The organism is uncultured Kocuria sp., assembly GCF_947500125.1.
Taxonomy (GTDB): Bacteria; Actinomycetota; Actinomycetes; order Actinomycetales; family Micrococcaceae; genus Kocuria.
This window is the reverse complement of record NZ_CANMRA010000004.1, coordinates 55,371-112,123: the sequence shown is the minus strand read 5'-3', so window position 1 is coordinate 112,123 and position 56,753 is coordinate 55,371. Positions and strand designations below refer to the sequence as shown.

Genomic DNA, 56,753 nt, shown 5'->3' with positions numbered 1-56,753 from the left:
GGCCACCGCCGAGGCCGAGCCCAGCTCCCGGCCGGTGCGGCGCTCGAACCATGACAGCAGCGGCATGACCACCAGGCTCACCGCGGCCAGGCCGATGCCCACCGGGGAGTGCTCGGGCTCGGCGGCCCCGAGCAGCGTGCGGATCGCGTCGACGGTGACGAAGGCGGCCAGCCCGAAGAAGGAGAACGCGATCACCCGCAGTGCCACCTTCTCCCGGCGGTGCGGGTCGGGGGCGGCGAACTGCCAGGCGACCGCCGCGGCCGAGAGGACCTCCACGATCGAGTCCAGGCCGAAGCCGATCAGTGCCGCGGAGGAGGCGACGGTGCCGGCCGTCAGGGCGATGACCGCCTCGAGGACGTTGTAGGTGATGGTGCCGGCCACGATCCAGCGCACCCGCCGGTGCAGGACCGCCCGCCGGTCGGTCGTGAGGGGCGCGGCCCCGAGTGATGCCGAGGTCATGCCTCCACGGTACCCGCCTCGGCGCACCCGGGCGCGGGGCCGGTGGGAGGCCCGGATCGGTCAGGACCCGGAGCATGCAGAGCGCGGGACGGTCAGAGACCCTCGGGCACGTCGTCCTCCGGCGTCTCGTCCTCGGGCAGCTCGCCCTCCGGCGCCCCGTTCTCGGGCAGCTCGTCCTCCGGGTCCTCCGCCGCGGGGAACTCGCCCGGGGCGACCCCTGCCAGGCGCAGGAAGTCGCCGCACGCGAAGGGCGTCGTCGCCGGCGACCAGGGGGTGTCCGCGTTGAGGAACGAGGTCCGGTCGAGGGCGAGGATCCCCAGGATGACCTCGGCGACGATCCGCCCGCCCACCGGTCCGAGGGTGCGGCCGCCCAGCAGCTCGGCCTCCTTCAGCACGTAGAACCACAGCGGGGCCCTGCCGTTCCAGCCGCGCTCGGTGAGCCCCAGCCGGTCGTTGGGGATCGGGGTGACCCCCATCGCCCTGGCGACATCCTGTCCGGCCGGCAGCCCGAGCCGCTTGCCGCGGAGCAGGTTGCGCCGGGCCAGGTTGAGGATGGCCCCGTCGACGTGCTTGACCACGGTGGGCGGGAGCTCGGACAGCGGCAGCGCGAGCTTCGTGTCGATGAGCCGGGTCATGTTGCGGTCGTCCGGGTCGCTCATGCCGGGGATCTCGAAGAAGTAGTTCCAGTCCGCCCGGGCCGTCGAGGGGATGGGGCGGGAGCCGCGGAGGTCGTGGCCCGGGGAGCCGAAGAACGGGATGGTGACCTCGTCGTTCATCTCGTACTCGGCCCGCACCATGGAGTGGCCGAACCGGTAGGCGCCCACGGAGTACTCGATCGGCATCATGGGGCGGGAGGGATTGCCCGGCTTGTAGAAGCGGCGGTCCACGGCCACGGAGCCCGACCTGCCCGCTGACAGCATGCTCTGCACCAGGGGCCTGCCGACCACGTGGGGCAGGAAGTCGTGCACGATCAGCCACTGGAAGTGCCAGCGCAGCAGCCGCTGCGCCTCTTCGAAGGACTCCCCGGAGTCCACGAACCGGTTGTGCGCCTGCAGGAACGCCAGGTGGAGCTGGGCGATGATCAGGTTCTCGTCGTTGCGGTGGTCGCCGATCACCGCCGTCCCGTCCGCGTGGCGGGGCAGGTCGGGGCGGCCGTCGGGCGTGACCCCGATGCGCATCCGCCGCGGGTCCGCCGGGTCGTAGAGCTGCGGATCGACCCCAGGGCCCCTGCCGTACACGGAGCCGAGGTCGAAGAAGGGGGTGTCGAAGTTGACCAGGGCCTTCGGGTCCTGGTCCTGGTCCGGCATCGGCGTGCGGTCCAGGGTCATGTCGTGGTCGATGAACTGCCCGAGGTAGGCGAAGCCCGCGGACATGTCGGGGTTGTCGAAGCCGTCGTTGCTCAGGGACACGTCGGACAGCGGCGGCGTCCGGTCGATCATCCGCTCCGCGAGCGCGTCGAGCAGCGCGTCGTCGGGCGCGAAGGCCGGCAGCTTCGGGAACATGACGCCGAACCGCCCCTCGGTTCTCCGGCCGGCCGTGACGGCGATCTGGGAGCCGCGCAGCTCACCCGCCCCGTGCCCCGTGCCGCGGGACAGGACGCCGGCCGCGGGGCTCGGCGCCGGCCGGCGCCGAGCGGCGTGGGCCGCCGTGGCATCCACGGCGGGCAGGGCCACGAGCCCGGCCGCCAGCCCGGTGAGGATGCCGCGGCGCGAGACGCCGGGTCCGCCCGTCGTGGGAGCCGCGGGGCAGGCGGCGGGGTGCTGGGCTTCCATGGTGCGTCCTTCCGGGACGGCCCGTCGCGGCGGGCACGGTGTTTGCTCCAGTGAATCGACGGGGTCTTGGAAAAGTCTTGGACCGTGTCCGGGGCGCCGCTCAGGGGGTGCGGGGCAGCAGCACCGTCGCCTCGACGGAGGAGGCGGGCACGGCCCCGTAGTCGCGGGAGTCCACGGACGGGTACCGGTTGTCGCCGAGCACGAAGAGGTGTCCCGGCGGGACCGTGACCGGCCCGAACCAGGTGGCGTCGATCCTGCTGTGATCCACGAAGGGCTCGGGGACCTCCTCACCGTCGACCACCAGCACGGCGTCCTCGATCGCCACGGTCTGGCCCCCGGCCGCCACGACCCGCTTCACCGTGGTGCGGCCGTCCTGCGGGTCCGCGAAGACCACCAGGGAACCCGGGGCGGCCCGCCGCTCCGGGGCCCCGGCCTTGAGCAGCAGGACCACCCCGCCCTCCGGCAGGGTGGGCTCCATGCTGTCGGAGCCGACGAGGAGGGGTTCGACCAGCCACAGGCGGCAGGCGAGGACCGCCGCGGTGCCCAGCAGCACCGCGGCGGTCGTGCGCCGCCGGGCCCGGGGAACGGTCACCGGCGTTCCGGCTTCCCGCCGCCGCTCTTGCCCTTGCCCCGCTTGGTCGGCGTGGGCGTCGGGCTCGGGGTCGGCACCGGGCTCGCCGTGGGCGAGGGGCTCGAGGTGGGCGAGGGGCTCGAGGTGGGCGACGGCGACGGCGAGGGCGTGGCGCTCCCGGACGGGCTCGGCGAGGGGCTCGGCGAGGGGCTCGGCGAGGGGCTCGGGGAAGGAGCGGGGGCGGAGCCGTCGTCCCACTGCGCCGGCGCGGCCGTCATCGGGTCCCAGGGGTCCGGGTCGTCCTCGGAGAGTCCCACCCGGAACTGGACCATCATGTCGTGGTCCTCGTGGGAGAGGTTGTGGCAGTGGATCATGTACCGGCCCTTGTGGGGGCCGAACTTCATGAGCAGCCGGACGGTCTCGCCCTCGCCCACGTAGACGACGTCCTTGGGGCCGCGCTCGTAGTTGAATGCGGCGCGGCCGTTGCGGCTGAGCACCTGGAAGTCGATGAGGTGGATGTGCAGCGGGTGGTACCAGCCGCCGGAGTTGTTCTCGAACTCCCAGATCTCCACGGCGTCGACGTCCACCTGCGCGGCGACCTTCTTGTAGCCGCTGGCCACGACCTCCTGCCAGGTGACGTCGTTGATCACCCACAGCCCGTTGCTTCGGTCCAGCTCGAAGCGCCGGGTGCGCGTCGACTGCCCCGCCGTCAGCGCCATGACCTCGTTGTGCCCGTCCAGCTGCGCGGGGATCCGGTTCCAGGTGGGGTCGGAGGTGTCCACGGGCTCGTCGACGACGTCGAACGCCATGATCTGGTGGGTGTAGTCGTAGTCCACGTTGTTGTCGTTGGAGAGGTTGCGCAGCTCGACGCGCTGCCCGGTGCGGTACTTCCGGAAGTCGATGAGCAGCTCGTAGCGCTCCGCCCCGGCGTGCCGGTAGTTGTTCACGAACTGGGTGCTCGGCATCAGGCCGCCGTCCGTGGCGACGATCGCGATCGGGTCGCCCGTGCTCAGGGTGGGGCGCAGCGACCGGGAGATGCACGCGTTGAGCACCCGGAACCGGTAGACGCGCTTCTGCACCTGCATGACGGGCCAGGGGCGTCCGTTGACCAGGATGACGTCCCCCCACAGCCCCGAGTGGCTGTTGTCGTCGTAGCCGAGCGAGCCGTCCTCCGCGAACATCGCGTCCGAGACGGTGACGGCCACGTCGTAGCGGCCCTGGGGCAGGAGCTCCCGCTCCAGGGGGTCGTGCATGTGGTACTGCGCCGCGAGACCGGAGTACGCGTTGAGCGCCGTGTAGTGCACCCCGTGGTCGTGGTACCAGAGGGTCCGGGCCGGCTGGAAGTTCGGGTAGTAGTAGTCCTTGTAGAAGCCCGGGTTCGTGACGTCGTTGGCGTAGCCGTCGTACTGCGGCAGGGACGCGGACCCGTGCAGGTGCGTGGAGGTGGACAGGATGTGCCCGTCCAGGGGGTGCACGGACGGCAACTGGTTGCGCACCCGCAGCACGGCCTTGGTCCCCCGGTCGATGCTGATCGTGGGCCCGGGGAAGATCCCGTTGTAGCCCAGGATGGGCGTGGTGAGCCCGGCCCGGGGCAGGATCTGGGCCTGGGCCGCGCGCTCGGTCACCACGTAGTGGTGCACTGGCCGCCCGTCGGCCGGGTCCACGGACCGGGCGTGCGGCTGCAGCACCGGCGCCTGGACGAAGGGCGTGCGGAACGGCCGGGGCATGTCCGAGTCGCGGAGCTCGCTGGCGGACTTGGCCTCCACGGAGCGGGTGGGCACCGCGAGTGCGCCGGCCCCCAGCGCACCCAGTCCGCCGAGCAGCAGGACTTTTCTTCTCGAGACGGTCATCGGAGTTCTCCTTCGAGCTGGCAGGACGACGACGGGCCGGATCCGCGCCCCGCGCTGCGCTCCGCAGCGGCGGGCACGGTCGGCCGTGCCGCGGAGGTCGCGGCGGCTGGCACCCTGGGGGTCGTGCCGGGGGTCACCGGGGACCACCACCGCGGTGGTGGTCGGTCCCGAGGGACAGGCGTGCGCTGCGGGGACCCTCGAGGGTCAGCTCGAGGGCCCGGTCCGGGACCTCGAAGAGAAGCTCGGTCCGCAGGGCCTCGCCCTGGGCGAGCGCCTGCTCCTGGACGGAGGCGTGCAGAGCGCGGGAGGACTCGCCGCCGAGGCGCTCCACCTCCCAGTCGGCGGCGTCGAAGTCGACGCCCCCGGGCTCGAGCGCGGTGAGCTCGAGCAGGATCCGGACGCGGTGGGTGCCGTCCTCTGCGGTCTCGCTTCCGGCGGCCGGCGCGCCGGCGTCCGGCTCCTCCGGCAGGACGCCGTTGACGCGGGCGAGGCCGCCGGGCACGGTGGCGACCGCACCCAGCGGGGCGCCCGGCTCCTCGTCCTGGCCCAGCACCGCGGCGCCCAGCACCCCGAGCAGGCCGAGGAGGAAGACGGCGGGCAGCACCCAGAGCCGGGAGCCGCGGCCCGCGGGGCGGGCCCGAGCCGGGGCGCCGGAGGCCGGAAGCGTGGCGGAAGAGGTCATGCCAGCACGATGAGGAGCCGACCTTGAAGAAAAGTTGCCGGCCGGCAGCCACGCCCCGGGACTGCGGACCGGGGAGGACACACGGCGTCATCCGTGACGTCCCCGGGTCCGGCTCCGCTCTCCTCCGGGCCCGGCTCCGCTCTCCTCCGGGCCCGGCTCCGCTCTCCTCCGGATCCGGGCGCCGGCACCGGACCCCCATTTTTGGGGGGTGCGGGACCCCCCGCAGGGGGCTGACCCGACGACGGGGAGACACCCCACACTGGAATTCACTTTCGGGAAGGGGGACCCGTGGCAACGACAGGTGATGGTGGGGCAATGAGCGGACCGGGCGTGCGGCTGACCGTGCGCGTCCTGGGACCGCTGGAGGTGCGGCGGGGGGACCGCGTGCTGACGGCGCAGGAGCTCGGCGGCCCGAAACAGCGGCAGATCCTGGAGATCCTGCTGCTGCAGCTGGGCACGCCGGTGTCCAAGGACCGGCTGGTCGAGCTCCTGTGGGGAGACCGGCCGCCGGCCGCCGCCCTGCAGAACCTCGAGAGCTACGTCAGCGTGCTGCGCCGCGGACTGCAGCCCGGCGCGGGCCGCAAGGGACCGCTGCGGACCGCCAACGGCGGGTACGTCATGGACGCCGAGGCCGTGGACCTGGACCTCCGCCGGTTCGAGCTGGCGGTGGAGCGCGCCGGCCACAGCCGCCCGCACGAGGCCTACGCCCTGTGGTGCGAGGCGCTCGAGCGGGCATCGGCGCCGCTGCTCGAGAACGAGCTGCGCTGCGAGTGGGCGGAGCGCCAGCGCGAGGTGCACGCCGCGCTCGTGCTCGAGGCCCGCGTCTCGGCCGCCGAGTGCGCCCTCGGGCTGCGGCTCCACCACGAGGCCGTGCGGCACGCGCGGGCCGCGCTCGTCGAGGACGTGCTCCAGGAGCGGGCGTGGACGGTGCTGATCCTGGGGCTCGAGGGCTCGGGCCGCCCAGTGGAGGGCCTGCAGGCCTACGAGCAGTGCCGGCGGACCCTGGCCCGCGAACTGGGCTGCGCCCCGTCCACGGCGCTGCAGGACTCCTACGCCCGCATGCTGCGGGCCACGGCCGAGACGAGCGGCGATCTCGGCCAGGTCCTGACGGCCCTCCTGGTGCTCCACGGCCAGCTCGGCGACGCGGACTGGATGCCCGGAACCCGCGCCCCGCTCGCCCGGCAGGAGGCGGCCTCCGTGCTCCAGGCCTTCCTGGGCCGATCCGTGGGTGCGGCCGCGTGAGCGACCCGGCCGGGCGGGCGCACGCCCCGCGGTGCCGCAGGGCGTCCTCCCTGGTCACCCCCCGAAGTGGGTACAGTCCCCGGCTTGCCCCTCGTTATTTGCGATCGCCATACTACCGATACGTAGTAGGGGGATTGCCGGGGGGCTGGTCCGGGATGGGCACTGAGAGCGGAGACGGGCGCGCCGCGCGCACCTCGATCCTCGTGGTCGACGACCACACCACGTTCGCCGAGCTGCTGACCGGCGCCCTGAGCCAGGAACCGGACCTGCACAGCATCGGCGTGGCCTCGGACGTCGAGTCCAGCGTGCGCCTGTGCGCGGCGCTGCGGCCCGACGTGGTGGTCATGGACTACCACCTCTCCGGCGGCAACGGCGTGACGGCCTCCGCCCGCATCCTGCAGGACCGCCCCGGGACGCGGATCGTCATGCTCACCGGGGACCCCACCCAGCACGTGCTGGAGGCGGCGGCGGCCACCGGGATCTGCGCCTTCCTGCCGAAGGACGGCTCGCTGGCAACCCTGCTCGAGACCGTCCGCAGCGCCCGCTGCGGCACGATGGCGGTCCACCCGTCCCTGCTCGCCGCCACGGAGCCGAGCCGCCGTCCGAGCGGCGGCGCGCCGGCCCTCACCAGGCGCGAGCTGCAGGTCCTGCACCTCATGGCCCAGGGGCACAGTGTGTGCGCGAACGCCCGGCTGCTCGAGATCACCCCGAACACCTGCCGCGGCTACGTGAAGACGATCCTGGCCAAGCTGGGGGCCCACTCCCAGTTGGAGGCGGTCGCGGTCGCCTCCCGGCTCGGCCTGCTGACGGCTCAGCCGTGAGGCGTCTGCTCGCGCGCGCGGACCGCGCCTCACCCGAGAGCGCCGCCCTGCTCGCCGACTGGCCGGTGACCCCGCCGCCGCCGGTGACCGACCGCTCCGAGGTGCGCTCGGCGGTGCGGAGGTTCCTGCTCGCGGGACTCGTGGTGCTGCTCGTGGCCGCGGTCCCCGCGGTGTGGTGGGTCCGGGCCGTGGCCGAGGAGCACGCCGTGGAGCACGTCCTGCACATCACCGAGCGGCTGGCCAACTACGCCGTCGCGCCCCTGATCACCGACGAGCTGCTCACGGGCGACGCCGCCGCCACCGCCCAGCTGGACGTCCGGCTGCAGCCCTGGCTGAACGACGGGACCATCCGCCGGATCAAGATCTGGGACACCTCCGGCACGGTCGTCTACTCCGACGAGCACGAGCTCATCGGGCAGAACTACGGTCCGCCCTCCTGGGACGACGACCTCGTGGCCCGCGGCGAAGGGGTCGCCACCGTGGAGCAGCAGCAGGAGGCGGAGAACGCACACGAGTCCGGCGCCGGGCAGCTGGTCGAGGTCTACGTGGGGTTCGTCCCCGCCGGCGGAGAGCAGCTGGTCTTCGAGGCCTACTACGACGACTCGATCGTGCGGGAGGAGCAGCGCTCCGTGCTGTTGGGCATGGCCCCGGCCCTGCTGCTGATCCTGGTCCTTTTCCAGCTGGCGCAGCTGGCTCCCGCCGTGGGTCTCGCCCGCCGGCTCCAGGCCCACCGCTCGGCGCGCGCGCAGCTGCTCCAGCACGCCGTGGACGCCGCCGAGCTGGAGCGGGTGCGGGTGGCCCGGGATCTGCACGACGACGTGATCCAGGAGCTGGCCGGGCTGTCCTACTCCCTCGAGGCCCAGGAGATGACGGCGGCCGTCCCGGAGCAGCGCAGCGCCCTGGGCCGGTCCCGGTCGATCCTGCAGGGCAGCCTCCGGACCCTGCGCGGGATCACCACCGCCCTGTACTCCCCGGACCTGCTGACCCTCGGGCTGCCCAAGGCTCTGGCCCGCCTGGCGGACCCGCTGGCCCAGCGGGGGATCGACACCTCCGTGCAGATCGGGCCGGCCGTGTTCCTCACGCCCGAGCAGGAGGGGATGTTCCTGAAGGTGGCACGGGAGGCATTCGCCAACATCTCGAAGCACGCCCACGCGTCCACGGTCCGGCTGCAGCTCGACGTCCGGCCCGGGGCCACGGTCATGTCGATCACCGACGACGGCACCGGCTTCGACGACTCTCTCGGCTCGCCGGAGGGCCACCTGGGCCTGCGCATCATGCGGGACATCGCCGACGCCGCCGGCGCCGACCTCGAGCTCAGCTCGCGGCCCGGGGTGGGGACCACGGTGCTGGTCACCCTCCCCCACGACGCGGTCACGCGCCGGTTCTGAGCGCCCGGCCCCCGCACGGGGCCGGCGGCCACGGGAGCGGGTCTACGCGGTGGCGCCCTGGGGCAGGTCGGCGGTCATGTCCTCGACGTAGCGGCGCACCTCGGTGCCGAACAGTTCGATGCTGCGGCTCATCCGGGCGTGGTCCAGGGTGCCCACCGCGTACTTGAGGTCGAAGCGGGAGGCGCCCAGAGCCGCCGAGGACCGCACGATCTTGCGGGCGACCGTCTCCGGCGAGCCCACGAAGTAGGCGCCCTCCGGTCCGCACATCGTGTCGAACTCCGCGCGGGTCAGCGGACCCCAGCCGCGCTCCCTGCCGATCCGGGCGTGCGTGTAGGCCTGGTGCGGGAAGAACTCCTCGCGGGCCTGCTCGTCGGTCTCCGCCACGTAGCCCGGGGAGTGGAACGCCACGGGCTGCGGCTCCTTGCCGAAGTGCTCGAGGGCCTGGCGGTAGTAGTCGGCGAAGGGCGCGAAGGCCGCGGGGCTGCCGCCGATGATCGCGAAGATGACGGGCAGCCCGTAGTGGGCGGCGCGCACCACCGAGTTCGGCGAGCCGCCCACGGCGATCCACGTGCGCAGCGCGCCGGCCTCGGTCTTGGGGTACACCTCCAGGCCCTGGATCGGCGCGCGCAGCCGGCCCTGCCAGTCGATCCTGCCCTCGGTGCGGAGCCGGTCGAACAGCTGCAGCTTCTCCTCGAACAGCGCCTCGTACTCGTCCAGCGGGTAGCCGAACAGCGGGAAGGACTCGGTGAAGGAGCCGCGGCCCAGGATCACGTCGGCGCGGCCGGAGGAGAGGGCGTCCACGGTGGCGAAGCGCTGGTAGACGCGCACCGGGTCGTCGGAGCTGAGCACCGTCACCGCGGAGCCCAGGCGGATCCGTTCCGTGACCGTGGCGATGCCGGCGAGCACGGTCTCGGGCGAGGAGACCGCGAAGTCCTCCCGGTGGTGCTCCCCGATGCCGAAGAAGTCCAGGCCCACCCGGTCGGCCAGCACGGCCTCGGCCACGACGTTGCGGATCACCTGCGCCCCGCTGAGCAGCCGCCCGTCCGGCCCGGGGTAGAGGTCGCCGAAGGTGTTGAGGCCGAGCTGGATGGTCATGCGGGGCTCCTCGTCGCAGATTTTGTGGATACATCCATAAAAGTCTCCGTCGGACGTCCTTATTCCGGGGCCGCGTCACCGTGGCCGCTCCCCCGCTGCGGTCGGGCGGTCCGAGTTCAGCGTGAAAGGTAGCGTGGAATCCCGGCCAGTCAGGGGCGGGAGGAGCGCATCGATCAGGGCGTCTCTGGTGCTCGGCAACCTCCGCTCACGCCCCGCCCAAGATGCCCGCCTATGGTGTCTGCGGAGAACCCTATTGTGGGATCTGTGAAGACGGTTGTGAAAGTCCGTTTGCTCCCCGACGACCAGGCAGGTGACGTGCTGGGGCGCACCCTGGTGCTATGCAACATCGCCGCCACGCAAGTCGCTACCACCGCGCAGGCCCGGGGGGTGTTCCGTAACTGGGACCTGCGCAAGATCACCTACCAGCCGCTGCGGGAGGAGGGCCTGTCCTCGCAAACCGCTCAGCACGTGATCAAGAAGGTCGCCGACGCCTACGCCACGCGCACGGCAAACGCCCGGGCGGGTCGCTACGGGCCCAAGGACGGTGCCCGCTACCAGCGCATCATGGGCACCTCTGTCGTGTTCCGCCCGCATGCGGCCCAGCCCTACGACGACCGCGTCCTGTCCTGGGATCACCAGGCGCGCACGGTGTCGATCTGGACCCTCGAGGGTCGGAAAATCGTGCCCTTCACAGGGGCTCCCGAGCACCTGGTGCTGGTAGCAGCCCACCGCAAGGGCGAGTCGGACTTGATCCACGACCGGGCCGGGCGGTGGTTCCTGGCCGCCACCATCGACATCCCCACCCCGAAGGTCACCGAACCAGATGGGTTCCTCGGAGTGGATATGGGGATCGTGAACATCGCTACCAGCTCCGACGGGACCAACTGGTCCGGCGGGGCTGTCACTGCCCGGCGGAAGACGAATCTGGCGGTCCGCCGATCGTTGCAAGTCCGCGGCACGAAATCCGCCACACGCCGATTGAAAAAGCGATCCGGGCGCGAGCAACGCTTCGTGCGCGACGTCAACCACCGAATCAGCAAGCACATCGTCGAGACGGCTGAACGCACCGGGAGAGGGGTGGCGGTCGAGGACCTGACCGGCATCAGGACCCGGGTACGGCACCGGAAGCCGCAACGCTCGACGTTCCACTCCTGGGCCTTCGCCCAACTCGGAGCCTTCCTCATCTACAAGGCCGAACGCGCCGGGGTCACCTTCGTCCAGGTCGACCCGGCCAACACCTCCCGGCAGTGCTCCGGGTGCGGGCACGTGGAGAAGAAGAACCGGACCGACCAGGCGAGTTTCGCCTGCCTTTCCTGTGGCGTGTCGTTGCACGCCGACCACAACGCCGCGATCAACATCGCCGCCCGTGGTCAGCAGATGTGGGGGCGCAGTCAACCGTCCCATGATGCAGCCTGCCCCCGACAGCCAGCCGGGACACCAGAGCAGCAAGCCCGGCCGTTCAGGGCCGAGTCGTTGACCGGGTCAGCCACTCCCACGCGGTGTGCTTCTCGGGGCCGGGGACCCCGCTGACGATCCACGCGATGTCGTCGGTGGACAGCGGGAACGGCGGCACCCCCTCCTGCTCGGCGGGCTCGAGCTCGTCCACGTGCTCGAGGCTCCACAGCTCGGCGAACACCTGGGTGGGACCGCGCCGGTCCACCAGCCGCTCGCGGACCTCCTCCGCGAGCTCGTCCAGGTGGTCCTGCAGGAAACCGGTGAGCTCCGCCGCGAACCCGTCCGCGCCCCGCTCCGCGGGGTCGATCTCCCACGTCCGCCGCACGACCGCCAGGACCTCGTCGTCCCCCAGGCGTGCGCCGTCCCGGCGGGGGTCGGGGACCTCGGCCGGGACCGGCTCGCCGGCGGCGACGGCCAGGAAGCGCTCCTGGAGGGCGAACAGCGCGGCGACGGTCAAGAGGTCGCGCACCCGCCGGCCAATCCCGTCGTCGTCCTCCGGTCCGGCGGACGGACTGTCGAGGCCCTCCCAGGCGTGGCGCACCCACGCCCGGGTCCGGTCGGGCTCGCCCGAGCGGACGGTCGAGGGGCGGATCGAGGACGGGCGCCAGCCGGCCGTCGCCGCCCGCCACCGGTCGTCCAGGGCGGGGTCCCCCGGAACCACGGGCTCGGAGGGGCCGGGACGGTCGGCGGGCGGGTGGCTGAACACGGTGCGGCTCCTGGGTCGGACGGGACTGGTGCGGGACGCGCGGTCCGGACCCAGCGTAGGGCGTTCCCGGCACGTCCCCGGGCCCCGTCCGAAGCGGACGGGGCCCGGGGACGTCACCGGCGGGACGTCACCGGCGGGACGGGGTCACGGCTCGGGATGCACCACCATCGCGGAGCCGCCGTAGCCGCGCTCGGTCTCGGCCGCCGCCTCGAAGCGGTCGCCGCCGAGGATCCGCAGCGCCGAGGCGTTGCCGATCCAGCGGCGCGGGGGTGGGACCAGCTCGTGGCCCAGCCCGCTCAGCTGCCGGCCGACCTCGGAGTCGGCCAGGCCGAGGTCGGCCTCCTCCGCCCCGTTGCGCGAGCTCAGCCGCGGCGCGGCCACGGCGTCGACGAGGGCGAGATCCCGGTCCACGTGCCCGGTGAGGATCTGCGCCACCGTGGTGATGATCGTGGCGCCGCCGGGCGTGCCCACCGACATCCACGGCTCCCCGTCCTTCAGCACGATCGTGGGGCTCATCGACGAGCGGGGCCGCTTGCCCGGACCCGGCAGGTTCGGGTCCGGCACGCCCTCGGTGACGGGCGCGAAGCTGAAGTCGGTCAGCTCGTTGTTGAGCAGGAACCCGTGCTCCGGGACCGTGATCCCGGAGCCGCCGGTCTGCTCGATGGTGAGGGTGTAGGAGACCACGTTGCCCCACCGGTCGGCCACGTTGAGGTGGGTGGTCGAGACGCCCCCGGCGGGCTCCGGCTGGCGGGCTCCGGGCGCCCCGCACTCGGCGTACTCCCCGTCGGGCTCCCCGAACGGGACGGGGCGCTCCTGGGCCGCCTCGGGGTCGAAGCGGCAGGCGCGCTCGTCGGCGAACTCCTGGCTCGTGAGCTCCTCGACGGGCACGCCCTCGACGTCCCCGATCCACCGGTTGCGGTCCGCGTAGGCCGTGGCGCTCGCCTCCGAGAAGCGGTGCAGGTACTGGGTCTCGGAGACCTCGGCGAGACCGGTCCCCGTGCGCTCGTCGTAGGCCTCGAGCAGGTTCAGGGTCTCGGCCACCGTGATGCCGCCGGAGCTGGGCAGGCCCATGCCGTAGACGTCCAGGCCCCGGTACTCGGTGTGGGTGGGCTCCTTGAGCAGGGCCTCGTAGGACTCCAGGTCCGCCGGGGTCAGCTCCCCGGCGAGCACCTCCACGCCCTCAGCGGTGGTCGGCCGACGGCTCTCGTCGACGACCGCCCGGCCGATCGCCCCCTCGTAGAAGACGTCGGTGCCCTCGTGCCGGATCGAGTGGTAGGTGCGGGCGAGGTCGGGATTGCGGAACACGGTCCCGACCTCGGGCGCCTCGCCGTCGGGCAGGAACAGCTGCGCGGTCTCCGGGAACTTCCCGAAGCGCTCGGCGTTGGCCGCGGTCTGCTCCTGGAAGTGCTCGTCCACCACGAAACCGCGGGCGGCGATCTGCTCCGCGGGCCGCAGCAGGTCGTGCAGGTCCATGGTCCCGAACTCCTCGGCCGCGGTCTCCCAGGTGGCCAGGGTGCCCGGCACGCCCACCGACTTCCCGGAGCTGACCACGGTGTCGAAGTCGAGGGGCTCGCCGTCGTCGCCCAGGAACTCGTCCTGCGTGAATGTGGCCGGCGCGGTCTCGCGCCCGTCGATCGTGCGGATCTCGCCAGTCTCCGCGCTGTGGTGCACGAAGAACCCGCCGCCGCCGATGCCCGCGGAGTACGGCTCGGTGACGCCCAGGGTCGCGGCCGCCGCCACGGCGGCGTCCGCGGCGGTGCCGCCCCGCTCGAGCACGTCGATGCCCACCTGGCTCGCGAGGGGGTCCACCGAGGAGACCGCGCCGCCGCCGCCGGTCATGGTGGGGACCTTGGGCAGCTCGGCGGTGACGGGCGAACCCCGGCCCCCGTGCTGCCGGTCGTCGTGCGCGACGGCCGCGGTGCCGGAGAGAACGGTGCCGGAGACGCCGAGCGCTCCGGCCAGACCCAGTGCGAGGTACCTCAGGGATGCGCGCATGGGCTCATGCTGGCACCGGCCCGCCGCCGCCACCAGGGGAAACGCCTACATGTCGGCCGGTGGCGCCGGCGTGCCCAGGCCCGGCGAGGACGCGATCATCCGGTGCACCACCGTCTCGGCGTCCGTCGAGGGGTTGCCGAAGCGGTGCATCGTGACGGAGACGGCCTGCTCCGCGAGCAGCGGGAGCATCTCCACCCGGGAGGCGCCGACCACCGGGTCCGCGAGCAGCGCGATCTCGGGCCGCTCGGCGAGCGCCTCGGCGAGGCCGGGCGCGGTGCCCACGACCCGGATCCGTCCGGACCCGCTCGGGTCGGCCCAGTCCGCGGCGACCCGGGCGAAGGCCTCGTCCCCGCAGGGGTCCAGCACGGAGCGGAACAGCTCCTGCACCTCCGCGGGGACCTCGTCCGCGGGGGCGAGGACGGCGCGCGCGCCGGAGCGCACCGCGGCGAGCCCCACCCGGATCACGTCCGTGAGGGGGGCGTCCTCGGCCGCCCGCACGACGACGTCGCGCGGGCGGTAGCGGAACAGGTTGGCCTCGCACTCCAGGCCGGTGGGGTCGTGGGCGCGGCCGAACTCCCGGTCCCACCACGCCTGGTCCTGCTCGGCGCAGGCCGTCAGCCAGGCGGCGTCCGCCTCGGGCACGAGGGGCCGGAGCGCGGCGAGGTGGTGGGCGACGGCCTCGGAGGGCTCGGCGCCGGTCTCCCCGGACGGGTCCTCCTCGAACGGGGCCTTCTGCCACGAGCCGAGCTGGGCCAGGTAGTTCGGTCCGCCGGCCTTGGCCCCCAGCCCCACCGAGGACTTCTTCCAACCGCCGAAGGGCTGGCGCTGGACGATCGCCCCGGTGATGCCGCGGTTGACGTAGAGGTTGCCCGCCTCGACGAGCTCCACCCACGTGCTGATCTCCTCCGGGTCGAGGGAGTGCAGCCCGGCGGTCAGCCCGTACTCGACCGCGTTCTGCAGCGCGAGCGCCTCCTGCAGGTCCGCGGCCTCCATCAGCCCCAGGACGGGGCCGAAGCACTCGGTGCGGTGGAAGAAGGAGCCCGGGGCCACCCCCGTCTTGATGCCGGGCCGCCACAGCCGCCCGGTGTCGTCGAGCTGCCGCGGCTCGAGCAGCCACTGCTCCCCCGGGTCGAGGCGGGTCAGGGCGCGGTGCAGCTTGTCGCCGGGCTCGGAGATCACCGGGCCCACCGACGCCTGCAGGTTCTGCGGCCAGTCCACGACCATCGAGGACGCGGCGTCGAGCAGCTGCCGGCGGAACCGCTCGGACTCCGCCACGCTGCCCACGAGGATGCCGAGGGAGGCCGCCGAGCACTTCTGCCCGGCGTGGCCGAACGCGCTGGTCACGAGGTCCCACACGGCCCGGTCCCGGTCCGCGCTGGGGGTGATGACCAGGGCGTTCTTGCCCGAGGTCTCCGCCGTCATCGGCCGCCCCGACCGCCAGGACTGGAAGAGCTGGGCCGTCTCGTAGGCGCCGGTGAGGACGATGCGGTCCACCCCGGGGTGGGAGACGAGGGCCTGCCCCACCTCCCCCTCGACGGAGTCGACGAGCTGGAGCACGTCCCGCGGCACCCCGGCCTCCCACAGCGCCTCGACCACCGCGGTCGAGCAGCGCCGGACCTCGGGGGCGGGCTTGTGCAGCACGGCGGCGCCGGCGGCGAGGGACGCGACCGTGGAGCCGGTGGGGATCGCCAGCGGGAAGTTCCACGGCGGGGTGACCAGCACGAGCCGGTCCGGGACGAACCGGGCGCCGTCCACGGTCTCGAGCTCGAGGGCGCGGCGGGCGTACCAGCGGCAGAAGTCGATGGCCTCCGAGACCTCCGGGTCCGACTGGCCCAGGGTCTTGCCCGCCTCCGCGCCGGCCACGGCCAGCAGGTGCCCCCGGCGGGCGGCCAGGACGTCGGCCGCCCGGTTGAGGATCTCCGCGCGCTCGTGGGCGCCGCGGGCGTGCCACCCCTCGGCGGCGGCCCGCCCCGTGGTCACGAGCCGCTCCACGTCCTCCGCGTCGACGGGATCGGGCACGGGCAGGGCCTCGTACCACTGCCGGTCCCCGATCCGGGCCGCGATCTCCTCCGCCCACGACTGGTTCGCGGGGACGGAGACGTCGGTGTCCGGCTCGTTGCGGAAGGGCTCCTCGAGCGGCAGGTGCGCGGACCCGGCGTCGGGCACGGTGCGGTCCTGGGCGCGGGCGGGGGCCGGGGCGGCGTCCTCCTGCGGGTCCAGCGCCTCGAGGGCCGCGCGGAACCGCTGCTCCTCCCGCGCGAAGATCTCGTTGTCGGGGGCCAGCTCGAAGATCCCCGACATGAAGTTCTCGTGCGAGGCGTTCTCCTCGAGCCGGCGCACGAGGTAGGACACGGCCACGTCGAACTCGGCCGGGCGCACGGCGGGCACGTAGAGCAGCAGCTGCCCGACGTCGGCGCTCACGGCCCGCGCCTGCTCGACCGCCATGCCCTGGAGCATCTCGAACTCGATCCGGTCCGTCACGCCGCGGCGCTCGGCGAGCAGGTGGGCGAAGGCGATGTCGAAGAGGTTGTGCCCGGCCACCCCCAGCCGCAGCCCCGTCATCCGCCCGGGCACGAACAGCCAGTCGAGGACCCGCTTGTAGTTGGTGTCGGTCTCCTGCTTGCTGCTCCACGTGGCCACGGGCCAGCCGTGCAGCTCGGCGTCCACGCGCTCCATGGGGAGGTTCGCGCCCTTCACGAGCCGGACCTTGATCCCCGCGCCCCCGGCCTCGACCCGCTCAGCGGACCACGCCGAGAGCCGCCGGACCACCGCGAGCGCGTCCGGCAGGTAGGCCTGGACCACGATCCCCGCCTCGAGCCCCCGCAGCTCCGGGTGCTCCAGGAGGCGGGTGAACACCTCGGTGGTCAGGTGCAGGTCGGAGTAGACCTCCATGTCGAGGTTGATGAACTTGCTCCCGGCCGGGGCCTGCGCCGCGGCGCGGTAGACGGGCAGCAGCCGTTCGACGACCTTCGCCACGGTCCCCTCGAAGCCCCAGTGGGACAGCTGCGGGACCACGGAGGAGACCTTGACGGACACGTAGTCGACGTCGTCCCGGTCCAGCAGCGCGGCGGCGTCGGCGAGGTGCTTGTCCGCCTCCTCCTCGCCGAGGACCTCCTCGCCGAGGAGATTGATGTTGAGGCGGTGGCCCTGGGCCGTCAGCTTCTTCACCGCCTGTCCGAAGGCCTTGGGGCGGGCGTCCACGATCATGTGCCCCACGAGCTGGCGGAGGCGGGTGCGGGCCGCGGGGACGACGATCTGAGGCGCCCTGCCCGAGAGGGCGGCGCCGAGCCGGATCTGCGCGCGGTCCGCCACGGGCATGGTGCGGGGCACGATCTCGGCGAGCGCGTTCAGGGCCCGCCCGGCGGCCCGCACGTCCTCGGTGCGCACCACCCGGTCCACGAAGCCGACCGTGAACTCCAGCCCGTGGGGGTCCTGGAGGACGGTGGCGAGCCGGTCGGCCGCGCCGTCACGGTGCCGGCGGCCCTCGGCGGCGCGGATGAGCCACTCGCGGACCAGGGCGACGGCCTCGTCGGCCAGGGCGCGGGAGTCGGGGACGGACGGGGCGTCGGCGGTCATGGCGGCACTCTCCTGAAGGCTCCGCCCGGCAGCGGTGCCGAGGCACACCCTCGGCCACCGGCCGCGTCCACCGGGCGTCACGGTGGCCGGTGAGTCCACGCTACGGCCGGAGCGGCCGGGGCGGAAGGCCCCTATCCGCCCGCCTGCCGCAGGATGTCCGTGGCGAGCCGGCCGAGGACGGCCTTGTGCGGGGCGAGCATGGCGTACCAGTAGGCGCGCCCCGCCGCGCCCGCCGGGCGGAACACCGTGGTCTGGCGGTAGACGAGGGTCCCGTCCGGTCCCGGTTCCAGGCAGATGTCCAGCCAGGCGTCCCCCGGCATCCGCACGAGGGACCGCAGCCTCAGCCGCCGCGGCGGCTCGAGGGCCTCGACCGTCCACCAGTCCAGGCGCTCCCCGGCCGAGAGGTGGTCCGGGTCCTCGCGGTGGCGCAGCCGCCCGGGCGGCAGGCCCAGGCGGTTGGCCGTGGCGCGGGCGGCCCACACGCGGTCCGTGCTGTACCACCCGCGCTCGCCGCCGATGCCCTCGACGACCGCCCACACCGCGTCCCGGTCCGCCGTGGTCGTGCGCTCCACGGTGTCGACGTAGAAGCCCCGCGTCTGTGCCATGCCCCTATCCAAGCACGCGCTCCGGGCCGGGACGAGAGGCCGGGCGGGGGACGGCCTCCAGGGGTCCGGCCCGGGCGGGGGACGGCCACCGGGGACCCCGTCCGGGCGGGGACGAGGTCCCGGGATCCGGTCCGGACGGGCCCGGGGCTCAGGCCGGGCGGACCCCGAACCGTGCGAGGTGCTCCAGCAGGCCGTCGGTGGTCTCCAGCCGGGGCAGCTCCTCCGGGGCGACCCAGCGCACGGCGTCGGCGTCGTCACCGGGGCGCAGCGTCCCGCCGAGATAGGTCGCGGCGACGTCGTGCACCTCGTACACGAGTCCCGCGCCGGCCGGGACGCGGACCGTGCCGAGCTCCCGCTCGGCCCGCACGCGGGCCCCGGTCTCCTCGAGCGTCTCCCGGACCGCCGCCTGCGCCGGCGTCTCCCCGGGCTCCACCGACCCGCCCGGCACGCTCCAGCGCCCGCGCTGGGGCTCCCGGCCCCGGCGGACCAGCAGCAGCCGGCCGTCCTCCCGGACGACCACCGCCGCGGCGGCCTGGACGATGCGCATGCCCCGACCCTACCGAGGGCCCGCACCGGGCGCTCCGGAACGGGGGCGCGAGTAGAGTGCGAGTGCCGCCGAGCGCACTGCCGACCCACCGGAAGGGCCACCCGTGACCGACTCCGTCCTCTCTCGCCTGCACGACCCCGCCCGGAAGGGCTTCGCCAGCGACAACCACGCGGGCGTCCACCCCGAGGTGCTCCAGGCCCTCGCGACCGCCAACGGCGGCCATGTGGGGGCCTACGGCGCCGACCCCTACACCGAGGCGCTGCAGGACGTCGCCCGCCGGCACTTCGGGGATCGGGCGGAGTGCTATCCCCTGTTCAACGGCACGGGCGCGAACGTCGTGGCGCTCGCGGCGATGACCGACCGCTGGGACGCGGCGATCTGCACGGCCACCGCCCACGCGCACGTCGACGAGTGCGGGGCCCCCGAGAAGGTCGCGGGCGTGAAGATGCTGGCCGTGCCCACGCCGGACGGGAAGCTGACCCCGGAGCTGATCGACCGGGAGGCGCACGGCTTCGGCTTCGAGCACCACGCCCAGCCGCGCGTCGTCACCGTCACCCAGTCCACGGAGCTCGGCACCGTCTACACGCCCGAGGAGCTGCGCGCGGTCTGCGAGCACGCCCACGGCCTGGGCCTGTCGGTCCACCTGGACGGCGCCCGGCTCGCCAACGCCGCCGCGGCCCTGGACGTCCCGCTGCGGGCCCTGACCACCGACGCCGGCGTGGACGTGGTCTCCTGGGGCGGGACCAAGAACGGGCTGATGGGCGCGGAGGCCGTCGTGGTGCTCACCCCGGACGCCGTGCGCCAGCCCCGGTTCGTGCGCAAGCTCTCGACCCAGCTGGCCTCGAAGATGCGCTTCGTGTCCGCGCAGCTGCTGGCCCTGCACACGGGGGACCTGTGGCTCGAGGCGGCCCGCCGGGCCAACGCCACGGCCCGGCGCCTGGCGGCGGGGATCGCGGAGGTCCCCGGTGCCCGGGTGACGCAGGCTCCCGAGGCCAACGCGGTCTTCGCGGTGCTCCCGCCCGGGGTCACGGCACGGCTGCAGGAGCGCTGGCCGTTCTACGTGTGGGACCCGGCCGTCGGGGAGGTGCGCCTGATGTGCTCGTGGGACACCACCGAGGAGGACGTGGACGGGTTCGTGGCGGCGCTGCGCCAGGAGATGGTCGCCGCCGCCCGCTGAGCCGGCGACGCCGCAGGAGCCCCGGCCGACCCGGGTGGTCCCCGCTGACCGAGGCCCGGCCGACCACGTCACGGCGTGGTCGGCCGGGGCCCCCGGGCCACACAGGGGTCACACCGTGGTCACACCGGGGTGACGTAGGCCCCGGAGATCCCCCCGTCCACCAGGAAGGTGGCGGCGTTGACGAACGAGGCGTCGTCGCTGGCCAGGAACGCGACCGCCGCGGCGATCTCCTCCGGCTCCGCGAACCGCCCGACCGGCACGTGCACGAGCCGGCGCTGGGCCTGCTCCGGGTCCGTGGCGAACAGCTCCTGCAGCAGCGGCGTGTTGACGGGGCCGGGGCACAGGGCGTTGACCCGGATCCCCTCCCGGGCGAACTGCACGCCCAGCTCCCGGCTCATCGAGAGCACCCCGCCCTTCGAGGCGCTGTAGGAGATCTGGGAGGTCGCCGCGCCCATGACGGCCACGAAGGACGCGGTGTTGACGATCGAGCCCCTCCCCTGCTCGCGCATGTACGGGATCGCGTGCTTGCAGCAGTGGAAGACGCTCGTGAGGTTGACCTCCTGCACCCTCCGCCACGCGTCGAGGCCGGTGTCCAGGATCGAGCCGTCGTCGGTCGGGTTGATCCCGGCGTTGTTGAAGGCGATGTCCACCGATCCGTAGGCCTCGTGGGTCGCCGCGTAGAGCGCGATGACGTCGGCCTCGTCCGCCACGTCGGTGCGCACGAACAGCCCCCCGACCTCCTCGGCGGCGGCCTCCCCGGCCGCCGGGTTCAGGTCCGCGACGACGACGTGCGCGCCCTCGGCGGCGAGACGGCGGGCCGCGGCGAGACCGATGCCGCTGGCCCCTCCCGTGATGACGGCGCTGCGGCCGACCAGGCGGCGGGCGTTGACCTCCATGGGTTCTCCTTCGGTGGTGGGGGCTCGGTGCTGGGGGTTCGGTGCTGGGCGTCGCCCCGGGACGGGACGAGCGGTGGCGCGGGGCGCCGGTCGGTGGCGTCAGTCGGTGGCGTCAGTCGGTGGCGATGAACACGTTCTTGGTCTCGGTGAACGCCTGCGGGGCGTCCGGGCCGAGCTCCCGGCCGAAGCCGGACTGCTTGAAGCCGCCGAACGGCGTCCAGTAGCGCACGGAGGCGTGCGAGTTGACGGAGAGGTTCCCGGCGTCGACCGCGCGGGACACCCGCAGCGCACGCCCGACGTCCCGGGTCCAGATCGACCCGGAGAGCCCGTACTCGGTGTCGTTGGCGATCCGGACGGCGTCCGCCTCGTCCTCGAACGGGACCACCGCGAGCACGGGTCCGAAGATCTCCTCCCGGAACACCCGGGAGTCCGGGGACGGGGTGAGCACGGTCGGCGGGAACCACCAGCCGGGGCCCTCGGGGGCGGTGCCGCGGAAAGCGACCGGGGCGTCGTCGTCGAGGAAGGACGCCACGGAGTCCCGGTGCGCGGCGGAGACCAGCGGCCCCATCTGCGTGCCCTCGTCCCACGGGTCCCCGCAGGCGAAGTCCCGCACGGCGGGCTCCAGCAGCTCCAGGAACTTCTCCAGCACGGAGCGCTGGACGAGCACGCGGGAGCGGGCGCAGCAGTCCTGGCCGGCGTTGTCCAGGGCGCCGGCGGGGGTGGCGAGGGCGGCCCGCTCCAGGTCGGCGTCGGCGAAGACGATGTTGGAGTTCTTGCCGCCGAGCTCGAGAGTCACGCGCTTGACCTGCTCCGCGCACCCGGCCATGATTCGCCGGCCCACGTCGGTGGAGCCGGTGAAGACGACCTTGCGGACGGCGGGGTGGGTCACGAAGCGCTCCCCCACGACCGAGCCCTTGCCCGGCAGCACCGTGAGCACGCCCTCGGGCAGGCCCGCCTCGAGCGCGAGCTCCCCCAGCCGGATCGCGGTCAGCGGGGTGAGCTCGGCCGGTTTGAGCACCACCGTGTTCCCGGCGGCCAGCGCCGGGGCGAACCCCCAGGCGGCGATCGGCATGGGGAAGTTCCAGGGCACGATCACACCCACCACGCCCAGCGGCTCGTGGAACGTGATGTTGACCCCGCCCGGAGCAGGGATTTGCCGGCCGGAGAGCCGCTCGGGCGCCCCGGAGTAGTAGGTCAGCACGTCCCGGACGTTGCCCGCCTCCCAGCGGGCGTTGCCGATGGTGTGCCCCGCGTTGCGGACCTCCAGGCGGGCGAGGTGCTCCAGGTCGGCATCCACCGCGTCGGCGAAGCGGCGCAGCAGCCGGGCCCGGTCGGCCGGGGCGACGGCGCTCCAGGTCTCGAAGGCCCGCCGGGCCCGTTCCACGGCCGCGTCCGTCTGCTCCAGGGACGTGAGCTCGACGGTGCCGACGACCTCCTCCGTGGCGGGGTCGATGATCTGCGTGGTGGTCATGGGATGCGGGTGTCCTCTCGCTGTGGGGCGTGGTCTGCCCGGCCGGTCTGCCCGGGGTGGTCCTGCCGGGTGCGCTGCTGCGCCCAGCCGTGCGCCACGCGGACGAACCCCTCGAAGAGGCGGGCGTCCTTCCGGTTCTCCTCGGGGTGGAACTGCACGCCGAGCGTCCAGCCGCCGCCGACGGTCTCGACGGCCTCGACCGTCCCGTCCTCGGCGCGGGCGGTCACGACCAGTCCCTCGGCCACCGTCTCCAGGGCCTGGTGGTGGTAGCACGGGGACCACGCCGTCTCGCCCAGCAGCTCGCGGCAGCGGCTGCCCGGCTCGGTGGCGAACTCGACCTCCCCGTACCGGCCCGGTCCGGGCTGGTAGCGCGCGGCGTTCGCGTTGACGTCCGGCAGGTGCTGGATCAGCGTGCCGCCGAGCGCCACGTTGAGGATCTGGGCGCCGCGGCAGATCGCGAACAGGGGCACCCCGCGCTCCAGCGCGGCCCGGGTCAGGGCGAGGTCGTGCTCGTCCCGTGCGGGCTGGGAGGAGGTCGCCTCGTGCCGTTCGGCGCCGTAGAACCGCGGGTCCACGTCCACGCCACCGATGACGATCAGACCGTCCACGAGCTCGAGCACCCCGGGGTCCGTGCCCACCGGGGGCAGCAGCAGGGGCGTGCCCCCGGCCGCGGCGACCGCCTCCACGTAGGCGCCCGGGACGATCGCCGCGACGGAGTTCCAGACCCCCCAGGAGCCCTCCTGGTAGTAGGTGGTCAGGGCGATCCGCGGCCGGTAGCCGGCGCCGATCGGCTCAGAGGCGCTCGAAGCCACGGCGCAGCTCCCAGTCGGTGACGGCGGCCTCGAACGCCGCCAGCTCCACGTCGGCGTAGTGCACGTAGTGCTCGACGACGTCCTCGCCGAACAGCTCCCGGGCGAGCTCCGAGCCGGCCAGCAGGTCCCGGGCCTCGCGCATGGTCGAGGGCACCACGGGGGCGTCGGACTCGTAGGCGTTGCCCTCGGTCATCGGCTCGAGCTCGAGCTCCTGCTCGATGCCGTGCAGCCCGGAGGCCAGCATCGCGGCGAGCGCCAGGTACGGGTTCACGTCGCCGCCGGGGAGCCGGTTCTCCATCCGGGCGGACTGCCCGCTGCCCACGAGGCGCACGGCGCAGGAGCGGTTGTCCACGCCCCAGGCCACCGAGGTGGGGGCGAAGCTGCCCTCCACGAAGCGCTTGTACGAGTTGATGGTGGGGGCGTAGAACAGCGTGAACTCGCGCATGGTCCGCAGCACCCCGGCGATGAAGTGCTCGTAGGTGCGGGACCGGGCGTCCCGCTCGCGGTCCCAGAAGACCAGCTCGCCGTCCGGTCCGCGCAGGGACATGTGGATGTGGCAGGAGCTGCCCTCGCGCTCGTTGGGCTTGGCCATGAAGGTGACGGACTTCCCCTGCTGGTGGGCGATCTGCTTCGAGGCCAGCTTGTAGACCACGTGGTTGTCGGCGGTGACCATGCCCTCGTCGTAGCGGAACGCGATCTCGTGCTGGCCGAGGTTGCACTCGCCCTTGGCGGACTCGACGGTCAGCCCGGCCGCGTACATGGCGTTGCGGATCTCCCGCAGCAGCGGCTCGACCCGCTGGGAGCCCAGCACGGAGTAGTCCACGTTGTACTGGTTGGCCGGGACCAGGTTGCGGTAGCCGCCGTCCCAGGCGTCCTCGTAGCTGGTGTTGTAGACGCAGAACTCCAGCTCGGTGCCGGTGACCATGGTGAAGCCCATGTCCCGGGCGCGGTCGAGCTGGCGGCGCAGCATGGACCGCGGCGACATCGGGATGGGCTGCCCGCCGTGGCCGGTGAGGTCGCACTGGATCATGACCTGGCCGGGATTGTGCGGCATCAGCCGGATCGTGTCCAGGTCCATGGCGAACTCCATGTCCCCGTAGCCCGAGGCCCAGCTGCTGATCGAGTAGCCGCCCACGGTGTTCATCTCCGTGTCCACGGCCAGCAGGTAGTTGCAGCCCTCGGCGCCCTCGTCGAGCACCGAGTCCAGGAAGAACTGTGCGTGGTTGAGCTTGCCCTGGAGCCGGCCCTGCATGTCGGTGAAGGCCAGGACGACGGTGTCCACGAGCCCGTCGGCGACGTGCCGGCGCAGCTGCTCGACGGTGAGCATCCGGTCGTTGCGCGGGTGCTGGGGAGTCTCGGTCATGGGTCCGTCCTTCGTCGCTGGGATCGCTGAGGTGGTGGGGGTGGGGTGGTCAGTGCAGGTCCGCCTCGGCGGTGCGGATCTGCGCGAACTCCTCCTCGGGGGCGTGGCCCACGAGCCGGTGGCGGCTGTAGAACCAGTAGTAGGCGAGGAAGACGACGAAGACGAGGGCGGTGATGGACGCGGCGAGCACGTCGACCAGGAACGTCGCGACCACGGCCACGAGGGCCAGCACCAGGGCGATGCCGGTGGTGACGACCCCGCCCGGGGTGCGGTAGCCGCGCGGGAGGTCGGGCTCGCGCAGCCGCAGCACGATGTGGGAGAGGTTCAGCAGCACGTAGGAGACGGTGGCGCCGAAGACCGCGATGTTGATGAGCAGCCCGCCGTCGCCGGTCACGGCCGCCAGCACGAAGCCGACGGTGCCGGGCACGATGAGGGCGACCCACGGGGTCCGGCGCTTGCCGGTCAGCGAGAGCCAGCGGGGCAGGTACCCCGCCCGGGAGAGGGCGAAGAGCTGCCGGGAGTAGGCGAACATGATCGAGAAGAAGCTCGCGACCAGCCCCGCCAGGCCCGCGTAGTTCACGATGTTCGCCATGACGCTGTCCGCCCCGGCGACCGTGCGGATGGCCTCCGGCAGCGGGTTGTCCGAGGTGCTCATGGCCTCCGAGCCCGCGGCCCCGGGGACGAGGACGAGCATCAGAGCCCCGGAGACCAGCAGGAAGGCCATGGCCACGATGATCCCGCGCGGCATGTCGCGGCGGGGGTCGGCGGTCTCCTCGGCGGCCAGCGGCACGCCCTCGATCGCCAGGAAGAACCAGATCCCGTACACCAGGGCCGCCATCGCCCCCGCGTACCCCATGGGCAGGAACGCGCTCGCCCCCACGGCGTCGTTCGGGACGATGTCGAAGAGGTTGGCGGCGTCGAAGTGCGGCACGAGCGCGACGACGGTCACCCCCAGCGCGAAGACCGCGACCACGGTGATCCCGAACATCAGCTTGAGCGCCTCGCCCACCCCGTACATGTGGATGCCCATGAACACGAGGTAGGTGACGAGGTAGACCGGCCAGGAGTTGGTGATCCCGAACAGGCCCAGCGCCTCGATGTAGCCGCCGATGAACGTGGCGATCGCCGCCGGGGCCACGGCGTACTCGATGAGCACGGCCATTCCGGTGGCGAAGCCGCCGAGCGGGCCGAGCGCGCGGCGCGCGAAGCCGTAGCCGGCCCCAGCCGTGGGCAGCGTGGAGGAGAGCTCGGCGAGGCCGAAGACCATGCAGGTGTACATGAGGCCCATGAGCACGAAGGCGATGAGCAGCCCGCCCCACCCGCCCTCGGAGAGCCCGATGTTCCAGCCGGAGAAGTCCCCGGAGATGACGTAGGCGATGCCCAGGCCCGCGAGCAGCACCCAGCCGGCGGCCCCGGACCGGAGTTGGCGGTGCTGGAAGTACTCGTCGGTGCGGGCAGGCTGTGCTGGGGAGTCGGGCATGGGACGATCCCTCCGGGGTTCCACAAAGGTCTGAAAACAGACGTATGGCGCAAGTGGTCACAGTCTGTGGGGCTGCCCTCCGCCCCGTCAAGACCCCGCGGCGCGCGGCCGGGCGGCCGCCGGGCCGGGCACCGGGCCGCGTCGCAGTGGAGCCGGTCACCCGGATGCCGCAGAATGGTGGGCATGAACCAGACCACCTCCTCAGCCCCTGACCGCCCCGGCTCGCAGCGCTCCGGCTCCGCCCGCTCCTGGGCCCTCATCGCCATCGCGGCCGGCTTCCTCGTCTCCGCCGCCCTGATCATCGCGGTGGGCGTGGTCGCCATCGATCTCACCCACTAGGACCTCGGCCGGCCGTCCCGGCCGGAGGGAGCGGCGCGCCGTCCGGACCGGGCGGCGCGCCGCTCCTGCTCGTGGACCCGCCCGGCGCGGTGGGCGGGGTCCCGCCGGAGGCGTTCCCCGGGGACCGTGACACCATGGGCGCACGCCGTACCGCAGGGAGGAGCGCCACTGTGAGCGACCCGGTCCAGCACCCCCTCATCCGGCCCGTGCGCCAGGGCAACGCCTTCGAGGAGGCCGTGGAGCGGATCCTCGACTCGATCCGGCTCGGCCTGTTCCGCCGGGGCGAGCGGCTCCCGCCCGAGCGCGAGACCGCGGCGATGCTCGGGATCTCCCGCGCCACGCTCCGCGAGGCCCTGCGCGAGCTCCAGGCCGCCGGGGTCCTGGAGGTGGTGCGCGGCCGGTACGGCGGGACCTTCGTGACCGGCCGCACCGCCCTGCCGGACGAGACCCTCCCCCCGGTGGACCCCGCGGAGGTGGAGGACGTGCTCGTGTTCCGCGCCGTCGTCGAGCCCGCGGCGGCGGAGCTGGCCGCGGCGGCGTCCCTCAGCGCGGCCGCCCGGGAGCACCTGCTCGCGTGCCTCCGGCAGGTCGAGGAGAGCCCTCCGGAGGACTACCGTCCCGCCGACGCGCGCTTCCACATCGCGGTGGCCGAGCTCGGCGGCTGCCCGAGCCTGGTCCGCGCCGTCGCGGAGGTGCGCTCGCGGGCCAGCGACCTGCTGGACCGGATCCCCGTGCTGCCGGTCAACCTCGAGCACTCCGACCGCCAGCACCGGGAGCTCGCGGACGCCGTCCTGGCGGGGGACGCCCCCGCCGCCCGGGCCGCGTCCCTCGCGCACCTCGAGGGCACGGCCGCGCTGCTGCGCGGCTTCCTCGGGCTCGGGGCGCGGTCCCCCGACGACGACGCCCCCCGGTGACCACCGGGGTTTCGGGGTCGGGCCGCCGAGCTCACGGACCCGGAGTCTCCTCCGGTCGGTCCGTCAGCACGTCCCGGACCGGCCGGCGCAGACTGTAGGGCAGTCTCGGGCCGTGGCCGAAGCGCACGGCGAGCTGCGCGCGCTCGCTGGTGAGACCGAGCCACGACTCGAACCGGGCTCGCAGCTCCGGGACCTCGATGGGCTGGTTGACGAAGGCCGTGCGGATGTCGAGCGCTTCGGCCTGCAGGGCGAACCGCTGGCAGGCCCGTCCCGCCTCGACCCATGCGGACGGGTCGTCGCCCGGTGCGACGAAGACCGCGACGCCGGCAGAGCTCTTCAGCTGCTCGGCGTCGGTCCGCGCCTGGGCGCCGGCCCGGACGAGGAGCCGCGCCAGCACCGTGCCCACCGGGCCCGGCACGGGAGGTCGGCCGGCGGTGCGCCCGGTGAGCCCGTCCCTGCTGCGCAGTGCGGCGGCGGGGTTGAAGCGGATCCAGGACACGAGCTCACGGCGGAACGCCGCGTCGTTCAGCTGCGCGAGGTCGCCGGAGGCCACCTGCTCGGCGACGGCCGCGAGGTCTCCGGGTGCGGTGAGCAGGAAGCACCGCACCCGCCCCAGGCTGCCGGCCCGTTCGAGGGCGGCCAGGTCACCCGGGCCGACGGAGCTGCCGTCGTAGCTGCCGCGGGTGCACTGCCGGGTCTCGATGGCGGCCGACAGCGGGGACGCCGCGGCCGTTCCCGGGGCGCCGAGGGTCACGACGACGGGCCCGTCCTCCTCGAGGGCGACCTCGGCCGCGCGGCCCTGCGCGGCGGCGGCGTGGACGAGGTTCTCCGCCGCGCAGCCGAGGCTCCTGAGCAGGTGGGCGTCGTGGGGGTCGACCACGGGGCAGCGGCGCGAACGGTCGGCCCGGACGGTGATCGCGTCCGGGGCGACCGTGAACGTCCACGGCTGGGTGTTGTGGCTCGACGCGGCCAGCGTGGCCAGCCGGATCAGCTCTCGGTCCTGCGCGGAGCCCGGGTCCGGACGCCGCAGGGCTGCCGCGGCGTCGTCGTACGCGCGGGCGGAACGCCCCCTGCGCCGCCCGCCGCCCGGGGAGCTTCCGGCCCGCTCGGGCCGACCGGCCGCCGCCCCGGCCTGACCTTCGGCCAGCCGCCCGAGGTTGCGCAGCATCTCCTGGCTCATCACGAAGCTGACCGGCTCGATCAGGACCGGGGAGGTGACCAGCCTCTCCCGCCGGGTGGACCCGGCCGGGAAGCTCAGCCGCTCGACCAGCCGGGTGCCGCCCGCCGGGTCCGGTCGCAGGTGGAAGGACCACAGGCCGCCCGCGCTGCGCCGGTCTGCCCTCGGGGGGCCCGGGGCGGCCAGCACGAGGTCCCGGCCCGGTTCGACGTGCGCCACGGCCAGGGCCGCCTGCGGGGCGAGACGGATCTCGGGGACGGTCGAGAGATCCTGGTGCTCGGGCAGGATCCGGTCGGTGTTGCGCATCCGGCAGCCGATGAGGTTCTCGAGGCGTTCGAAGCTGTAGAGGCCGCCGCGGCCCTGTCCGAGCTGGGCCAGCCACGGCCAGATCCGCTCCGGCGGAGCGTCGACGGTCACGGCGTGGGTGGCGGTCCAGGACGGGTCGGGGAGCAGCTCGTCGCCGGGCCAGGTGGAAGAGACCTCCTCGGGGGTGGCCCCCCAGGCCATCCGGCGCCGCCGCAGCAGCGGACCGGTCAGGACGTGCCCCGCTATCCGCGCGGCGGCGAGCAGGTTGCGCGACAGGCTGCGCCCGACGTCCATGACGACCCCCGATGTCTCAATGGCACCCGTCGTGGCACCCGTCCTGGCACAGGGCCACGGACCCATGGTCGAATGTGAGCCACCCGTGGTCAACGACGGCGCCCGCCGCGGTCGTCACCGCAGGACACGGAGAGAACCACCACGGAGAGAGCTACCGAGGAGGAACTGCCATGGGCCTTCCCGCACCCCGGGGCACCGGCTTGCGCCCCGCGCCGACGACGCCCACCGTTCACCGGGGACCGCTCGTGGCCACCCGGGCCGTCGGGGCGTACTTCGCCGGCTCGGCCGCGCTGAACGCCGTGCACACCGTCCGGATCGCCCCGCGGCTGCTGGGCTGGTTGCGCGACAGCGCGTGGTCACCGCCCCACCGGCGTCTGCTGGGCGTGCTGGAGCCCGTGGCGCCCGCCGTCGTCCTCGGCGCGGCCGCCTTCCAGGCGGTCGTGGGCTACCACCTGCTGCGGGGCCGCCGGGTCCCCGGGGCGCTGCGCTGGGCGCAGGCGTGGGTGCTGGGGCTGGTCCCGGTGCTGCCGTGGCCCTACTGGGTCCCGAACGCGCTCTCCGCGGCGGTCTTCGAAGCCGTCCGCCGCAGGGCCGTGGAGGCCCGTTCGAGCTGAGCCGCCGGCCGGGACCCGCCACGGTGTCGAGAGCACCGTGGCGGGCAGCGGGAACTCTCCTCGGCGGGCACGGTCGCCTCAGCCGGCCCCCGGTGTGCTCCCGGGACCTGTCGAGGAGCCGGGCACGACCCCGGTCTCGTAGGCGAGGACCACCGCCTGCACCCGGTCCCGCACGTCCAGCTTGACCAGCAGGTTGCCGACATGGGTCTTGACCGTGGTCTCGGAGATGAACAGCGCGGCAGCGATCTCCGCGTTGGACATGCCGCGGGCGAGCAGCTGGAGCACCTCCTGCTCCCGGACGGTGAGCGTGCCCAGCCGCGGGTGCGTGGCCGCTGCCGGCTCGCCGGGGCCGGGCAGATGCGGGGCGAACAGTTCCAGCATGCGTCGGGTGACGCGGGGGGAGACCACGGCGTCGCCGCGGGCGACCGTGCGGACGGCCTCGGCCAGTTCGGCGGGGCGGGCGTCCTTGAGCAGGAAGCCGCTGGCTCCGGCGCGCAGGGCGGAGAAGGCGTACTCGTCCAGGTCGAAGGTGGTGAGGATGAGGACGCGGGTGGCGGGGTCCGCGGCGATGATCCGCTCGGTGGCCTCGATGCCGTTCATCCCCGGCATGCGCACGTCCATGACCACGACGTCCGGGCGCAGCGCCGCGACCTGCCGGAGGGCCGCGGCGCCGTCCGCAGCCTCGCCGACCACGGCGATGTCGTCCTCCGTGTCGAGCACCATGGCGAAGCCCATCCGGATCAGGGCCTGGTCGTCGACCAGCAGGACGCGCACCGGGTGCGGCGGCTGTTGGGGCTCGCTGTCCGTGGTCATGCTTCCTCCCAGCGCAGGACGACGCGCACTCGCCACCCGCCGGATGTGGGGCCGGCCTCGACGGATCCGTTGAAGACGGCTGCTCGTTCTCGGACGCCGATCAGGCCTCTGCCGCTGCCGGATGAGGGTGCGCTGGCTCTTCCCCTGTCATTGTCCACCTCGAGGACGATCTTCCCGGCGGCGCGGCGAAGTCGTACGTCGATCCGGGGAGAACGAGGGTCGTGGCGCAGGATGTTGGTCAGGCACTCCTGGACGATGCGGTGGACGGCCAGCTGCAGGGCCGGGTCGCCCGGCAGCGGTGGCCCCGACTCGGTCAGTCGTACGGGAAGCCCGGCCGCGCGGAAGCGGCCGACCAGCGCGGTCAGCTGGTCGGCACCGGGCTGCGGGGCCAGCAGGGCGCCCCCCGGGTCCTGTGCCTCTCCGGGGCCCCCGCGCGTGTCCTCGGCGCGCAGCACGCCGAGGAGGCGGCGGGTGTCGGCCAGGGCGGTGCGGCCGGTGCCGGACAGTTCCTGCAGGGCCCGTCGGGCTCCGTCGGGGTTGCGGTCCAGGGCCGCGGTGGCGCCGTCGGCCAGGGCGACCATCACGGACAGGGAGTGGGCCAGCACGTCGTGCATCTCCCGGGCGATGCGGGTGCGTTCGGCGGCGACCGCGAGCTGCTCCCGCTGATCACGCTCCAGGGCGAGCCGGTGGGCCCGTTCCTCGAGCTCGGCGAGCCGCTCCCGCCGGACGCGGATCTGCAGGCCGAGCGCGGTGGCCGCCAGCAGCACGGCCGTCGCCGCGATGATCTCCACCGTCCACGCCCACCGGTCGGTGTAGACCAGGATCGAGCCGAGCACCGCGACGGTCGCGACGACATGGGCGGCCCACGCCGAGCGCACCGGACGATGGACCGCGGCGGCGTAGAGCAGGACGGCCAGGGTCCCGAGGTCGTAGGCGGCCACGGTGATGACCTGGTCCCCGCCCGGACCGGTCGGGGAGATCAGGTCCGGGTCGATCCCGTTGCGCTCCCAGCCGGTCTGGAACCAGCGCACGACCGGCACCGTGACGGCCACGAGCACGACCCCGACGACTGCCAGGCGGCGGCGGAACAGCACCAGGACCGTGAAGACCAGCGACTGGAGCAGCTGGACCACCGGCGGTGGCGCGTCCAGCGCGCGCTCGACGAGGTAGGAACCCACTGTCGCGACCAGGTACAGCAGAGCCAGCGCGCCGTCGGTCCACCAGGGGTGGACGCGGAAGGCCTCCCGGACCGCGTCCACTGCGGAGCTGCGTCGCCGGCGCGGAGGACCGGTCGTCGGTGCGGCTCCCGCCGCGCCGACGACCGGTTCGGCCGCCCGCTGGGAACGGTGAGGCGTCATGCGTCCCGCCGGTGCAGGAGCACCGCTCCGGCGGCCACGGTGGCGGCCGGGTAGAGGGCGACGACCAGCACACCCCGCCACGGGGTGAGGTCCCCGGCGAGGGCGAGCCGGTCGTCGAGGGCCAGGAACGCTGTGGCCGCCGAGACCGGGAGACAGGTCATGAGCTCCTGCACCCAGTCCAGGGTGATGTAGGGCAGGATCATGGGCAGCAGGAGCAGGAAGCCGAGAACGGTGGTGATGGCCCCGGAGCTGTGCTGGATGATCGTTCCCGCCCCGAGGGAGAACAGCGCGACGGTGACCAGGAAGTAGATCATGCCACCGAAGACCTGCCAGGTGTCCGGAGCGTCCAGGGCAGGCACGAGGTCGTGGCGGGTGAGCATCGGCAGGGTCACGGCGTAGGACACCACCAGGCCGACCGCGCCCACGACGACGGTCAGGACCGAGAGCACGACCGCCTTGGCGGCCAGCACGGGGATGCGGGAGGGGACCGCGGTCAGGGTGGAGCGGATCATCCCGGTGGAGTACTCACCGGTGATCGCCAGGATGCCAAGCACGGCGACGGTGAGCATCCCGAACTGGTATCCGCCGCTGACCACTTCGGCCCCCTGCATGGCGGGTCCGGGGGCACCGGCGAGTTCGGACTGCTCCGCGAGCATCTGCAGGGACGCCGCCTGGGCGAGAGCGAACAGCGCCATCACCACGACGGTGGATGCCAGGGTCCACCACGTGGAGCGCAGGGAGAGCAGCTTGATGCTCTCCGCACGGAGGACACCGCCGAATCCCAGACGGATCCGGCGGTCCGTGTGCAGGGAATCGGGAGCGGAGGACACGGCCAGGGAAGTCATCGGTTTCCACCTTCTTCGACGGAGACTGCGGGAGAGGATCGATATTCCACGGCGTGCCGGGTGAGACTGAGATAGGCGTCCTCGAGGTTGCCCCGTACCGGGGTCAGCTCGTGCAGGACCAGCTCTGCCGCGGCTGCGGTCTCTCCGATCTGCTGCGGAGTCAGTCCGCGGATCTCGAGCGCCCCGGCCTCCTCCGAGGACACGGTGGCTCCCCCGGCGGTGACCAGGGCGGCCAGGTCGGAGGCCTGCGGGGACCGGACTCGCACGGCGGTGCCCTGCACGGCGTCGATCACCTCCTGCACCGGGCCCGAGGTGATGATCTCACCGCGGCCGATGACCACGATGTGGTCCGCGGTCTGCGCCATCTCGCTCATCAGGTGCGAGGACAGGAAGACCGTGCGGCCCTCCTCGGCCAGGGACCGCAGCAGGTGCCGGACCCACGTCACGCCTTCCGGGTCCAGACCGTTCACCGGCTCGTCGAGGATGAGGGTGCGGGGGTCACCGAGCATCGCGGTGGCGATGCCCAGGCGTTGGCCCATGCCCAGGGAGAACCCGCCCACCCTCTGGTGGGCGACCCCGGCCAGGCCGGTCATCTCGATGACCTCGTCGACCCGCCGCGCGGGGATGTGGTGGGTGGCCGCCATGGTGCGCAGGTGCGACCGGGCCGTGCGCCCGGGGTGGACCGCTGTGGCGTCCAGGAGCACCCCGACCTCCCGCAACGGGGAACGGTGCCGGGCGTAGGGCCGCCCGTTCACCTGCACGTGTCCGGAGGTGGGGCGGTCCAGCCCGACGACCATGCGCATGGTGGTGGACTTCCCGGCCCCGTTCGGGCCGAGGAAGCCGGTGACCGTGCCGGGTGGAACGGTGAACGTGATGCCGTTGACGGCGGTTCTGTCTCCGTAGCGTTTGGTGAGGTCGTGCGCCTCGATCATGGTGGCCCTTCGTGGAGTCCGGCCTCTCGGCAGGTGAGGTCGTGCGGGTGATTCCACGCTAGGGGGCCGAAGGGGGCTCCCGGATCCCCATCGAGCCGGAACCGCGCGGTGGTCCGTCTCCTGCACAGTGACCAGGCCCTCCTCCTCAGGAACGATGGCCGAGCACCCGTTGGTGTGACCCCGGCACGGTCCGGGCCCACCGGCACCTCAGACCCCGGCCTCGCGTGCGCCGCCGTCGTCGGTCCCGTCGTCGGTCCCGTCGTCCGGAGGCGTGTACGGGCGCAGGCCGAACCTGGTGAGGAGCACCGCCCCGACGGCGGTCACGAGCACGGCCGCCGTGACGACTGCCCCGACGACCGGCACGAGTCCGATCACCTGCAGGGCCGCGACGAGCACGGCCGTGCCCAGCGCCGCAGCCCGGGGCGTCGACCAGGTCCGCCCGAGGCGATGGAGGATGCGGTCCCCCAGCGCGCGCCCGGCGGCGAGCAGTCCGTACACCGTGATCGCCCCGAGCCCGAGCAGCACGATCCCGGCGACCGGGATGAGGAACAGCGTGAAGATCATCGACGCCACCAGGGGAAGAGCCGCGATCAGCACCAGGGTGCCCAGCGCGCCGCTGATCACGGGGAAGGCCGTGGCCGCGGCCGCCGTGCGGTGCAGCGGGCGGGGCGCCAGGCGCGCGGCCAGCCAGGCGAGACCCGCCATGACGGCCACCCCTGCCAGGGACCACAGGGCCCGTTCCGCAGGCGCGCGCGATCGCCTGCTCCGCTCGAGCACCGTCGCCGGACCGGGCTCCTCGGTGACGCTGCCCCGCACCATTGTTCCCGGCTCCCGAGTGAGCGCGCCTCCGGCGGCCGCGACGTCACCGGTGATCTCCGCGGTGCCGGTGAGGGCCGCCGTCCCGCCGAGGACCGTCAGGTCCCCGGCGACCCGGCCGCTGATCCGGACCTCGCCGGCGAGCACGGTCAGGGAACCGCGATGCTCGGCGTCCTCCGCCACGACCACCGTCCCGCCGGCCACGACCGTGTCCCCGACGAGGATCTGACGCTCGTCGACGACGTGGTGCTGCTGGGTGATCAGGGTCACGGAGTAGCGGCCGGTGTCCGCCGGTGCGCTGCATCCCGTGACGAGGAGGCCCAGGAGCAGCAGGACCAGGAGCAACGGGCACGTGCGACGGGTCGGGGCCGAGGTCATGCGGGCTCCTCCTCCTCGGCTCTCCGCCGGTCCGGAAGGACGAACAGGAGGACGGTGACGCTGAACAGGAGCAGGCTGATCGCGGCCACGGCCCGCAGGTGCGCGGCGAACGGCAGCTCGGCCGCCGCCCACCCGATCGACAGCGCGGTGCTCAGGAACGTCGCCAGCCAGCCGGAGACGCCGACCCCGAGGGCGGCGTTGCGCGCGATCGTGGCAGGGGTGGAGAAGTCCGCCCAGAGGGCGAAGTTCAGCACCGTGTAGATGCTCACCGCCACCGCGTACAGCAGCGGCATCCCCAGCGGGGCCGGCAGTTCGGGAGTCGTCAGGGCGTGGAGCACGTAGTTGAGCTGGACCAGGGCGAAGAGTCCGAAGATCCAGCCCAGCAGGACCCGCTGCCCCAGGGCCGGGTAGAGGATCCCGGCGAGCACGGCCGCGAGCACGTGCGTGGCCCCGATCGCCCACAGCGTCGCCGGGTCGCTCGAGTGCCAGGCGGAGCCGATGTAGACGGGGGTGTCGACGATGCGCAGGAAGCCCAGGCTGTCGATGAAGTAGACGCCGAACATGAGCACCAGGGCCAGCGTGAACGCACGTCCCGGCCAGCCCCGGGACCGCGCGCGGTGACGGACGAAACGGCCGGTCCCGTACCGGGGCAGGTGATGCTGTTCGGCGAGGCGGGCCGTCACCGTCCACGGGGCGAAGGCGAGGACGACCAGGCCCACGGCGCCGGGGACCATCAGCCACAGCAGCTGGGCGGCGAACTGCTCGATCCGCCAGTCCGAGGAGAACACCGCGGCGGGCAGGAACGCCGCCGAGGTCACCACGGCCGCGACGGCGCCCCGGTGCCGGGTGGGCACCAGGTCGCAGGTGAGGCCGAAGAGGCTGGGCACCCCGAGACCCAGCCCGATCGAGGCGACCACGATCCACACGAGCAGACCCGCCTCGCTGCGCAGCTGGGGTGCCACGGCGGTGAGCGCGGTCTGCAGGACCACCACGACCGCCAGCAGCCGCAGCTTGAGCTCGAAGACCTCGCTCCACCGCCGGTGGTGCATCACCAGTCCCGTCCCCATCGCCACGAGCAGCGTCAGCCCGGCCAGCAGCGCCATCGACCGGGCGATCCGCTCCTCCGGCAGGCCGATCACCCGCGTGCCCAGATCGACCAGACCCAGCTGCACGAAGGTGAGGTTGTAGAAGTACCCCGCCGATGCGGCGGCCACGAACAGGCCGACGCCGAACCAGGGGACCCACCCGCCGCCCGGGACACGGGACCTCATCGGGGCTCCGTCCCCGGCGCGGTCCCCGGCGGAGCGGATCGCGACCATCGTTGCTCACCCCGTCCCCAGCCTTGCTCCCGACAGTGCTCGTGGCCAGACTAATCACCGACAGCACCGCGACGGAGTCCCATGACAGCACGCTCCCGGAGGACGGAGTCCACGATGGCCGGTGAAGTGCACGCAGCCCTGGACCGGGCGATGGCGCTCGGCGGTCTCCTCCTGCCGGATCACCGGAAGCACGTCGGCGGGACCACCGACGGAGCCACCGTCGCCGAGCACCTGAGCGACCTCTCGGTCGAGGCGCCGTCGGTCACCCGCGAGGGAGTGCAGGGACTGCGGGCGCGCAGACGGGTCCGGCAGGTCGTCACCGCGGCCGCCGGTCCGGGTGCGGTGCTCGCTCTGGCCGCTCTCCGCTTCGCCCTCCCGGCGGGCACTCCCCCGATCCGGTCCTCGGGACCGTCAGGCACGGCACGGGCCGTCGCCGCGCTGGAGAAGGTGTCCATCGGCGGCAGTGAGCAGTGGATCCTCATCCGCTCCCAGGACGTCCGCAACCCCGTCGTGCTGTTCCTCCACGGCGGCCCCGGCACCTCGCAGCTGACGTCGAACCGGCGGGGCACCCGGGAGCTCGAGCGGTTCTTCACCGTGGTGAACTGGGATCAGCGCGGCGCCGGCAAGTCCTATGCGGCCATCGCCGACACCGGCCGGATGACCATCGACCAGTTCGTCGAGGACACCGGAGAGCTGACCCGGCACCTCCTGGCCAGGTTCCACCAGGATCGCCTCGTGCTGGTCGGTCACTCCTGGGGAAGCATCATCGGCGCCCTGACCGTGGCGCGGCACCCGGACCTCTTCTCCTGTTACGTCGGCATCGGCCAGGTCGCCGACATGGCCGGAGGCGAGGCCGCCTCCTATCGGTGGACCGTCGAGCAGGCCCGCCGCCACCACGACCGCAGGGCGGTCGCGGCCCTCGCCCGGATCGGCCCGCCGCCGTACCGGGGCGACTGGCAGCGCGCGGTCGTCACCCAGCGACGCCTGCTCGGACGCTTCGGCGGAGAGGTCCACGACAGCCGGACCGGGGCGCTGGGCCTGGTGCTGCGCGGTCTGGTCTGCTCCCGGGAGTACACCCTGGGCGACCGGATCAACTTCTTCCGGGGCGTCATGGGCTCCATGGAGCTGCTGTGGCCCGAGCTGCTCGAGGTGAACCTGCGGGAGACGGTCCCGGAGCTGCGGGTCCCGGTGTTCTTCGTGGAAGGACGGCACGACCACGAGGCCCCGGCGGAGCTGGCCGAGCAGTACTTCGACGCCCTGGCCGCCCCCTCGAAGGAACTGGTCTGGTTCGAGGACTCCGCCCATCTGCCCCATGCCGAGGAGAGGGACCGGTTCACCCGGTTCATGGTGGAGAGGGTCCGGCCCGTCGCCACCCGCCACGACGGCCTGTGATGGGCCTCACCCCCGGCGGGACGCCGACGTACCGGAGCGGGGCGGACCGCTCCGGCCCGCCCCGCTCCGGCCCCGTCGATCAGACGAACAGCGCGGTGACCCGCATGAGGGTCGCTGTCACTCCGTAGACGAGCGGGACCCCGACGAGGACCCAGCCCAGTGCCAGTCGTGCCTTGCTCATGTCAGGACTCCTTCGCGAGGACCGTGGTGTCGGACGATGCGGGCTCGTGGTACTTGGCGTCCACCGGCTTCACCAGGAGGTTGGCGACGAAGCCGACGACCAGCAGGCCGACCATGGTCAGCAGCGCCGGCTGGTACGCCTGCGACGTGAGCTCCCCGGGCGTGCCCTGCGCGTCGAGGAACGCGTTGACGATGAGGGGCCCGGCGATGCCCGCGGCGGACCATGCGGTGAGCAGGCGGCCGTGGATGGCCCCCACCTGGAAGGTCCCGAAGAGGTCCCGCAGGTAGGCCGGGACCGTGGCGAAGCCGCCGCCGTAGAACGAGATGATCACGAAGGCCAGCAGCACGAACAGCAGCGTGGAGGTCGAGCCGAACAGCGCCAGCACGGTGTAGAGGACCGCCCCGACGCCGAGGTAGACCATGTAGATGCGCTTGCGCCCGAGGATGTCGGAGGTGGTGGACCACACGAAGCGCCCGCCCATGTTGCCGATGGACAGCAGGCCCACGAAACCGCCGGCCACGGCCACCGTCACGAGGGAGGCGCCGTCCGCCTGGCGGAAGAAGTCCTGGATCATCGGGGCGGCCTGCTCGAGGATGCCGATGCCGGCCGTCACGTTGCAGAACAGCACGATCCACACCAGCCAGAACTGCCGGGTGCGGATGGCGTTGCGGGCCGAGACGTGGTTCTTGGTGACGAGATCCTTCGACTTGACCTTCGACGGGTCGAATCCCTCGGGCTTCCAGTCGGCGGCCGGGACCTTGATCGTGAACGCCCCGAAGAGCATGTACGCGAGGTAGACGACCGCGAGGGTCAGGAACAGCTTGCCGACGGCGTCCCCGCTCGCCACCCAGCCCGGTGTGCCGGAGTCGGGGTCGTAGAAGTTGAGCAGGGCCGCCGAGAGGGGGCTGGCGATCAGCGCGCCGCCGCCGAAGCCCATGATCGCCATGCCCGTGGCGAGGCCGGGACGGTCGGGGAACCACTTGATCAGCGTGGAGACGGGCGAGATGTAGCCGATGCCCAGGCCGATGCCGCCGATGACCCCGTAGCCCAGGTAGACGAGCCAGAGCTGCTCGGTGAAGATCCCGAGCGCGCCGACCAGGAACCCGCCGGACCACAGCAGCGCCGCGGTGAACATCGCCCTGCGCGGCCCGCCGGTGTCCACCCACGTGCCGAACACGGCGGCGGACAGGCCCAGCATGACGATCGCGATGGAGAAGATGATGCCGATCTGGGTGAGGCTCGCGTCGAAGTGCGCCACCAGCGCGTTCTTGTACACGCTGGTGGCGTAGGCCTGACCGATGCACAGGTGCACCGCGAGGGCGGCCGGCGGTATGAGCCAGCGGTTGAATCCCGGTGGTGCCACCGAGTGCTGCCGATCAAGCCATCCCATGCCCCGACTCCTCATCTGCTGCGGACGCTGCGCGAAGGGCGCGATCCGGACCGAACTCGCACGCCCGGTCCGGCACCCGATGGTGAAGCATGTCACATCGAGCCGAAAAACGGGAAGCACCCTGCCGACCGGCGTGCCGGACCGGGCCGCTCAGCCGCCGCGCAGGGACCGCCACACCCGCCGCCAGAAGGCGATGAAGCCCCGCTCCGCCACGACCTGCTCGAGCCGCTCGATCTGCCGGGACTGGGCGCGGACCACGTCCAGGAGCTCGTGCGCGAGCTCCTCGGCGGCGTCCAGCCGCCGATGCAGGGCACCAGCCTCTTCGGCTGCGGCCCGGCGCAGGTACAGCGGCAGGCCGACCCCGTTCTCCGCGCTCCACTGCCGCAGGTAGCGGTCGCGCACCGTCAGCTCGCCCCGCGCCGCGGAGGGCCCCTCTGCGCGCTCCTGCGCCGCGGGCGGGCGCGCCGGGAGCAGACCCACGGTGAACGTCTCGAGGAAGCGGAGCGTGAACTCCCAGCCCTCCGCGGCGCCGAGGGTCTCGTCGTAGTCGCCCAGCACCCCGTGCACGGCCCGCCGGTACAGGAACGGCCGGTCGACGGCCGTGCGGTCACCGTCCAGCACGTCGGTGAGGGTGAGCACGTCCCGGTCCGGCCGCACGAGCTCACGTCCCGGCCGGCGGGACGGCCCCACCTCGACGCCCCCCGGCGTGCCCTCGGCCTGCACCACGACCCCGTCGTCGGTCACGAGCGGGTCCTCGAGGTGGGCCACGGCACGCTGCAGGAGCGTGGGGGGCCAGGGATCGGTTCCCTCGTGCCGGACGACGAGCTCCGAGTCCACGGCCCCCAGCCCGCGGTTGGCGGCCACCGCGGGACCGAGAGCCCTGCGGTGGTGGAGGACCGTCGCGCGCCCCGCGAGCTCGTCCCGCCGCGGCGCCAGGGCCTCGTCCACCTCGGCGGGATCGCCGCCGTCGTTCACCACGACCAGCCGCCAGTCGGTGAACGTCTGCGCCAGGAGGTCGTCGACGGCACGGCGCAGACCGGCCGGACCGTCGCGGTGCCGCAGCACGACCGCGACCGTGGGGCGCTCGGGTGGCACCACGGGGACGGTGTACCGGCGCCGGAGGGCACGCACCACCGGCGCGCCGACCCCGCGCGGCGGCACCGCGGCGACCGGCGCGGACTGCGGTGCCCCTCCGCGCAACGCCCCTGCCACGTCGTCCCACCATCGGGCCGCCGCCGCCCGGACCGCCGGCTCGGCGTCCGCCAGGGCGGCGCGCACGGCCCCGCGGTGCTCCACCGCCTCCGTGGCCCACTGCTGGACGGCCGCAGGGGTGTCCCATGCCACGTCCCCCGGGGTGAGCAGTGCTGCCAGGGGCACGACGCCGTCCCCCAGCCCCCAGCACGCCAGGACGGCATTCATGCTGTCGAGAGAATATTTGTCGGGAGCCACGGGGAGCACGACCGCTCGCGCCGCCAGACCGAGGGCCGCGCCGCGGGGACAGGTGGTCAGGACCCAGTCCGCCCGGAGGGCGGCCGCTCCCGCCCCGCCCTCGTCCGGCAGGGTCCGGCGGACGTCGTCCCGCAGCAGCGCGGCCACCTCCGCCGCGAACTCCTCGTCGGCGCAGGCGCCGCCACAGGCCAGGAGCGTGACCGTTCCTCCTGTCCGGTGCACCAGGGCGTCCAGCACGGAGGCGAGCACCGGGGCGACCTGCTCCGGCGGAAAGGGGCCGGCCGGCCGCGCCACCGCGGCGACGATCCGGGGCGGCGCCGCAGGTTCCTCCTGCTCCCGCCGCCGCTCGGCCGGCCCGTCCAGCTCCCCGGGGCGCCGCGTCGCGCTGTCCCCCTCGGGCGCTGGTGCCGGGGCGGCTGGCACCGGGAGGAGGAGCGCGTCCTGCCGGCCGACCCGCAGACCGGGGTGCTCGGGACACAGCCGGCGGGCCACCGCCAGGGACGCCTCGTCCCGCAGGCCCACGACGGACGCGATCGAGAGCAGCCGGCGCACGGTCTCCTCCGGAACGGGACCGGCACCGAGGTCCAGACCGCTGACGACGACGGGCCGGCCGGCATCCGCCGCGGCCCGCGAGCGCCCGAGCCAGTGGCCGAGCTGGGCCTCGTCCGCCGGCGCACCCGCCCCGAGGCCGACCAGCAGGAGCGCCCCCGCCTCCGGACCGCGTTCGAGCGCGCGATCCCCGGGCTCCCACTGGTCCCGCACGGGTGCCGCGTGCACCGGCTCCCCGGCCGGGCCGACGGGCCGTGCGTCGATCCCGCGCAGGGCGAGCTCCGCGAGGAGTCCGCGGAGCTCGTGCTCCGCCCCCGGGAGGCGCCCCGGCGCGCCCGGCCCCGGGAGAACGTCGATGTGCATGTCGGAACGGACCTCCCTTCGACCGATGCGTGCTCCCCCATTCTTCCAGCCGTGCCCGCGGCTGCGGGCCTGCCGGCACGAGCGCCCCCGCGTCCAGCACCGTCCACAGCGCCGCCCACCACCGCGGCCGGGCCCCGTCGGGCCGGGGTGCGGTGTGCGGAGTTCCAGGTCCGCACGGAATCCCCTTGCCCGCGCGCGGGCGGAACCGCCACTCTGGAGGGACACAGTGCACCATCTCCACCGGCGTCGCCCGTCCGGAGGACTCCGCGCCCTGGGACCCCCGCCACCCCGCCGTATATTCCTGCCAGAACATATGATGGGTCGACGTCGGACGCGCCCCGGGACACGGCCCTCCCGCCGCCGGACCCGGCCGGCGATCCCCGGCCCCGGAGATCCCGCCCATCTCATCGCGGGAGACGTCGAGGAGTCCCACCATGTTGAATGCAGCCGTCATCAGCCCCCAGCCCATGACGCGCATCGCGATGCAGCGCGAGTCCGTCGACCACCCCGAGCACGGCGTGCAGGTGAGCGCGGTGGCCGGCACCGTCCCGGACTTCCTCGCCCAGAACCCGGCCGAGGAGATGGTGGTCCTGCTGAGCCTGAACACCCAGGACGGTCGCAGCCTCGTGCAGAACGTCACGGACCTCACCGCGCAGGAGCACACTGTGGTGATGCTGGCGCCGCCGGACGACCTCGCCCGGGTCCGCTCCGCGTTCGCCTGCGGCGCGTCCGGAGCGGTGGGCAAGTGCGAGCCCATCCGGACCGTGTTCCGCACCATGCGTCTCTCCCGGCAGCTGGGCCACTTCGTGAGCGACATGCTCCAGTCGGCCCTGGCCGAGCTCCCCAGCCAGGCCCCGGCGAAGCTCTCCGCCCGGGAGCGCGAGGTGCTCGCGCTCTACGTGGACGGCCTCCAGGAGCAGGAGGTGGCCGCGCTGCTGCAGATCGCGGAGTCCACGGTGGAGGAGCACCTCAAGCGGATCCGCCGCAAGTACGCGCTGGTGGAGCGGCCGGCCCGCACCAAGCTCGAGCTCTACAAGCGGGCCGTCGAGGACGGGATCATCCCGCCGGTGCTGCCGCTGGCCTGAGCACCGGGCCGGAGCGTCGTGGCCGGAGCGTCGTGGCCGGACCGTTGCGTCGGTGCCGTTGTGCCGCGTCGAGGACGCTCCTACGCTGGTGGGAGCACCACCCTGCGCCGTTCCGCGCCCCCACCGGAACTCCAGCCCCGGCGGGGCCGAGCGCCCGGACCGCTCCGAGTCCGCCCGAGACCCTTCCGGCACCGCCGACGACGGTCTGCGCACCGCCGCCGAGCACGAGCAGCAGCCCGGGGGCGCGCACCCCGCCCACAGGAAGCCAGTCCCATGAACGCCGTGGACCGCGGGGAGCACGACCACGAGACCGCCCGCCAGCTCGAGAGGCTCCGGAACCATCTGACCGGGACGCTCGTCGAACCCGACGACCCGCTCTACGACGAGGCGAGACGCGTCTGGAACGGCATGATCGACGTGCGGCCCCGGGCGATCGTGCGCGCCGGCGCCGTGTCCGACATCGATCCCGTGCTGGCCGCCGCCCAGCACACGCACCTTCCACTGGCCGTCCGCGGCGGCGGGCACGGTGTGGCCGGCCACGGCACCGTGGAGGGCGGACTCGTCCTGGACCTCGGCCCGCTGCGCGGGGTCGAGGTGGATCCCGCGACCCGCCTCGTGACGGTGGAGCCCGGCGCGACCCTCGCCGACGTCGACCGCGCGACCGTCCCGCACGGGCTCGCGGTGCCCCTGGGCGTGGTGAGCGCCACCGGGGTCGCGGGACTGACCCTCGGCGGAGGGGTGGGGTGGCTGACCCGCAGCAACGGGCTGAGCCTCGACAACCTCGTGCACGCCGAGGTGATCACCGGGACCCGGGAGCACCTGCACGCCAACGCGGAGCACAACCCGGACCTGTTCTGGGGCATCCGCGGCGGCGGGGGGAACTTCGGGGTGGTGTCCTCCTTCACGTTCCGGGCTCGGGAGCTGCCCCCGTCCGTGCTCGGCGGGAACCTGATCTACGGGCGCGAGAAGTGGCGCACGGCGCTGCAGGCGTACGCCCGCTGGACGGCCGACCTCCCGGACGAGATGAACGGCATCCTCTCGATCCTCCGGCTGCCGCCCAGCTTCGGGATGGGCGACGAGCCCTGGCTGCTCATCGGCTTCGCCTGGATGTCGCCCGACCACGCCGAGGGCCTGCGCCTGGTCGAGCGGCTGCGGGCCGACGCCCCACCGGACGAGGAGGAGGTGGGCCCGGTGCAGTGGACCGAGTGGCAGTCGGCCATGGACGAGCTCTTCCCGAAGGGTGCGCGCGCGTACTGGAAGAACGCCTCCTTCTCCCGCCTGGACGACGAGGTGGTCGACGCCCTGCTCGGCGTGGCCTCGGAGATCACCTGGTTCGGCACGGGCATCGACATCCACCACATGGAGGGCTTCTTCGGGCGGGTCCCGGCCGGGGCCACCGCCTTCCCCAACCGGTCCGCGCGATACTGGCTCAACGTCTACGGCTACTGGCAGGACGCCGCCGAGGACGCCCGCCTCACGGCGTTCGCCCGCAGGGTCCACGCCGCCATGGAGCCCTTCGCCGATCACGGCCAGTACGTGAACTTCCTCGGCGCCGAGCACGGCCCGGTCACGCCCGATGCGGCGCTCCAGGCCTACGGGGAGCGGACGCACCGGCGGCTCGTGGAGCTGAAGGACCGCTACGACCCCGGCAACCTCCTCCGCCGCAACCACAACATCCTGCCGAGCACCGGCTGAGGACGCCCCTGGTCCGGCCGCCGCCCCGGGAGCACGCCCGGGGCAGCGGGGTCCCGCGGTCGGCCGGGCTCCGAGCGCAGGATCGCGGGTCGTGGCGCGCGGGTCGCGGTGCCGGGTCAGGGGGCGCCGAGCAGCCGGAGCACGGCCGCCGCGACGGCCCCCAGCACGACGACCACGAGGAACGGCGCGCGCAGCACCAGGGCGATCCCCGCCACGAGGAGCGCCCCGAGCCGGGCGTCGAGGACCAGGGCCTGGCCGGAGCCGAACGCGTTCATGACCACGAGCGCGGCGAGCAGGCCCACGGTGACGGTGCCCGCCATGCGCCCGACGCGCGGGTCGTCCAGCACCCGGTCCGGCACGAGGTAGCCGACGAGCTTCAGGGCGTAGGCGAGCGCGCACGCCCCGAGCACCCAGAACCACAGGCTCACGCCCCCGCCTCCTTCGCGCCCGGGCGGCACGCCGCGCCGGAGGCGGCCCCGGCCGAGCCGGTGCCGCGCGAGCGGCCCAGGAACGCCGCGACCACGGCGGCCACGAGGATCGGCAGCCCCGCCGGCAGCACGGGGATGGTCAGGGCCGTGACGAGACCGCAGACCACCGCGACCGCCACGGGCTCCCGGGCGCTCAGCCGCGGCCACAGCAGGCCCAGGAACGCGGCCACGGCGGCGCCGTCCAGGCCCCACCGGGCGGGGTCGCCCAGGGCGTTGCCGAGCAGGGCGCCCAGCACGGTGAACAGGTTCCAGAGCACGAACACGCCCAGTCCCGCGGTCCAGAACCCCCGCCGCTCCTCGACGGGATGGGTCTGGGACGAGGCAGCCGCGTTGGACTCGTCGATGGTCACGTGCGCGGCGAGGAGCCGGCGCCAGCCGCGCGGGCGGACGAGGGCGTTCATGCTCATCCCGTAGACGGCGTTGCGCACCCCCAGCAGCGTGGCGGCCCCCAGCGCGGAGGCACCGGCGCCCCCGCCCGAGACCACGCCGATGAAGGCGAACTGGGAGCCGCCCGTGAACATGAGCGCGGACAGGGCGACGGTCTGCCAGAAGGTCAGTCCCGCCGCCACGGACAGGGCCCCGAAGGAGATGCCGTACAGCCCGGTGGCCGCGGACACGGACAGCCCGATCCGGACCGCCGGCGAGGAGCGCCAGTCGACGGGGGCCGCGTGGCTCACGACGCCCCGGTGCGGGGGGCGGACGAACTGCCCATGCTCGGCGCGGGCTCCCCCGCGCTCTCGGGCGGCTCGGCCGGCGCCCGGCGACCCTGGGCGGCGTCGAGCGCGTCCAGGGCCTGGATCAGGGCGAGGTGGGTGAAGGTCTGGGGGAAGTTGCCGGTCATCCGCCGCTGCTCGGGCGACCACTCGGTGGAGAGCAGCCCGAGGTCGTTGGCGCGGGACAGCACGGAGTCCACGAGCTTCCGGGCGCTGTCCGTGCGGCCCGACCGCGCGTACTGGGCGGCCAGCCACAGGGAGGCGCCGAGGTGCGGGTTGTCCTGGCCCGGGAAGCCGTCCACCCCGATGACCCCGGCGTACGCGTCGGGGTCCTCGGGGTCCACCGGGCCCAGGACGTTGCGGTAGCGGTGGATCAGTCCGCTGGGGTGGCGCAGCTCCTCCTCGATCCGCCGCACGGTCCCGAGCATCCGCTCGTCGTCGTAGGCCACGAAGCCCACCTGCGGCAGCTGGAGCAGGGAGGCGTCCACGGTCTTCGCCCCGTAGTGCTGGACGAAGGAGCCGGCCTCGGGGTCGTAGCCGCTCGTCCAGATCTCCTCGGCGAGCGCGTCCCGCAGCTGTTCCCACAGCTGCGCGTCGCCGGGCAGGCCGTGCACGCGCACGGCGTCCACGCCGCACTGGAGGGCCGCCCACATCAGCACGCGCGAGTGCGTGTAGTACTGCCGTTCGCCGCGCATCTCCCAGAGACCCTGGTCCGTGACCTCGTAGTTCTCCACGACCGAGCGCAGCATCGCCTGCTGCAGGGGCCAGGAGAGGTGGTCCTCCACGGCGCCGCGGCGGCGGAGCCTCTCGAAGACCACCATGACGTGGCCCACGGCGTCGGACTGGTGCTGGCCCGCGGCGCCGTTGCCCTCGCGGACCGGCCGGGAGCGCTCGTAGCCGGGCAGGTCGAGCTGGTGCTCGCGCCCGCGGCGCTCCCCGGCGACCCCGTAGATGTTCTGCAGGTCGTGCGGGTCGCCCGCCACGGAGCGCAGCAGCCAGTTGCGCAGCTGCGCGGCCTCGCGGTCGTGGCCGTGGTCGAGCATCACCTCGAGGGCCATCGCGGCGTCCCGCAGCCAGGCGAAGCGGTGGTCCCAGTTGCGCTCCCCGCCGACCACGTCCGGCAGGGAGGTGGTCGGGGCGGCCACGAGCCCGCCCGTCTCCTGGTGCATCAGGGCCCGCACCACGAGCAGCGAGCGCCGGACCACCTCGGAGCGCCGGGCCACGGCGTGGCCGCGGACCGGGACGATGTGCACCGGCTCGTCCTCCGCCACCGCCGGCGGGGAGTACAGCCCGGACCAGTCCTGCCACAGCTCCACGGTGCGGGTGAGCTGCTCGTTGACGTCGACGGGCGCCGGCGGCGTGCGGTGGGACGGGAAGTGCGTGAGGACGAAGTCCCGTGCCTGACCGGCGGAGACGGTGAAGGTCCCGCGGTGGCGGCGCTGGTCGTCGTCGTCCGTGGACTCGGGCAGGGGCTCCCCGCGCAGCACGAGGGCGTCCGGGCCGGCCATGGCCACGAGCATGGGCGGGGCCGGGTCGCCGCCGCCGGGGTCCTCCTCCCCCTCGAAGCGGCTCACCCAGGGGACCACGGCGCCGTAGCCGAATCGCACCCGCAGCTCGTGGTACATCTCGACCTCGCCCGTGAGGCCCTCGACGCGGCGGACCACGTCCGTGCGGGAGGTCAGCGGGAGGAAGTCGGTCACCCGCACGGAGCCGGAGTCCGTGACCCACACGGTCTGCAGCACGAACGTGTTCTCCACGTAGAACCGCTCGGCGACCTGGGCGCCGCCCTCGTCCTCGTCGAGGACCTCGCCGCCGGCCTCCGCCACGACCGTGCACGCGGGGGCGAGCAGCCACCGCCCGTGGTCGGCCTCCCCGAGCAGGGCGCCGAAGACCGAGGGGGAGTCGAACCGGGGCGCGCACAGCCAGTCGATGGACCCGGTGCGGGAGACGAGCGGACCCGTGCGCATGTTCGAGAGCAGGGCGTAGTCCTCGATCAGTGAAGCCATGCCTCAAGATTCGCACACCTGCGGCGAGCGGTCGGGCACCGGGGTGCGGATATACCCCTCAGGGGTATACAGTGGGGGCAGGACGACCGAGGAGGAGCTCATGACGCAGACCCTGCCGCCGCACGGGTACAGCCACGACAAGGATGCCTGGCTCAAGCGGCTGCGCCGCATCGAGGGACAGGTCCGCGGCATCCACCGGATGGTCGAGGAGGACAAGTACTGCATCGACGTCCTCACCCAGGTCTCCGCGGTCCAGTCCGCCCTCAAGGCCGTGAGCCTCGGCCTGCTGGACGAGCACCTGAACCACTGCGTGGTGGGCGCCGTCGAGGCCGCCCAGGAGTCCGGGGACGTCGCCCGCATCGACGACAAGCTGCAGGAGGCGTCCGCGGCCATCGCGCGCCTGCTGAAGAGCTGATCCGCCCCCCCCCCCCCCCTCTCCGGACCACCGATCCCCTGAACGAAGCCACCGACCCCCAGAGGAGACCATCGTGCAGACCACCGTCAACGTTTCCGGAATGACCTGCGGCCACTGCGTCATGTCCGTCACCGAGGAGCTCACCGAGCTGGAGGGCGTCGAGTCCGTCGACGTCGACCTCGTGGCCGACGGGGTCTCCCCCGTCGTCCTGACCTCCTCCCGCGAGCTGTCGGAGGACGAGATCAAGGAGGCCGTCGAGGAAGCGGGGTACACCGTTGCCTGACACCCGCACGCCCGTCCCCACCGAGGTCGCCGGGCCGCTGCGCACCCTCGAGCTCGAGATCACGGGCATGACGTGCTCCTCGTGCGTCAGCCGGGTCGAGAAGAAGCTGGGCAAGCTCGACGGCGTCGACGCGTCCGTCAACCTCGCCCTCGAGACCGCCACCGTCCACGTGCCCGAGGGCGTGAGCGACGAGCAGATCGTCGAGACGGTCGAGAAGGCCGGGTACGGGGCCGCCCTCAAGAACGCGCCCGGGGACGACGACGCGTCCGCCCCGGACGACTCCGACGCCATGACCAGGGTCGCCGGGCGCGAGGCGTCGTCACTGCGCTCGCCCGAGTCCCTGCGCCGGCGCCTCCTCGTGGCGGCCGCGTTCTCCCTCCCGGTGTTCGTGATCTCGATGCTGCCCGGCTTCCAGTTCCCGCACTGGGGCTGGGTGGTCGCGGTCCTGAGCCTGCCGGTCGTGACGTGGGCGGCATGGCCGTTCCACCGCTCGGCGGCGATCAACGCCCGGCACTTGACCTCCACCATGGACACCCTCGTGTCCCTGGGCGTGTCCGCGGCCTATCTGTTCTCGCTGTGGAACCTGCTCCGCGAGCCCGGCATGACGGCCGGCGCGATGCTCGGCCACGCGATGGACATGAGCGGGCACCAGCTCTACTTCGAGACCGGCGCCCTCGTCACCGCGTTCCTGCTGCTGGGCCGCTACCTGGAGGCCCGGGCGAAGGCCCGATCCGGCGAGGCGCTGCGCGCGCTGCTGGAGCTCGGCGCGAAGGACGCGGTGGTCCTGCGGGACGGCGTCGAGACGAGCCTGCCCGCGGAGCAGCTGCGCCCGGGGGACCTGGTCGTCGTGCGCCCCGGCGAGAAGATCGCCGCCGACGGCGTGGTCGTGGACGGCCGCTCGGCCGTGGACACCTCCCTGCTCACCGGTGAGTCCCTGCCGGTGGAGGTGGAGGTCGGCGACGCCGTCACCGGCGCCACGATCAACACCAACGGCCGCCTGCTGGTCGAGGCGACCCGCGTGGGCGCCGACACCACCCTGGCCCAGATGGGCCGGATGGTGTCCCGGGCGCAGTCGAGCAAGGCCCCCGTGGCCCGGCTGGCCGACCGGATCTCCGGGGTCTTCGTCCCGGTCGTCCTGGTGCTCGCCCTGGCCACGCTGGCCGGCTGGCTGCTGCTGACCGGGGACGTGAACGCGGCCTTCGTGGCCGCGGTCTCCGTGCTCGTGATCGCCTGCCCCTGCGCCCTCGGCCTGGCCACCCCCACGGCCCTGCTGACCGGCACGGGCCGGGGCGCGCAGCTGGGCATCCTGATCAAGGGCGCCGAGGTGCTCGAGGACACCCGCACCGTGGACACCGTGGTGCTCGACAAGACGGGCACCGTCACGAGCGGCCAGCTCTCCGTCGCGGCCGTGACGCCCGTGTCCGGGTACTCCCGGGACCAGGTGCTGGACCTCGCGGCCACCGTGGAGCAGCACTCCGAGCACCCCATCGCGCGGGCCGTGGCCGCGGCCACCCCGCACCGGTTCCCGGTCTCCGGGTTCGTCTCGGCCCCCGGCGGCGGTGTGCGCGCCCACGTCACGGACGGGATGCACTCCCGCTCGGTGGTGGTCGGGCGCACCACCTGGCTGGCCGAGAACGGCGTGCGTCTGGACGGCGCCCAGCTCGACGCCCTGCGGCGCGCCCAGGAGGGCGGGTTCACCACGATCCTCGTGGCCGTGGACGGAGCCCTCGTCGGTTTCGTCGACCTGCGCGACACCGTCAAGGACGACGCCCGCGAGGCGATCGCGCGGCTCAAGGAGCTGGGCCTGCGGCCCATGCTGCTGACCGGCGACAACGAGCCGGTGGCACGGGCCGTCGCCGCGGAGGCCGGCATCGCCGACGAGGACGTCGTCGCGGACGTCAGCCCGGAGGGCAAGGTCGCGGTGGTCCGCGACCTGCAGGACGACGGCCGCGTGGTCGCCATGGTCGGCGACGGCGTCAACGACGCCGCGGCCCTGGCGCAGGCCGATCTCGGGATCGCGATGGGCGCCGGCACGGACGCGGCGATCGAGGCCGCGGACATCACGGTGGTGCGCAGCGACGTCGGCTCGGTGCCCACGGCCATCGCCCTGTCCCGACGGACCCTCTCGATCATCAAGTCGAACCTGTTCTGGGCCTTCGCCTACAACACGGTGGCCATCCCCGTGGCGGCCGCGGGCCTGCTCAACCCCGTGATCGCGGGCGCCGCCATGGCCTTCAGCTCCGTGTTCGTGGTGCTGAACTCCCTGCGGCTGCGGAGCTTCGGCCGCTGAGCCGGCCGTCCCGGACCGCGCCGGACGCACGACGCCCCGGGCAGGACCAAGGGTCCTGCCCGGGGCGTCGTGCGTTCCGCGAGGCCCTGCTCCGGCGTCAGACGGAGCCCGGGTCGACCGGGCTGCCCTTCTCCTCCTCGAGCTCGGGCACGTCGGACTTGTAGTCCTCCTGCGCCACGTCCACGGGGTCCTGGTCGGGGTCGTCCTCCTGCTGGTCGGCCATCCGCTGCTGGACCTTCCGCTCGAACTCCTCGTCGCCCTCGGTGGGCGGTTCCGGCTGCTGGCTCATGCTGGCTCCCGTCGTCCGGTCTCGAGCAGGGCACGGGGGGCCGGCCCTGCTGCGCACGTGCCGCCCAATCTACCCAGCGCCCGGCCGGACGCGACAGGGCTGTCCAGCGGAGCGGGTCCCTCCCGGGAGCGGGCGCGGAGCACGCAGGGCCCGGAACGAGCACGACCCCCGAACGAGCGGGGGTCCGGCTCGTTCGGGGGCCTCAGGCGGGCGGGACGCTCAGGCGCGCGGGGCGGAGCCGTCGTCCTCCGGGCCGTCCTCCGGGCCGGTGCCGTCGGCGGAGCGGCGGCCGAGGAGGTCCTCGCCCTCGGTGTCGGGCCGGACGCGCTGGCCGAACTCGGCCTCGCCGGCGGGCCGTGCGGCCGCCTGCCGGCGGGCCCGGGCCTCCGCGTAGAGCTTGGCCGAGGAGCGGTTGACGCCCGTGCCCGCGCCGAGGTGGGGGTCGTTGGGCTTCTCGACGATCATCAGCGTGGCGCTGATCACGAGCGTCACGATGAACGCGATGCCGGCGGCGATGAAGGCGAGGTCCAGGCGCAGGGCGTTGTCGGTGCCGCCGCTGGCGAAGATCCCCACGGCGACGAACGCGATCGCCGCGAGCACGGCGGACAGGATCAGGGGGCCCTTGACGTCGGCCCGGGAGCCGCCTCTCGAGCCCTTGCGCTGTGCCACTGGTCCTCCTCGTGAACTGATGTCCTCGGCAGGACGGGGCCTGCCGTGCGGTAGCCCAGTCTACGCGGTCCCGGCGGGGGCCCGTCCCCGCCGGTCCTCGTACCGGAGGGTCAGAGCGGCCAGCAGGTGGGTGACGCCGATGACCACCGCGGCGGCCCCCACCACCCCGAAGAGCGCCTTAGCGCCGAGGTCCACCACGAGCACGAGGCCCGTGGCGGCGAGGACCGTGACGAGCCCGGCGATGGTCCAGTCGCGGCCCAGGGGGAAAGTCGTGCGGAACCTGAGCCCGAGGGCCAGCTCCGTGAGCCCGGCCAGACCCATGATGGACGCCGCGTAGACCACGAGCCACGCGGGGGTGTCGGCGCCGAGGATCGTGAAGATCCCGCCCAGGAGGTACAGCACGCCGTAGGACTGCGGGATCTGCCGGGTGGGCCCCATGTCCACGTGGTCGTTGCCGTTGAGGCGCAGCTGCAGGAGCACACTCGCCGCGCCCGTGAGCACGAGGTACAGCCCCACGCCCCAGGCCACCACGGGCAGCGTCGGCTCCTGCCAGAACACGGTCACGGCGCCGAAGACCAGGGCCACGAGCGCGCGCAGCAGCGTGGGCGCGAACAGGTCGCGGTGGATGCCGGTGCTCGGGTCGGGGTTCACGGTGCGCCTTTCGAGGGGACGTGCGGGCGGGGAGGCCCCGGCGGAACGGCCCGCGGGGCACGGGTCAGTCTAGCGAGCGGAGCCGTGGCCGGGTGCTGCGAGCACCCGGGCCAGGACCGCGAGGGCGTCCGTCAGGGCGTCGCCCTCCGGGGCGGCACCGGTGGCGCCGAAGCCGACGACGACGCCGCGGCGGCCGCCCCGGGCCCCGTGCGCCCAGTACGAGCCCAGCGCCGCCACCCGCACGCCCGCGGCGGCGGCACGGTCCACGACGTCCTGCTCCTCGAACGGCACCTCCCCGGTGAACTCGAGGACGGCGTGCAGCCCGCCGTCCATGGGCACGGCCCGCACCCCGCGGACCTCCGCGAGGGCCGCGCCGAGCAGGTCCCGCCGGCGCCGGTACTCCCGCCGCATCCGGGCGGTGTGCCGGCGCAGTCCGCCGTCGGACAGGAAACGGGCCATGGCGTCCTGGGCGACCGCGGAGGCCGGGTTGCCCAGGTCCGTGCGCAGCCTCAGGAGGTCCTCCCGGAGGGCGGGCGGGGCCAGCAGGTAGCCGACCCCCAGCCCGGGGACGAGGACCTTGGTGAAGGAGCCCAGCGTGGCCACGTGGCCGCCGGCGCCCAGCAGCCGTCCCGGGGCGGGCGGCTCCGGGACCGCGCCCGGGGCGTGGTCGAGGGAGGACAGCGCGGGGAGCGGCTCGCCCACGTAGCGCAGCTCGGAGTCGTAGTCGTCCTCCACGATCAGCGCGTCGTGGGCGCGCGCCCAGCCGAGCAGCTCGAGCCGGCGGGCGGCGGGCATCGACGCCCCGAGGGGGTACTGGTGGCTGGGGGTCACGATCACGGCGTCCGGGGACCGTTCGACCTCCCACTCCCCCGGGCCGGACCACGCGCCGGACGGGAGACGGGCGGGGTCCAGGCCCTGGTCGTCGATCGGCACCGGCAGCACCTCGTGGCCGAGCCGCTGCGGCACCCGGCGCAGCGAGGGGTAGCCGGGGTCCTCGACGGCGACCCGCAGCCCGCGGCCCGCGTGGCCGCCGAGCACCGCGAGCAGCAGCTGGAGCCCGTCCCGGGCGCCCGCCGTGACGAAGAGGTCCTCGGGGTCCCGGACCACGCCGCGCATCAGCCGCAGGTGCTCGGCGATCTGCTCGCGCAGCGGCTCCGAGCCCTGGGGCGGGGGCGCTCCCGTCCCGGCGGCGGCCGCGGCGTCCCGCCACGCGGCGCGCCACTGCGGGGTGGCCAGCCGCCCGGTGTCGGGCCGTCCCGGCGTGAGGTCGATCATGGGCCGCTCCCGGACCCGGCGCGGCGGCGGCACGGACGGGCGGGGGCCGGGCCGGGCCGCCGGGGGCTCCGCGCGGGAGCGGGCCAGATCGGGGTGGACCACCGTGGCCCCGTTGGTCGCGTGCAGGTATCCCTCGCCGTGGAGCTGGTCGTAGGCGGTGACCACGGAGCCTCGCGAGATCCCCAGCCGGGCGGCGAGCCCGCGCGTCGAGGGCAGCGGGTCCCCGGGGCGCAGGGTCCCCGAGACCACCAGCTCCCGCAGCTGCTGGACGAGCTGGGCAGGCAGCGGCGCGGGGTCGGCGCGGTCCACGCGCACGGGCAGCTCGACGTCGTGGGGGTGTCGCACGGGCCGGCTCCTCGTCCTCCAGAATTTTGGGTGGTCCAACAGATTCTATCGATGGTGGACCTGTCGGTGGACCACTTGCGGCCGGAGGATGGACCTCATGACCGAACTGCAGACCACCCCTGCCCAGAACTCCGCCGGCGACACCGCCCGCACCGCCGCCTCGGACGCGACCCCGCTGACCGGCTCGCCGCTCGTCAAGCGCGGCCTCGCCGACATGCTCAAGGGCGGCGTCATCATGGACGTCGTCACCGCCGAACAGGCCCGCATCGCCGAGGACGCCGGCGCCGTGGCTGTGATGGCCCTCGAGCGCGTGCCGGCGGACATCCGCGCACAGGGCGGCGTGGCCCGCATGTCCGACCCCGACCTGATCGAGGGCATCCAGGCCGCCGTCTCCATCCCCGTCATGGCGAAGGTGCGCATCGGCCACTTCGTGGAGGCGCAGGTGCTCGAGCACCTGAAGGTCGACTACATCGACGAGTCCGAGGTCCTCTCCCCCGCCGACTACGTCAACCACATCGACAAGCAGCGCTTCACCGTCCCGTTCGTGTGCGGGGCCACCAACCTGGGCGAGGCCCTGCGCCGGCTCGCCGAGGGCGCCGCCATGATCCGGTCGAAGGGCGAGGCCGGCACCGGCGACGTCTCCGAGGCCACCAAGCACATCCGCACCATCCGCGGGCAGATCGCCGAGCTGCAGGCCCTCTACCGAATCTCCCCCGACGCCCTCTACGTGAAGGCGAAGGAGCTCGCGGCCTCCTACGACATTGTCCTCGAGGTCGCCCGCACCGGGAAGCTGCCGGTCGTGCTGTTCACCGCCGGCGGCGTGGCCACCCCCGCGGACGCCGCCATGATGATGCAGCTCGGCGCCGACGGCGTGTTCGTGGGCTCCGGGATCTTCAAGTCCGGCAACCCCGCGGCCCGGGCGCAGGCGATCGTGAAGGCCACCGCCTACTTCGACGACCCGGAGAAGATCGCCGAGGCCTCCCGCGGGCTCGGCGAGGCGATGGTCGGCATCAACGTGGGCGACCTCCCGGCCCCGCACCGGCTCGCGGAGCGCGGCTGGTGAGTTCCGCGCCCCGCGTCGGCGTCCTCGCCCTGCAGGGCGGGGTCGCCGAGCACGCCGCGATGCTGCGGGAGCTCGGCGCCGAGCCCGTGCTCGTGAAGACGGCCGAGCAGCTCGCCGGGCTGGACGCGATCGTGCTGCCCGGCGGGGAGTCCTCCACCGTGGACCGGCTGCTGCGCCTGTTCGGGCTGCGGGAGCCGCTGCGGGACGCCGTGCTCGGCGGTCTGCCCACGCTGGGCACGTGCGCCGGGCTGATCCTGCTCGCGTCCGGCATCGAGGACCCCGCCCCCGGCCAGCAGTCCCTCGAGGTCCTGGACGTCACGGTGGCCCGCAACGCGTTCGGCCCCCAGACGGCCTCCGAGGAGGTCGCGCTGGCCTGGGGCGGCGGCGGGGACGTCGTGCGCGCGGCCTTCATCCGGGCCCCCGCGGTGACCCGCGTCGGCGAGGGCGTCGAGGTCCTCGCCCGGCACCGGGGCGCGGTGGTCGCGGTGGCGAGCGGCGCCGTCGTCGGCATCTCGTTCCACCCCGAGCTGACCGGGGAGACCACGGTGCACCGGCACCTGCTCTCTCTCGTGGCCGCCCGGCGCCGGCTCCCCGCCTGACCGGGCCCGCGCGCCCGGCGGCCTCCGCCCCCGGGTGCGCGGGGCGGCTCAGTAGCTGCCGGACGCCCCGCCGCCGGTGAAGCCGCCGCCCCCGCCGAACGAGGACCCGCCCTGTCCGTCGCCGCTCGTGCCACCGCTCGAGCCGCCGGAGTACAGCGCCGGGTTGGCCAGGTAGAGCGGCAGCCACACGGCGGGGTTCGTCACAGCGTCCTGCTTGCGGTGGTGGTAGCGGTACTTCCGGTACGCCGCGCGCTGCTCCTCGGTGAGCCGCAGCTCCGGGTCGCGCTGCCGGGCCGCCCGGAGCTCCTCGTCGGCGATCCGGCGCCGGCGGCGGAGGTCCGCAGCGATCCACCACGCCACCAGCACGCCGACCAGGCCGAAGGCGCCCGCGATCCAGCCCAGCAGCACCCAGTCGAAGGGCTCCTGCGGTGGTTCCCCGCCCTGCGCGTAGACATAGATCTGCTCGACGGCCTCGCCCAGGCCCTGGGCGTAGCGCTCGTCCGCGAAGGCCGGCGCCAGCACGTCGTCGACCACCCGCTGCGCCTCGTCGTCGGAGAAGCTCTCGCGCACCCCGTCCGCCGACTCGATCCGCAGCTCCCGGTCCGCGGTGGCGGCGACCACGAGCACGCCGTTGCCCGCCCCGGCGTCACCCACCTCCCACGCCGTGGCGACCTCGCGAGCGTAGCTCTCGATCGGCCCGTCCGCCTCCTCCACCGTGAGCACGGCGACGCGTGCGGCGTCCGTGGTGACGCTGCGGTCCTCGATCAGGGTGTCGAGCTCCTGTTCCTGCGCGTCCGTCAGGACGTCGGCGGAGTCCAGGACGTTGGACCCGGCCGGCGGGTCCGGGACCTGCACCGGGGCCGAGCACCCGGTGAGCGCGGCGAGGACCAGGGCGGTCACGACGGGTGCTCTGCGGTCCACGGCGCGCTCCCTCCGTCCGCGGCCGGTCCGCGGGCTCGTCCCCAGGATGGCCTGCCGGCGCCGGTCGGGGGATCCCCCCGGAGGCGGAGCTGCGCGGCCGGGCCCCTCCTGCAGGCGGACGGGTCAGTCCTTGCGGCGGTTCGGGACCACCATCACGGGGCCCTCGCCCTCGTTGAGCACGGCCTGCGAGACGGAGCCCATGAGCAGCCCCCGGAACCCGCCGTAGCCGCGGCTGCCGACCACCACGAGCTCCGCCGACCGCCCGGCCTCCACGATCTGGTCCGCGGGCAGGCCGGAGAAGACGAACGTCTGGACGTCCAGGTCCGGGTGGTCCTTCCGGACCGACCCCGCGACCTGGTCCACGAGGGTGCGGGCGGGCTCGGTGAGCTGCTCGCGCACGGCCCGGTCCAGGTCGACGGAGCCCGTCGGCATGCTCAGCGTCTCCGGGACCACGGTGATCAGCGCCAGGCCCGCGCCGTGCCGCTCGGCGTACCGCCCGGCCGCCAGGACGGCCGGGTTGTCCCGTCCGAGCCGGTCCACGCCGACCACCACGCGTCCCGTGAAGGGTCCGGCC

50 protein-coding genes (2 of these 50 cut by a window edge) are annotated in these 56,753 nt (G+C 73.8%); 16 read left to right on the top strand and 34 right to left on the bottom strand.

What is annotated here, in order from left to right:
- From Q0817_RS04090 to Q0817_RS04070, 5 genes are all read right to left on the bottom strand, one after another.
- On the bottom strand, positions 1–459 hold the 5' portion of the coding sequence (locus tag Q0817_RS04090; RefSeq protein WP_298584716.1) for a cation diffusion facilitator family transporter. It extends 273 nt beyond the left edge of the window; only the first 459 of its 732 coding nucleotides appear in the window; its start codon is at positions 457–459; the stop codon falls past the left edge of the window.
- A 92-nt stretch (positions 460–551) separates the two neighbouring features.
- A complete protein-coding gene (locus Q0817_RS04085; RefSeq protein WP_298584713.1) occupies positions 552–2,231 on the bottom strand; it encodes a heme peroxidase family protein in 1,680 nt (559 codons plus the stop codon).
- Positions 2,232–2,331: 100 nt separating this feature from the next.
- Entirely contained in the window at positions 2,332–2,823 is a 492-nt protein-coding gene (gene lepB, locus Q0817_RS04080; RefSeq protein ID WP_298584710.1) for a signal peptidase I, read from the bottom strand.
- On the bottom strand, positions 2,820–4,652 hold the full coding sequence (locus Q0817_RS04075) for a multicopper oxidase family protein (RefSeq protein ID WP_298584706.1): 1,833 nt from the start codon (positions 4,650–4,652) through the stop codon (positions 2,820–2,822). Before Q0817_RS04075 ends, lepB begins: the two co-directional genes overlap by 4 nt.
- Positions 4,653–4,785: 133 nt before the next feature.
- The gene (locus Q0817_RS04070; RefSeq protein ID WP_298584703.1) at positions 4,786–5,334 is read right to left on the bottom strand and encodes a hypothetical protein; all 549 of its coding nucleotides are present in this window, start codon (positions 5,332–5,334) and stop codon (positions 4,786–4,788) included.
- 315 nt (positions 5,335–5,649) lie between these two features.
- Between Q0817_RS04070 and Q0817_RS04065 the strand changes: the two genes are divergently transcribed.
- The 3 genes from Q0817_RS04065 (at position 5,650) to Q0817_RS04055 (ending at position 8,785) form a co-directional block, all read left to right on the top strand.
- Positions 5,650–6,576 (top strand): BTAD domain-containing putative transcriptional regulator, encoded by a 927-nt coding sequence (locus Q0817_RS04065; protein ID WP_298584701.1) that lies wholly within the window; start codon positions 5,650–5,652, stop codon positions 6,574–6,576.
- A 155-nt stretch (positions 6,577–6,731) separates the two neighbouring features.
- Positions 6,732–7,397 (top strand): response regulator transcription factor, encoded by a 666-nt coding sequence (locus tag Q0817_RS04060; RefSeq protein WP_298584698.1) that lies wholly within the window; start codon positions 6,732–6,734, stop codon positions 7,395–7,397.
- Positions 7,394–8,785, top strand: coding sequence for an ATP-binding protein (locus tag Q0817_RS04055; RefSeq protein WP_298584695.1), 1,392 nt, complete (start codon positions 7,394–7,396; stop codon positions 8,783–8,785). The genes Q0817_RS04060 and Q0817_RS04055 overlap by 4 nt, the downstream gene beginning before the upstream one ends.
- 42 nt (positions 8,786–8,827) lie before the next feature.
- Here the strand turns inward: Q0817_RS04055 and Q0817_RS04050 are convergent, their stop codons facing one another.
- Entirely contained in the window at positions 8,828–9,880 is a 1,053-nt protein-coding gene (locus Q0817_RS04050; RefSeq protein WP_298584692.1) for an LLM class flavin-dependent oxidoreductase, read from the bottom strand.
- A 264-nt stretch (positions 9,881–10,144) separates the two neighbouring features.
- Here Q0817_RS04050 and Q0817_RS04045 point away from each other — a divergent pair, with 264 nt between their 5' ends.
- Positions 10,145–11,410, top strand: a complete 1,266-nt coding sequence (locus tag Q0817_RS04045) for a transposase (protein ID WP_298584688.1) — start codon at positions 10,145–10,147, stop codon at positions 11,408–11,410.
- Here Q0817_RS04045 and Q0817_RS04040 read toward each other — a convergent pair.
- The 5 genes from Q0817_RS04040 to Q0817_RS04020 all read right to left on the bottom strand — a co-directional run bounded on the left by Q0817_RS04040 (position 11,340) and on the right by Q0817_RS04020 (position 18,764).
- Complete coding sequence (locus Q0817_RS04040; protein WP_298584685.1) at positions 11,340–12,041, bottom strand: hypothetical protein; 702 nt, start codon at positions 12,039–12,041, stop codon at positions 11,340–11,342. The two genes, Q0817_RS04045 and Q0817_RS04040, sit on opposite strands and share 71 nt — an antisense overlap.
- A 144-nt stretch (positions 12,042–12,185) precedes the next feature.
- A complete protein-coding gene (ggt, locus tag Q0817_RS04035) occupies positions 12,186–14,036 on the bottom strand; it encodes a gamma-glutamyltransferase (RefSeq protein ID WP_298584682.1) in 1,851 nt (616 codons plus the stop codon).
- A 45-nt stretch (positions 14,037–14,081) separates the two neighbouring features.
- Positions 14,082–17,612 carry a proline dehydrogenase family protein gene (locus tag Q0817_RS04030; RefSeq protein ID WP_298584679.1) on the bottom strand — a complete coding sequence of 1,177 codons (3,531 nt, stop codon included), beginning with the start codon at positions 17,610–17,612 and terminating at the stop codon, positions 14,082–14,084.
- A 131-nt stretch (positions 17,613–17,743) separates the two neighbouring features.
- On the bottom strand, positions 17,744–18,217 hold the full coding sequence (locus Q0817_RS04025; RefSeq protein WP_298584676.1) for a DUF2867 domain-containing protein: 474 nt from the start codon (positions 18,215–18,217) through the stop codon (positions 17,744–17,746).
- 148 nt (positions 18,218–18,365) lie between these two features.
- Positions 18,366–18,764, bottom strand: coding sequence for an NUDIX hydrolase (locus tag Q0817_RS04020; protein ID WP_298584674.1), 399 nt, complete (start codon positions 18,762–18,764; stop codon positions 18,366–18,368).
- Positions 18,765–18,867: 103 nt separating this feature from the next.
- Here Q0817_RS04020 and Q0817_RS04015 point away from each other — a divergent pair, with 103 nt between their 5' ends.
- Positions 18,868–19,941, top strand: coding sequence for a low specificity L-threonine aldolase (locus tag Q0817_RS04015; RefSeq protein ID WP_298584672.1), 1,074 nt, complete (start codon positions 18,868–18,870; stop codon positions 19,939–19,941).
- A gap of 119 nt (positions 19,942–20,060) precedes the next feature.
- Here Q0817_RS04015 and Q0817_RS04010 read toward each other — a convergent pair whose 3' ends face one another.
- The 5 genes from Q0817_RS04010 to eat all read right to left on the bottom strand — a co-directional run bounded on the left by Q0817_RS04010 (position 20,061) and on the right by eat (position 25,963).
- Entirely contained in the window at positions 20,061–20,837 is a 777-nt protein-coding gene (locus Q0817_RS04010) for a 3-oxoacyl-ACP reductase (RefSeq protein WP_298584670.1), read from the bottom strand.
- Positions 20,838–20,949: 112 nt separating this feature from the next.
- Positions 20,950–22,308, bottom strand: coding sequence for an aldehyde dehydrogenase (locus Q0817_RS04005; RefSeq protein ID WP_298584669.1), 1,359 nt, complete (start codon positions 22,306–22,308; stop codon positions 20,950–20,952).
- A complete protein-coding gene (locus Q0817_RS04000; RefSeq protein ID WP_298584666.1) occupies positions 22,305–23,120 on the bottom strand; it encodes a gamma-glutamyl-gamma-aminobutyrate hydrolase family protein in 816 nt (271 codons plus the stop codon). Before Q0817_RS04000 ends, Q0817_RS04005 begins: the two co-directional genes overlap by 4 nt.
- The gene (locus tag Q0817_RS03995; RefSeq protein WP_298584664.1) at positions 23,101–24,483 is read right to left on the bottom strand and encodes a glutamine synthetase family protein; all 1,383 of its coding nucleotides are present in this window, start codon (positions 24,481–24,483) and stop codon (positions 23,101–23,103) included. Before Q0817_RS03995 ends, Q0817_RS04000 begins: the two co-directional genes overlap by 20 nt.
- 49 nt (positions 24,484–24,532) lie before the next feature.
- On the bottom strand, positions 24,533–25,963 hold the full coding sequence (gene eat, locus Q0817_RS03990; RefSeq protein WP_298584662.1) for an ethanolamine permease: 1,431 nt from the start codon (positions 25,961–25,963) through the stop codon (positions 24,533–24,535).
- Between the two features lie 183 nt (positions 25,964–26,146).
- Between eat and Q0817_RS03985 the strand changes: the two genes are divergently transcribed.
- Positions 26,147–26,302: a hypothetical protein gene (locus Q0817_RS03985; RefSeq protein ID WP_298584660.1), complete on the top strand. Its 156-nt coding sequence runs from the start codon at positions 26,147–26,149 to the stop codon at positions 26,300–26,302.
- Between the two features lie 170 nt (positions 26,303–26,472).
- Positions 26,473–27,216: a FadR/GntR family transcriptional regulator gene (locus Q0817_RS03980; RefSeq protein WP_298584658.1), complete on the top strand. Its 744-nt coding sequence runs from the start codon at positions 26,473–26,475 to the stop codon at positions 27,214–27,216.
- Positions 27,217–27,247: 31 nt separating this feature from the next.
- Here Q0817_RS03980 and Q0817_RS03975 read toward each other — a convergent pair whose 3' ends face one another.
- Positions 27,248–28,993, bottom strand: coding sequence for an Acg family FMN-binding oxidoreductase (locus Q0817_RS03975; RefSeq protein ID WP_298584656.1), 1,746 nt, complete (start codon positions 28,991–28,993; stop codon positions 27,248–27,250).
- Positions 28,994–29,163: 170 nt separating this feature from the next.
- Between Q0817_RS03975 and Q0817_RS03970 the strand changes: the two genes are divergently transcribed.
- Positions 29,164–29,607 (top strand): hypothetical protein, encoded by a 444-nt coding sequence (locus Q0817_RS03970; protein WP_298584654.1) that lies wholly within the window; start codon positions 29,164–29,166, stop codon positions 29,605–29,607.
- Positions 29,608–29,685: 78 nt separating this feature from the next.
- Here Q0817_RS03970 and Q0817_RS03965 read toward each other — a convergent pair whose 3' ends face one another.
- From Q0817_RS03965 to Q0817_RS03940, 6 genes are all read right to left on the bottom strand, one after another.
- Positions 29,686–30,420 (bottom strand): response regulator transcription factor, encoded by a 735-nt coding sequence (locus tag Q0817_RS03965; protein ID WP_298584652.1) that lies wholly within the window; start codon positions 30,418–30,420, stop codon positions 29,686–29,688.
- Positions 30,417–31,778, bottom strand: a complete 1,362-nt coding sequence (locus Q0817_RS03960) for a histidine kinase (RefSeq protein ID WP_298584651.1) — start codon at positions 31,776–31,778, stop codon at positions 30,417–30,419. Before Q0817_RS03960 ends, Q0817_RS03965 begins: the two co-directional genes overlap by 4 nt.
- A complete protein-coding gene (locus Q0817_RS03955; RefSeq protein ID WP_298584648.1) occupies positions 31,775–32,623 on the bottom strand; it encodes an ABC transporter permease subunit in 849 nt (282 codons plus the stop codon). The genes Q0817_RS03960 and Q0817_RS03955 overlap by 4 nt, the downstream gene beginning before the upstream one ends.
- Entirely contained in the window at positions 32,620–33,555 is a 936-nt protein-coding gene (locus tag Q0817_RS03950; protein ID WP_298584645.1) for an ABC transporter ATP-binding protein, read from the bottom strand. The genes Q0817_RS03955 and Q0817_RS03950 overlap by 4 nt, the downstream gene beginning before the upstream one ends.
- Positions 33,556–33,762: 207 nt before the next feature.
- Positions 33,763–34,749: a polymer-forming cytoskeletal protein gene (locus Q0817_RS03945; protein ID WP_298584643.1), complete on the bottom strand. Its 987-nt coding sequence runs from the start codon at positions 34,747–34,749 to the stop codon at positions 33,763–33,765.
- Positions 34,746–36,020, bottom strand: a complete 1,275-nt coding sequence (locus Q0817_RS03940; protein WP_298584640.1) for a hypothetical protein — start codon at positions 36,018–36,020, stop codon at positions 34,746–34,748. The genes Q0817_RS03945 and Q0817_RS03940 overlap by 4 nt, the downstream gene beginning before the upstream one ends.
- Before the next feature lie 129 nt (positions 36,021–36,149).
- Here Q0817_RS03940 and Q0817_RS03935 point away from each other — a divergent pair, with 129 nt between their 5' ends.
- Positions 36,150–37,460, top strand: coding sequence for an alpha/beta fold hydrolase (locus Q0817_RS03935; RefSeq protein ID WP_298584637.1), 1,311 nt, complete (start codon positions 36,150–36,152; stop codon positions 37,458–37,460).
- 182 nt (positions 37,461–37,642) lie between these two features.
- Here the strand turns inward: Q0817_RS03935 and Q0817_RS03930 are convergent, their stop codons facing one another.
- Positions 37,643–39,031 (bottom strand): OFA family MFS transporter, encoded by a 1,389-nt coding sequence (locus tag Q0817_RS03930; RefSeq protein WP_298584634.1) that lies wholly within the window; start codon positions 39,029–39,031, stop codon positions 37,643–37,645.
- A gap of 150 nt (positions 39,032–39,181) precedes the next feature.
- The gene (locus Q0817_RS03925; protein WP_298584632.1) at positions 39,182–41,392 is read right to left on the bottom strand and encodes a glycosyltransferase family A protein; all 2,211 of its coding nucleotides are present in this window, start codon (positions 41,390–41,392) and stop codon (positions 39,182–39,184) included.
- Positions 41,393–41,826: 434 nt separating this feature from the next.
- Between Q0817_RS03925 and Q0817_RS03920 the strand changes: the two genes are divergently transcribed.
- Both Q0817_RS03920 and Q0817_RS03915 read left to right on the top strand, forming a co-directional pair.
- Positions 41,827–42,477 (top strand): LuxR C-terminal-related transcriptional regulator, encoded by a 651-nt coding sequence (locus tag Q0817_RS03920; protein ID WP_298584629.1) that lies wholly within the window; start codon positions 41,827–41,829, stop codon positions 42,475–42,477.
- 273 nt (positions 42,478–42,750) lie between these two features.
- Complete coding sequence (locus Q0817_RS03915) at positions 42,751–44,172, top strand: FAD-binding oxidoreductase (protein ID WP_298584626.1); 1,422 nt, start codon at positions 42,751–42,753, stop codon at positions 44,170–44,172.
- A 116-nt stretch (positions 44,173–44,288) separates the two neighbouring features.
- On the opposite strand, the gene Q0817_RS03910 is transcribed toward Q0817_RS03915, so the two are convergent.
- From Q0817_RS03910 to Q0817_RS03900, 3 genes are read right to left on the bottom strand one after another with little or no spacing between them, the layout of a single operon-like run.
- Positions 44,289–44,600 carry an AzlD domain-containing protein gene (locus tag Q0817_RS03910; RefSeq protein ID WP_298584623.1) on the bottom strand — a complete coding sequence of 104 codons (312 nt, stop codon included), beginning with the start codon at positions 44,598–44,600 and terminating at the stop codon, positions 44,289–44,291.
- Positions 44,597–45,337 (bottom strand): AzlC family ABC transporter permease, encoded by a 741-nt coding sequence (locus tag Q0817_RS03905; protein WP_298584620.1) that lies wholly within the window; start codon positions 45,335–45,337, stop codon positions 44,597–44,599. The genes Q0817_RS03910 and Q0817_RS03905 overlap by 4 nt, the downstream gene beginning before the upstream one ends.
- Positions 45,334–47,379: a glycoside hydrolase family 15 protein gene (locus Q0817_RS03900; RefSeq protein ID WP_298584617.1), complete on the bottom strand. Its 2,046-nt coding sequence runs from the start codon at positions 47,377–47,379 to the stop codon at positions 45,334–45,336. The genes Q0817_RS03905 and Q0817_RS03900 overlap by 4 nt, the downstream gene beginning before the upstream one ends.
- A 100-nt stretch (positions 47,380–47,479) precedes the next feature.
- On the opposite strand from Q0817_RS03900, the gene Q0817_RS03895 reads away from it, so the two are divergent.
- The 3 genes from Q0817_RS03895 (at position 47,480) to Q0817_RS03885 (ending at position 50,367) form a co-directional block, all read left to right on the top strand.
- On the top strand, positions 47,480–47,794 hold the full coding sequence (locus Q0817_RS03895; RefSeq protein WP_298584614.1) for a metal-sensitive transcriptional regulator: 315 nt from the start codon (positions 47,480–47,482) through the stop codon (positions 47,792–47,794).
- Between the two features lie 73 nt (positions 47,795–47,867).
- A complete protein-coding gene (locus Q0817_RS03890) occupies positions 47,868–48,077 on the top strand; it encodes a heavy-metal-associated domain-containing protein (protein WP_298584611.1) in 210 nt (69 codons plus the stop codon).
- Positions 48,078–48,144: 67 nt separating this feature from the next.
- Positions 48,145–50,367 carry a cation-translocating P-type ATPase gene (locus Q0817_RS03885; protein WP_298584939.1) on the top strand — a complete coding sequence of 741 codons (2,223 nt, stop codon included), beginning with the start codon at positions 48,145–48,147 and terminating at the stop codon, positions 50,365–50,367.
- A 97-nt stretch (positions 50,368–50,464) separates the two neighbouring features.
- On the opposite strand, the gene Q0817_RS03880 is transcribed toward Q0817_RS03885, so the two are convergent.
- From Q0817_RS03880 to Q0817_RS03865, 4 genes are all read right to left on the bottom strand, one after another.
- Complete coding sequence (locus Q0817_RS03880; RefSeq protein ID WP_298584608.1) at positions 50,465–50,656, bottom strand: hypothetical protein; 192 nt, start codon at positions 50,654–50,656, stop codon at positions 50,465–50,467.
- Positions 50,657–50,875: 219 nt separating this feature from the next.
- Entirely contained in the window at positions 50,876–51,325 is a 450-nt protein-coding gene (locus Q0817_RS03875; protein ID WP_298584605.1) for a hypothetical protein, read from the bottom strand.
- Between the two features lie 60 nt (positions 51,326–51,385).
- Positions 51,386–51,976, bottom strand: a complete 591-nt coding sequence (locus Q0817_RS03870; protein ID WP_298584603.1) for a DUF308 domain-containing protein — start codon at positions 51,974–51,976, stop codon at positions 51,386–51,388.
- A gap of 69 nt (positions 51,977–52,045) precedes the next feature.
- Complete coding sequence (locus Q0817_RS03865) at positions 52,046–53,596, bottom strand: PLP-dependent aminotransferase family protein (protein WP_298584601.1); 1,551 nt, start codon at positions 53,594–53,596, stop codon at positions 52,046–52,048.
- Positions 53,597–53,693: 97 nt separating this feature from the next.
- Between Q0817_RS03865 and pdxS the strand changes: the two genes are divergently transcribed.
- Together pdxS and pdxT are read left to right on the top strand one after the other, a co-directional pair.
- On the top strand, positions 53,694–54,659 hold the full coding sequence (pdxS, locus tag Q0817_RS03860) for a pyridoxal 5'-phosphate synthase lyase subunit PdxS (protein WP_298584599.1): 966 nt from the start codon (positions 53,694–53,696) through the stop codon (positions 54,657–54,659).
- Positions 54,656–55,258, top strand: coding sequence for a pyridoxal 5'-phosphate synthase glutaminase subunit PdxT (gene pdxT / locus Q0817_RS03855; RefSeq protein WP_298584597.1), 603 nt, complete (start codon positions 54,656–54,658; stop codon positions 55,256–55,258). The genes pdxS and pdxT overlap by 4 nt, the downstream gene beginning before the upstream one ends.
- 48 nt (positions 55,259–55,306) lie before the next feature.
- Here the strand turns inward: pdxT and Q0817_RS03850 are convergent, their stop codons facing one another.
- Complete coding sequence (locus tag Q0817_RS03850) at positions 55,307–56,179, bottom strand: YgcG family protein (protein ID WP_298584595.1); 873 nt, start codon at positions 56,177–56,179, stop codon at positions 55,307–55,309.
- A gap of 123 nt (positions 56,180–56,302) precedes the next feature.
- Positions 56,303–56,753 carry the 3' portion of a universal stress protein gene (locus Q0817_RS03845; protein ID WP_298584593.1) on the bottom strand. 443 nt of this gene lie beyond the right edge of the window, so only the last 451 of its 894 coding nucleotides appear in the window; the start codon falls outside the window, past its right edge — the gene reads right to left on this strand; the stop codon is at positions 56,303–56,305.

Coding starts and splice junctions, on each gene's coding strand:
- Q0817_RS04085 (WP_298584713.1), bottom strand. CDS start 2,231: ATGGAAGCCCAGCACCCCGCCGCCTGCCCCGCGGCTCCCACGACGGGC.
- Q0817_RS03960 (WP_298584651.1), bottom strand. CDS start 31,778: ATGACGCCTCACCGTTCCCAGCGGGCGGCCGAACCGGTCGTCGGCGCG.
- Q0817_RS04005 (WP_298584669.1), bottom strand. CDS start 22,308: ATGACCACCACGCAGATCATCGACCCCGCCACGGAGGAGGTCGTCGGC.
- pdxS (WP_298584599.1), top strand. CDS start 53,694: ATGACCGAACTGCAGACCACCCCTGCCCAGAACTCCGCCGGCGACACC.
- ggt (WP_298584682.1), bottom strand. CDS start 14,036: ATGCGCGCATCCCTGAGGTACCTCGCACTGGGTCTGGCCGGAGCGCTC.
- Q0817_RS04010 (WP_298584670.1), bottom strand. CDS start 20,837: ATGGAGGTCAACGCCCGCCGCCTGGTCGGCCGCAGCGCCGTCATCACG.
- Q0817_RS03920 (WP_298584629.1), top strand. CDS start 41,827: ATGTTGAATGCAGCCGTCATCAGCCCCCAGCCCATGACGCGCATCGCG.
- Q0817_RS03965 (WP_298584652.1), bottom strand. CDS start 30,420: ATGACCACGGACAGCGAGCCCCAACAGCCGCCGCACCCGGTGCGCGTC.
- Q0817_RS03880 (WP_298584608.1), bottom strand. CDS start 50,656: ATGAGCCAGCAGCCGGAACCGCCCACCGAGGGCGACGAGGAGTTCGAG.
- Q0817_RS03935 (WP_298584637.1), top strand. CDS start 36,150: ATGACAGCACGCTCCCGGAGGACGGAGTCCACGATGGCCGGTGAAGTG.
- Q0817_RS03940 (WP_298584640.1), bottom strand. CDS start 36,020: ATGAGGTCCCGTGTCCCGGGCGGCGGGTGGGTCCCCTGGTTCGGCGTC.
- Q0817_RS04075 (WP_298584706.1), bottom strand. CDS start 4,652: ATGACCGTCTCGAGAAGAAAAGTCCTGCTGCTCGGCGGACTGGGTGCG.
- Q0817_RS04025 (WP_298584676.1), bottom strand. CDS start 18,217: ATGGCACAGACGCGGGGCTTCTACGTCGACACCGTGGAGCGCACGACC.
- Q0817_RS03985 (WP_298584660.1), top strand. CDS start 26,147: ATGAACCAGACCACCTCCTCAGCCCCTGACCGCCCCGGCTCGCAGCGC.
- Q0817_RS03925 (WP_298584632.1), bottom strand. CDS start 41,392: ATGCACATCGACGTTCTCCCGGGGCCGGGCGCGCCGGGGCGCCTCCCG.
- Q0817_RS04020 (WP_298584674.1), bottom strand. CDS start 18,764: ATGCGCATCGTCCAGGCCGCCGCGGCGGTGGTCGTCCGGGAGGACGGC.
- Q0817_RS03970 (WP_298584654.1), top strand. CDS start 29,164: ATGGGCCTTCCCGCACCCCGGGGCACCGGCTTGCGCCCCGCGCCGACG.
- Q0817_RS04030 (WP_298584679.1), bottom strand. CDS start 17,612: ATGACCGCCGACGCCCCGTCCGTCCCCGACTCCCGCGCCCTGGCCGAC.
- Q0817_RS03900 (WP_298584617.1), bottom strand. CDS start 47,379: ATGGCTTCACTGATCGAGGACTACGCCCTGCTCTCGAACATGCGCACG.
- Q0817_RS03995 (WP_298584664.1), bottom strand. CDS start 24,483: ATGACCGAGACTCCCCAGCACCCGCGCAACGACCGGATGCTCACCGTC.
- Q0817_RS03915 (WP_298584626.1), top strand. CDS start 42,751: ATGAACGCCGTGGACCGCGGGGAGCACGACCACGAGACCGCCCGCCAG.
- Q0817_RS04060 (WP_298584698.1), top strand. CDS start 6,732: ATGGGCACTGAGAGCGGAGACGGGCGCGCCGCGCGCACCTCGATCCTC.
- Q0817_RS03930 (WP_298584634.1), bottom strand. CDS start 39,031: ATGGGATGGCTTGATCGGCAGCACTCGGTGGCACCACCGGGATTCAAC.
- Q0817_RS04070 (WP_298584703.1), bottom strand. CDS start 5,334: ATGACCTCTTCCGCCACGCTTCCGGCCTCCGGCGCCCCGGCTCGGGCC.
- Q0817_RS03885 (WP_298584939.1), top strand. CDS start 48,145: ATGACGTGCTCCTCGTGCGTCAGCCGGGTCGAGAAGAAGCTGGGCAAG.
- eat (WP_298584662.1), bottom strand. CDS start 25,963: ATGCCCGACTCCCCAGCACAGCCTGCCCGCACCGACGAGTACTTCCAG.
- Q0817_RS04065 (WP_298584701.1), top strand. CDS start 5,650: ATGAGCGGACCGGGCGTGCGGCTGACCGTGCGCGTCCTGGGACCGCTG.
- Q0817_RS03895 (WP_298584614.1), top strand. CDS start 47,480: ATGACGCAGACCCTGCCGCCGCACGGGTACAGCCACGACAAGGATGCC.
- Q0817_RS03955 (WP_298584648.1), bottom strand. CDS start 32,623: ATGACTTCCCTGGCCGTGTCCTCCGCTCCCGATTCCCTGCACACGGAC.
- Q0817_RS03945 (WP_298584643.1), bottom strand. CDS start 34,749: ATGACCTCGGCCCCGACCCGTCGCACGTGCCCGTTGCTCCTGGTCCTG.
- Q0817_RS03975 (WP_298584656.1), bottom strand. CDS start 28,993: ATGGACGTCGGGCGCAGCCTGTCGCGCAACCTGCTCGCCGCCGCGCGG.
- Q0817_RS04050 (WP_298584692.1), bottom strand. CDS start 9,880: ATGACCATCCAGCTCGGCCTCAACACCTTCGGCGACCTCTACCCCGGG.
- Q0817_RS03950 (WP_298584645.1), bottom strand. CDS start 33,555: ATGATCGAGGCGCACGACCTCACCAAACGCTACGGAGACAGAACCGCC.